Source organism: Methylobacterium sp. 190mf (assembly GCF_900107945.1).
Classification (GTDB): domain Bacteria; phylum Pseudomonadota; class Alphaproteobacteria; order Rhizobiales; family Beijerinckiaceae; genus Methylobacterium.
On the sequence record NZ_FNVI01000010.1, the window covers coordinates 56,648 to 112,065 of the forward strand.

Sequence of the window (55,418 nt, forward strand, 5' to 3'; positions counted from 1 at the left end):
TTGAGGACCTCGATGCGCTCGATGGAGACGATGTCGGGGCTGTTGGGGTAGCCGCGGTTGATCGGGAACCCGTTGCGGTAATACTCGCCGGTCGCCACGCCGCGGATCGTGAACTCGGTCAGGCCGAGACCGCCGAAATTGTTGCCGCGGCCGACGCCCGCGAGGTCGAGGGCGCTGTCGATCCGCGTCGCCGCCGCGTCCTCCAGCACCTCCTGCGGCACCGCCACGATGGTCTGCGGCACCTCGCGGACGGGCGTGTCGGTCCGCGTGGCGCTCACTGCCCGCGTGGCCCGGTAACCGTCGACGCGGGACGTCCCGTCGCCGGTCCCCGCCACCGACAGCTCCTCCAGCTGGACTTCCTGGGAACTGTCAATGGCAAGTTGAGCCCAGCCTGGAGACGGGAGCAATACCGGAGCGAGGAAGAGGGAGATTCTGGCTGCGCGCCCGGAAACGCCGCGCGAAGCCCGCGTGCAAGACCTTGCACAGTTACGCCGTACCACGATGTCGACCATTCTGTTTCGAGTGGCGCCAGATACGGTGCGGAAACATTCACGGTCAAGCTTGATCGCCGGCGGAGCCTCCAGACTAGATTTTGAATAACTACAATCTGATCGGGATCGACGGTGCGCCCGCACGAAGCGCGCGAAGACGCCGTCGTCGCCGGTTCGAGCGGTGAGGGAAGGGGAGGGTCGCTCCGGCGCACGGGCTCTCAACACGCCGGGTCGCGGGGCATCTGCACAGACGACGCCTCTCGCGTCGTCCGAGCGATCGTGACCGGTTCGCGCGCCGCCCAGAAAGGGCGGAGCGGGACCTGTTCCCGCTCAGGCGCCGCCGAGCAGCCGCGCCCGGCGCTCGAGGACCGTGGGCCAGACCTCGGGATTGACGAGCCGCGGCGGCGTCTCGCCCCGGAGCAGGCCGACGATCTGCTCGGCCCCCCAGGCGGCCACGTTGCGCCGCGCCTCGTGGGTGACGCCGGCGGTGTGGTAGGTCGCCACCACGGTGTCGAGCTGCAGCAGGGCCGCGTCGAGGCACGGCGGTTCCGGCGACCAGACATCGAGGCCCGCGCCGGCGAGATGGCCGGCGGTGAGCGCGGCGGCGAGCGCCGCCTCGTCGTGGACCCGGCCCCGGGCGGTGGTGATGAACAGCGCCCCCGGCTTCATCGCCGCGAAGGACGCGGCGTCGAAGCTGCCCCGGGTGGTGTCGTCGAGGGGGCAGTGAAGGGACACGATGTCGGACTCGGCGAGCAGCCGCGCCCGGTCCACCGGCTCCGCGCCGCGGGCCCGGATCTCCGCGTCCGGGAGGAGGGGATCGTGGGCGAGGACCCGCATGTCGAAGCCGCGGGCCAGCTTGGCGACCTCCCGGCCGGTATGACCGATCCCGATGAGGCCCAGGGTCGCGCCGCCGATCTCGTGGCCCATCAGCGATTCGCGGGTGAAGCCGCGCGCGGTCCGGAGCAGGCGGTCGGAGACGCAGATCTTGCGCGAGACGGCGAGCATCAGGCCGATCGCCAGTTCCGCCACCGAGCGGGCATTGCCGCCCACTTGGTTCACCACCGCGACGCCGGCCCGGGTGCAGGCGGCGGCGTCCACCGTGTCGAAGCCCGCCCCGGCCGACGAGACCGCGAGCAGATTCGGGCATTCGGCGAGCAGCGCGTCGGTCACGTGCCAGCGGCGCGGCAGCTCGTCCCGCGCCGGCGATACGTGGAGGACGTGGGCCCGCGCCAGCAGCGCCGCGAGCGCGTCCTCCGGTCCCTGCAGGTCGCCGACCTGCAGGTCGATGTCGGGCTCGGCCCCCAGGCGCGCGTCGAAGACCGGATTGATCCAGACGTTGAATCGGCAGACGCGCTTGGTGGCCGACACCCGGTTCAGCCCTTCACCACCGCGTCGATCGCGTCGATGACGTGGTCGATGTTGTGGGTGTTGACGGCGGCGACGCAGATCCGGCCCGTCTCCAGGGCGTAGACCTCGTGGTCCTCGCGCAGGCGGGTGGCCTCGGCGGGGCTCAGGCCCGTGTAGGAGAACATGCCCTTCTGCGCCTTGATGGCGTCGAAGCCGCGCTCCGGGTGACGCTGCTGCAGGCTGTCGGCCATCCGCTCGCGCATGGCGCGGATCCGGTCGCGCATCTCGCCGAGTTCCCGCTCCCAGTCGGCGCGCAGCTCCGGGTCGGTGAGCACGATCTCGACGATCGCCGCGCCGTGGGTGTGCGGGTTCGAGTAGCTCGCCCGCACCAGCCGCTTGGCGAAGGCCTCGACCTTGGCCTTCGCGGCCGGGTTCTCGGCCACGATGGTGAGCGCGCCGACGCGCTCGCCGTAGAGCGAGAACGACTTCGAGAACGAGGAGGCGACCAGGAATTCCTGGCCCGACTCGGCGAACAGGCGCACCGGCTCGGCGTCGGCGTCGAGGCCGTTGCCGAAGCCCTGGTAGGCGATGTCGAGGAACGGGATCAGGCCGCGCTCGGCCATCAGGGGCACGAGGTCCCGCCACTCGTCGAGGCCGAGATCGGCGCCGGTCGGGTTGTGGCAGCAGGCGTGCAGCACCACGATCGAGCCCTTCGGCAGATCCTGGAGATAGGCCTTCATGGCCGGGTAGTCGGCGCCGCCGGTCTCGGCCGAGAAGTAGGGATAGTCGACCACGGTGAAGCCGGCCTGGCTGAACAGCGCCTTGTGGTTCTCCCAGCTCGGGTTGCTCACCGCCACGGTGGCGTTCGGGTAGAGCTTGGCGAGCAGGTCGGCGCCGGTCTTCAGCGCGCCGGTGCCGCCGATGCTCTGGAGCGTCGCGGCCCGGTTCTGGGACAGGATCGGCGCGCCCTTGCCGAACAGGAGTTCCTGGACCGCGTCGCGGAACGGCTTGGTGCCCTCGATCGGCCGGTAGGTCTTCGGCAGGCCCTTCTCGATCCAGCGCTTCTCGGCGGTCTGCACGGCGCGCAGGCGCGGCACCTTGCCGTCCGCGTCCGTGTACACGCCGACCACGAGGTTGAGCTTCTTGGGGCTCGGGTCGGCGTTGAAGGCCTCGAACAGGCGCATGATCGGGTCGAGCGGCGCGTCCTGGATGCCGGCGAACAGCGAGGTCATGATCGTCAATCGTCCCAGAGGGTCTCGGCCGGCGACGCGCGGAGGGGCGCCGGCACGCCCGGCGACGGGCCGGGCCGACGCCCTTATTCCGCACATCGCGCTCGCCCGCCAGCGCTTCCGCGCGCATCAGCGTCCCGATCCGCTCAACGATCTGCGCGACGCTGCGCCCGACGATAGTCCGGGCGATCCGGGAGCGGCGCCCTTCCGGTCGGGGCGGAGACGGTCCTAGAGTGCCGCCATGATCCGTCGCCTCCTCCCGTTCCTCGCCCTTCTCCTCGCGGCCGCCCCGGCCGTCGCGCAGGCACCGGTGCGGATCGGCCTGTCGGCGCCGCTGACCGGTCCGGATTCCGCCTTCGGCCAGGGGCTCCGGCAGGGCGCCGAGCAGGCGGTGGCCGATCTCAACCGCGCCGCGGGCGGCCGCTCGCGCTGGGTCCTCGTCCCGGCCGACGACGGCGGCGAGGCCCGGCAGGCCGTCGCCGTCGCGAAGAAGTTCGCCGCCGACGGGGTGCGCCTCGTCGTCGGACCGCTTGAATCCGGGGCGGTCGCGGCCGCGGCGCCCGTCTACGAGGACGCGGGCGCAGTCATGGTCGCGCCGGGGGCGTCCTACGGGCCGCTGACCGGCCGGGGTCTGTGGAACCTGTTCCGCCTCGGACCGAGCGACGCCCAGCAGGGTCGGGCGGCCGGGGCCTACCTGGCGAAGGCCTTCGCGGGACGCCGGGTCGGGATCCTCAGCGACCGCTCGACCTTCGGCCGCGGCCTCGCCGACGCGGTGGCGGCGCGGCTGAAGGAGGCCGGCACGCCGGAGGTGCTGTTCGACGGCTTCCCCCGGGGCACCCGCGACCTCGCGGACCTCGTCGCGCGGCTGAAGGCGGCGCGCCCCGACGCGGTGTATTTCGGCGGCCTCGCGCCCGAGGCCGCGACCCTGCTCCGCGCCATGCGCGAGGCCGGCCTCGGCGCGACGCTGGTGGCGAGCGACGGCATCCTCGACCCCGCCTTCGCCGCGGTCGACGGGGACGGGGAGGGGACGGTCATGACCCTGGTTCCCGATCCGCCGCGCCTGCCCGAGATCCGCGGCGCTCGCCCGGTGCCGCGCTCGCCCGAGGCGGAGAGCGTCGCGGCCAACGCCTACGCGGCCGTGGAGCTCCTGGCGCAGGCGACCGAGCGCACCCGCGCCGCCGACCCGAGGACCGGCCGCATCGCGGACGGCCACAAGGTGGCCGAGGCCGTGCGGACGGGGCCGTCCCGGACGCTGCTCGGATCGGTGGCCTTCGACGCGCGGGGCGACCGCGCCGGAGCACCGATCGCCCTGCGGATCTGGCGCCGGACGCCGGACGGTCGCCTCGACTATGCCGGCAACGACGCCGAGCCCTGAGAGCCGGCAAATCGTGTCGATGACGGAACGTGTTCGGTGTCCGTGACTTGCGGCCGGTTCCCGCGGGGACTACATGCGGGCGGTGCTGCTGAGCTGGCGCGGGCGGTCCACCGGATCGGATCCGCGCCCTGCGGCGTTTCCCGAGCTCGATGACAGCCGAACACGCATTGCCGGAACGCCTGCTGCCGGACGGTCCGACTGGAGAAGGTGCATGGCGAAAGAAGAATTGATGCAGTTCGATGGTCTCGTGATCGAGATCCTGCCGGATGCGCGCTACCGCGTGCAGCTCGACCAGGGCCACGAGATCGTGGCCTACACGGCCGGCAAGATGAAGAAGAACCGCATCAAGACGCTGGCGGGCGACCGGGTGACGGTCGAGATGTCGCCCTACGACCTTGAGAAGGGCCGCCTCGTGTTCCGCCACAAGGACGAGCGCTCGTCCGGACCCCGCCCGCCGGTGCGCGGCGGTCAGTTCCGCCGCCGTTGACGACCGGGCGCGCGCGCCGGGCTTCCCCGGCCGCGCCCGCCTACCTGCTCTTGACCGTCACGGCGCTGCTCTGGGCCGGCAACGCCGTCACCAGCCGCTGGGCGCCCGGTCACGTGTCGCCCCAGGTCATCACGACGCTCCGATGGGCGGTCGCCTGCCTGGTGCTCATGCCCTTCGCCGCGCGCCGGCTCGCCGCCGCGTGGCCGCTCCTGCGGCCGCACTGGCTGCGCATCCTGCTGATGGGCGGCCTCGGCTACACGGCCTTCAACTGCCTGTTCTACGCGGCCGGTGTGCATACCGGCGCGATCAACCTCGCCCTGTTCCAGGGGGCGATCCCCGTGCTGGTGATCGTCCTGAACCGGCTCGCCTACCGGGTGCCGGTCACGCCGGGGCAGGTCCTGGGCGTGGCGCTGACCCTGGTCGGCGCCGGCCTCGCCGCCACGCACGGCGACCTGTCGGTGCTCACGACCCTCGCGTTCAACCGCGGCGACGTGCTCGTCTTCGGCGCCTGCCTGCTTTACGCGGGCTACACGATCTTCCTGCCGACGCGCCCGAAGGTGCCGGCCCTGGTGTTCTTCGCCGCGATGGCGGTCGCGGCCTTCGTCACCTCGCTGCCGCCGCTCGCCGTCGAGTGGGCGACGGGCCACGCCGTCTGGCCCAACCGCGAGGGCTGGCTGATGGTCGCCTTCGTGGGCCTCGGGCCGTCGCTGCTGGCGCAGCTCTTCTTCATGCGCGGCGTCGAGATCATCGGCCCGAACCGCGCCGGCCTGTTCGTCAACCTCGTGCCGATCTTCGGCGCGATCCTCGCCGTCCTGCTGGTCGGCGAGCCGTTCGGCGCGACGGAAGGGGTCGCCCTGGCCCTGGTGCTGGCCGGGATCGCCTGCGCCGAGCGCCTGAAACCGGCGCCCGCCGCAGAGGCGACTCCGGAAGCCGCCTACTCGCAGACGCGGACGCGGCGGATGTAGACGTCGCCGTAGGCATCGTAGGTCCGGCGGCGCTCGAAGTGGCAGACCGGGCCGTAATCCTCCTCGACGTAGACCGGCGGCGGGGCGCGGTAGACCGGGCGGCCCGGGTAGTAGCCGTTGTTGGCCGACGCGATGGCGCCGCCGACGGCCAGGCCGCCGAGCACGCCGAGGGCGGCCGCGCCGCCGGCGCCGATGCCGTCGCGGGCCTGGGCGGCCGGCGCGAGCGTGGCGAGGCTCCCGACGACAAGGCTCGTCGCGAGAAGGTACTTCATGACATCCCCCTGAAAGCAGGCGATTCGTGCCGATCAATCGGCACAGAGCTGCTAGCACACCCGAGCTTTGGGGCGTTTGTTCGGCCGCACGTGCCGGCTTGACGTGAGGTGCTCCGCCGCACCAAACCCGGGGGCGAGCCGGAGGGCGAGCGAGAGGAGCGGCGACCGTCATGGTGACACGGGGCTTCGTCGGACGCAGGCAGCCGCCCGAGACCGGCGCGCGCCTGCCGCCGGGTCAATATCTCACCGACGATTTCCCGATCCTCCAGATCGGCCCCAACCCGACCGTCGACATGGCGACGTGGCGGTTCACGCTGCGCGAGGGATCCCGGCCGATCAAGGCGTGGAGCTGGGCGGAGTTCGAGGCGCTGCCCCGCACCACCTGGCGCGGCGACATCCACTGCGTCACCAAGTGGTCGAAGTTCGACACGACCTGGGAGGGCGTCAGCTTCGACGACATCCTGGCCGATGCCGGGATCACGGCACCGACCGGCTACCTCCTGGCGGAATCCCACGACGACTACACCACGAATGTCCCGGTGGCCGACCTCGTGGGCGGTCGCGCCCTGGTGGCGACGCGCTACGAGGGTCAGCCGATCCATCCGGATCACGGCGGCCCGGCGCGGCTGTTCGTGCCGCACCTCTATTTCTGGAAGAGCGCCAAGTGGGTGAAGGGCCTGCGGTTCACTCAGACCGACACGGCCGGTTTCTGGGAATTGCGCGGCTACCACATGTACGGGGATCCCTGGCGTGAGCAGCGCTACATCGGTGACTGAGGCGGTTCCTGAGGTGGTGACTGACGCGGTGACGGACACAGTGACTGACCCGGCGTTCGAGCCCATCGTCTTCCGCTGGCACGAGGCGGAGATCACCGCGATCGCGCCGGTGACGCCGCACGTGAAGAGCGTCCGGCTGCGCTGCGGCCTCGCCGAGTCCTACCGGGCCGGGCAGCACGTCGATGTCCGGCTCACCGCCGAGGACGGCTACCAAGCGCAGCGGAGCTATTCCATCGCCTCGGCGCAGGACGGCAGCGGCACCCTGGAGCTGATGATCGAGGCCCTGCCGGACGGCGAGGTCTCGGGCTGGTTCTCGCACTGCGCCGAGGTCGGCGACCGGGTCGAGCTGCGCGGGCCGATCGGCGGATCGTTCTCCTGGGACGGGTCCGACGGCGGGCCGCTGCTCCTGGGCGGCGGCGGGTCCGGCGTGGTGCCGCTCCTGGCGATGCTGCGGCGGCGGGCGCAGCACTGGCGGGCGATCCCGGCGGCGCTGATCTACTCGGCCCGCACCCGCGCGGAGGCGATCGCGGTCGCCGAGCTGGAGCGGCTCGCCGAGACGGATCCCAACTTCTCCCTGCATCTCGCCACCACGCGCGAGCCCGGCGGCAAGCGGATCGACGCGCACCTCGTCGCCGACGCGCTGGCGCGGATCGGGGCGCCCGGGAAGGTGTTCCTCTGCGGCTCGAACCGGTTCGTGGCCGCGGCCTCGGACCTGATCCTGGCGCAGGGCGTCGCGCCGGGCCTGATCCGCACCGAGCGCTTCGGCGCCTGAACGAGGCCTGGCGCTTTCCGGTCGAGGATCTCGGCTCTGTCGTCGTTGCGAGCGAAGCGAAGCAATCCAGAGTGCGCCACATTCTCCAACGTCGCGCCGCCCCGGGTCGCTTCGCTGCGCTCGCGATGACGGAGCGGGTTGCGCCGACCGAAGCGTTCCGCCGGAAGCCGAATCAGGGGCTGAAGATCAGCACGAGGTAGACGAAGAACAGCACGAGGTGCACCGCGCCCTCCAGCACGGTGGTGCGCGAGCCCGAGAAGGTCTGGGCGCTGAGGATAAGCGTCACGGCCAGCAGGGTCATCTCGGTCGGATTGAGGCCGAGCACCACGGTCTGGCCGGTGAGCAGCCCGATGGTCAGGATCGCCGGCACGGTGAGGCCGACCGTGGAGGTGGCCGCCCCCAGGCACAGGTTGATCGCCCGCTGGAGCTCGTTGCGGGCCACCGCCTTGAGCGCCGAGATCCCCTCCGGCGTGAACACGATGGCGGCGATCAGCACGCCGCCCAGCGCCGTCGGCGCGCCGAGCGCCGCGATGCCGTGGTCGAGGATCACCGCGAGGCTCTTGGCCAGGATCACGATCGGCAGGACGTTGGCGAGCAGCAGGCCGACATGCTTGGCGACGCTGCCGCCCGAGACCGGATCCGCGCCGTGCGGCGGCTCCGTCGCCTCGGGGATCTCCGCGTCGATGAAGAACTCGCTGTGGCGCCCGGTCTGGATGAGCAGGAACACGCCGTAGAGGGCGAGGGTGAACACCGAGAACGTGACCGCCTGAAGCGTCGTCAGGGTCCCGTCGCTGGTGGAACTGGTGAAGTTCGGGATGATCAGCGCGATCGTGGTGAGCGGGATGATCACCGCCATGAAGGCCGAGGCACCCTGGAGGTTGTACCGCTGCTGGTGGTGGCGCAGGCCGCCGACCAGGAGGCCCAGCCCGACGACGCCGTTCAGCACGATCATCAGCACCGCGAACATCGTGTCGCGACCGAGGGTCGGCGCGTCCTTGGCCGACAGCATCACGGCGGAGATCAGCGCCACCTCGATGATGACGATCGCCAGCGTCAGGACCAGCGTCCCGAGGGGCTCGCCGAGGCGGTGTGCCAGTTCTTCGGCCTCGTGCACCACGCCGAAGGCGGCCCAGACGATCACGGCGAGCAGCCACGCGAACAGGCCCCCCGCGAACAGCGGCTGAGACAGGTCCCCGAGCCAGTCCTTGCCGAACCACGTGAAGGCGAGAACCGTCGCCCAGGCTACCGCCACCCGCAGGGCTGCCATCATGATGAACGTGTACTCCGCTCGGTTCGCGTCGGGCCTCGACGTGCGCGATTCACGGGAGCCTTAGCAGGTCGTCGGACCAGTGTCGGCGTCGACGGCCGATCGGCCGCGGGTCCATTCGCGCGCCGATGAGGCGGGCCGGATCCCGGATCGAGCGCGCGCAACCGCCCCATGCTGCGACGGGAGTGGTCAGTCGGCCCGGTTGGCGTTACCTTCCCGGCACCCGAATAAAGTCCGGCGCCTGATTCCCCCGCCGCGCGATGGCGCGCTGCCGGGCGCGGCACGGCCGTTGAGAGTTCCCGAAGCTTGCCTTTCCCGACCCTGCCCGCCCCCCTCGCGCGGGCCCTGAGCGACCGCGGCTACGCCGACCCGACGCCGGTCCAGGCCGCCGTGCTGGAAGCCGCCGCCGGCTCCCGCGACCTCCTCGTCTCGGCCCAGACCGGGTCCGGCAAGACCGTGGCCTACGGCCTCGCCATGGCCAGCATGCTGATCGGGGAGGCCGAGCATCTGCCGCCCCCGGCGGCGCCCCTCGCCCTCGTGATCGCCCCGACCCGGGAACTTGCCCTGCAGGTCCAGCGGGAGCTGTCCTGGCTTTACGGCCCGGCCGGTGGCCGGGTTGCGGCCTGCGTCGGCGGCATGGATCCGCGCCGGGAGAGCCGGATGCTCGCGGACGGCACCCACATCGTGGTCGGGACGCCGGGCCGCCTGCGCGACCACCTCGAGCGCCGCAACCTCGACCCGACGGCGCTGCGCGCCGTGGTCCTCGACGAGGCGGACGAGATGCTCGATCTCGGCTTCCGCGAGGACATCGAGTTCATCCTCTCGGCGACGCCCGCGGAGCGGGCCACCTACCTGTTCTCCGCGACCCTGCCGAAGGCGATCGAGACGCTGGCCGAGCGCTACCAGCGCGGGGCCCTCCGGCTCGCGATCAAGGGCGAGACCAAGGGCCACGCCGACATCGCCTACCGCGCGGTGCGGATCATGCCGCGGGAGACCGAGCACGTGGTGCTCAACCTTCTGCGCGAGGCGGACGCCAAGACCGCGATCGTCTTCTGCAACACCCGCAACGCCGTCCGGCACCTCCAGGCCAGCCTGACCGAGCGGGGCTTCTCGGTGGTGGCGCTCTCGGGCGAGCTGGGGCAGGGCGAGCGCAACGCCGCGCTCCAGGCCCTGCGCGATGGCCGCGCCCGCGTCTGCGTCGCCACCGACGTGGCCGCCCGCGGCATCGACCTGCCGTCGCTCAGCCTCGTCATCCACGCGGATCTCCCGCACGACGCCGAGGTGCTCCAGCACCGCAGCGGCCGCACCGGCCGCGCCGGCCGCAAGGGCACCTCGGTGCTGCTGATCCCCAATTCCCGGCGGCGCCGGGCCGAGCAGATGTTCGCCATCGCCAAGGTGAGCCCCGAATGGTCGGGACCGCCCTCGGCCGACGAGATCCGCCGGCTCGACGGCGAGCGCATGCTCTCCGACCCGCTCTTCGCCGAGCCGCCGGCCGAGGAGGACGTCGCGCTGGCCGAGACGCTGCTCGCCGGCAAGAGCCCCGAGGAGCTCGCCGCGCTCCTGGCCCGCGTGTACCGCACCCGCCTGCCGGCCCCCGAGGAGGTCAGCGATCCGGGCGAGGGCCGCGCGCCCCGCGGCGAGCGTCCGCCCTACGACCCGATGGACCCGGAGCGGATCGCCGCCATGGGCCCGGCGGTCTGGTTCCGGCTGAACCTCGGCCGCCGCGACAACGCCGACCCGCGCCGGCTGCTGCCGATGCTGACCCGTCGGGGCGGGATCGGGCGCCAGGAGATCGGCGCCATCCGGATCTTCGACCGCGAGACCAAGTTCGAGGTGCGTGGCAACGCGGCGGCGCGCTTCGCCGAATCCTTCGCCCGCAACGGCTCGCCGGAGATCCAGGTCGAAGCGCTCGCGGGCGATGGGGCGCCGGCCGAGCGCCGGGGCCCGCCCGCCGGGCCGAAGGGATTCGCGAGCCCGCGGGCCGGCAAGCACCAGCGCAAGGCCGAGCGCACCGGGCCGAAGGGCGACAAGGCCGGGCGCCAGACGGGCCGGGCCTGAGCGCCGGCCCCGGCAGACGTCCGGCCCCGTGAGCGGGGCCGCCGCGGCGGATCAGAAGACGTTCTTGACGGCGTCACCGAGGGCGTCGACGCTCTCCTTCAGCTTCCGCCCGGCCGGCGCCAGGGACGGGAGCTTGATGCCGAGCACCTCGGTATCCTCAGCCTCGGCGGGCTCCGCCTGGGCAACGGTCGCGGTGGCGGCGCCCTTCGCCTTATCGGCGGTCCGCGTCGGCGCGGGCGTTTGGCGGGTCGCCGCCTTGGGCACGGGCTTCTCGGGGCGCTCGATCTTCTCGGCGCGCTCCGTCCTCTCCGATTTCCCGGAGCGCTCCGTCTTCTCGGCCCGCTCCTTCTTCTCGGGACGCTCGGCCTTCTCCGCGCGCTCGGTGCTCTCCGCCACCGGCTTCGGCGCGGCCGGCTCGACGAGCTCGCGGGCCCGGACCGTCTCGGAGGCGCGGGGCGTCTGAAGCGCGGCCGTGCGGCCCGGCGCCAGCGGCGCGACTTCCCGCGCGGCCGCGACCGGCGTGACGGGCGTCGGAACCGGGATGCGCTGCGTCGGCGCGACGGGGGCGGCGGCGACCTTCGCGGGCCGCGGGGCCGCCGGCCGCGGGGCGTCGGGCGCGGGCGGCGTCGGCGCGGGCGTGATCGCCGCGAACGCCTCCGGCAGCGACACCATCCTGAGCGCCGGTGTCTCCGGCTTGGCGGGCTGCGCCGGGGCGGCCGCCGCCTGGACGGAGCCCTTGATGGCGGGCAGCCCGTCCTTCAGCTCCGGCCAGTCCGCGGCCTGCCGGGACGCGATGATCTTCACGGGGGTCGGCGCCGCCAGGCCGGCCATCACCGTCGAGGCGGCGACGCCGAAGCCGACCAGCGCGCTCGCGCCGGCCACGCTGAACAGCACGACCTTGAGGTTCAGCGACGGCCCGGGCTTGGCCGACGGCGTCCGGTCAGGCCGGGTCTCGGACGGGTCGAGGTTGAGATCGATCATAGGCCGGGGTCTCTGACACGATACACGCCGCGCGCGACCGGGCTCCCCTTCACCGGCCGCCACACTCCGAGGATTCGAAGCTGGTTCGACTCTGGTGGCGATAGAGGAGCTGCAATACGGCGCAATGATGTCGGTCCGAATTGCCTGCCCAGCCAGTCCTGGCGCGGCTATCCACAAGATTACGCCACGCCGCTTAAGAATCGGTGTTCGCCCCGTCCGCGGCACTGGGGGCGGGGCGGCCTGAGCACGTCCGGGTCGCCACTCCGCCGGCCGCCCGCGGCGGGCGCCATGGACTTCGCCGGCGCGGTCGCTATGCGTCAGCGCGTGGATACCCGCCCGAACCTGTCCCCGCGTACCGAGACGGCCGAAGCGCCGGACGCTCCCCGGCTCCGCCGCTGGCCCTGGTCGGCGTGGTCCACCCGCGCGCGGCTCGTCGCGGTGGTCCTGCTGATCGACGCCTTCGCGGCCGTGATCTCCTGCGCGGTCATCGTCCTGAACGCCCGGTCGGCCGTGCGCGTCGAGACCCGCGCGTCGCTCGCGACCGTCGAGTCGCTAGTGGCCGACACGATCCGCCTGTCCGACACGGCCGCGCCCGACACGCTGCTCCAGACCCTCGACCTGCGCTTCAAGGTCCTCCGGCACGTCCGGGTCGCTGTGCTCGACGCGGACGGCGACGAGGTCGGCCGGCCGCTGCCGCCGCCGCGCGCCGACCGGGAGGCGCCGCGCTGGTTCGCCGACCTGATCATGCCGCCGATCGAGCGCCACGCCCTTCCGATCGTCGTCAACGGGCGGCGGCTCGGCACGGCGCAGATCACCACGCAGCCGATGGACGAGATCGACGAGATCTGGGGCTACGCCCGGGCGCTCTCGCTGACCACCCTGGCGATCAACGCCGCGATGCTGATCGCGCTCTACATCGCGCTGGGCCGGATCCTCGCGCCGCTGCGGCGGCTCGGCGCCGGCCTGACCCAGCTGGAGCACCACGACTACACCGCCCGCCTGGAGCCGCCCGGCGCCCGGGAGCTGGCCGTGATCGCCGAGCGGTTCAACAAGGTCGCCGAGGCCCTGGGCGAGGTCCGGGCCGCCAACGGCCGCCTCAACCGCCAGCTCCTGACCGCGCAGGACGACGAGCGCCGCCGGACGGCCCTGGAGCTGCACGACGAGTTTGGTCCGTGCCTGTTCGCCCTTGAGGCCAACGCCGCCTCGATCGGCCGCATCGCCTCCGGCACGGCCGAGCCGAGCCGCGAGAAGCTCGCCGCCCGGGCGGCCGAGATCAGCGCGATCGTCGGGCAGGTCCAGACCGTCAACCGGGAACTCCTGAACCGCCTGCGGCCGCACGGCCTCGGGCAGGCGCCCCTGGCGACCTGCCTCGACCTACTCCTGCGCGGCTTCGAGCAGCGCCATCCCGGCATCACCTTCGCGGGCCGCTTCGAGGGGCTGGCCCGGGGCTACGGCGACCTCGTCGACCTCACGGTGTTCCGCTGCGTTCAGGAGAGCGCCACCAACGCCGTGCGGCACGGCGCCGCGACCCGGGTGGAGGCCGAGGCAGCCGAGACCGGCGGCCGGATCGACCTCACCATCCGCGACAACGGCACCGGAATCCCGCCGGAACACGGTACCGGGCTCGGTCTGTCGGGGATGCGCGAGCGCGTGGAGGCCCTCGACGGCACCTTCGCCCTTGACAATGCCGGCCCCGGGGCGATCGTCCGGATCACGATCCCCGTTCCGCCCGACCGGGGCGACGAGAACAACACCGCGCCGAGCGCATGAACGCCATCGCATCCCAGATCGACGCCGCCGCCACGCGCCTGCCGGTTCTCGTCATCGATGATCACCCCATCGTCCTGCAGGGCTGTCGACGCGTGCTGGAGGATTCCGGCGTCGAGACCATCGCGGAGGCGACGACAGTCGTCGGCGGCTACCGGATCTTCCACCGGCTCCGCCCGCCGGTCGTGATCTGCGACCTGACCTTCCAGGGCAGCGGCATGGCCGGGCTCGGCCTGATCCGGCGGATCCGGGCGGTCGCGCCCGAGACGCGCATCCTGGTCTTCAGCATGCACAACGACCCGGTGATCGTCGCCCGCGCCCTCGAGGCGGGGGCCCTGGGCTACGTCCTCAAGGACCACGCCTCGGCCGAGCTGTTCGAGGCCTTCGCCAAGGTCCGCGTCGGCGAGGTCTACCTCGACCGGCGCCTCGCCACCGAGGTGGCGATGCTGCGCGCCGACGCCCGCCGCGCGCCGGAATCGCAGCTGACCCCCCGCGAGCAGCAGATCCTGGCGCGCCTCGCGCAGGGCCGCTCCTACGGAGCCATCGCGGCCGACCTGTCGGTGAGCTACAAGACCGTGACGAACGCCTGCTCGCAGATGCGCCAGAAGCTCGGCGTGCGCACCCTCGCCGAGCTGATCCACGTCGCCGTCACCCACGCGCAGCGGCAGGGCTAAGCCGTGGCATCCCCCGGACCTGACGACGCCTTCTCCTGGGAGGCCTGGGCGCGCAACGCCGCCGCCTACGAGACCATCCGGTCGATGCCGTTCAACGCCGAGCTCGCCGCCGGCACGCTGCCGCAGGACCGGTTCCGGCACTACATCGTGCAGGACGCGCACTACCTGATCGGCTTCGGCCGGGCGCTGAGCCTCGCCGCCGCGAAGGCGCCGGATCCGGACACGATCGTGCAGTTCTCCCGCGCCGCGCAGGAGGCGATCGTGGTCGAGCGCGCCCTCCACGGCGGCTTCTTCCGCGACTACGGCATCGGGCCGGACACCTTCGCGGCCACGCCCCTGACTCCGGCCTGCGACCACTACGTCAGCTACCTCACGGCCACCGCCTACGCCGAGCCCTACGCGGTCCTCTGCGCGGCCCTGCTGCCCTGCTTCTGGATCTACAAGGCGGTCGGCGACGACATCTTCGCCCGCGCGCAGCCCGACAACCCGTATCGCGCCTGGATCGACACCTACGCGGGCGACGATTTCGCCGCAGCGGTCGCGGCCATGATCGCCGCCACCGACTGCGCGGCGCGGGACGCGTCGGAGGCCGAGCGCGCGCGGATGCACCGGGCGTTCACGCAGGCCACCCGGCTCGAGTGGCAGTTCTGGGACAGCGCCTACCGCGACGCGGCCTGGGCCCTGTGACCCGCCCGGCGCGCCCGTGACCGCGCCGGACGCCAGCCGCCGCGATCTCGTCGCCGCCGCGCTCGCTGCAGCCCTCGCCGCGCCGCTCCGTCCGGCCCTGGCCGCCGGCGCCGGCGATCCGGCGCCGATCCCGCCGGATCGGCCCGTCCGGATCGCCATGCTGGTCTATCCGGGCCTCACCGCGCTCGATCTCGTGGGGCCGCAGACCTTCCTCGCCGGCCTCGCCCCCGGCAGCCTCCACCTCGTCGGCGCGGAGCCCGGGCCGGTGACGAGCGACACCGGCCTCGTCCTGGTGGCGACCCACGGCTTCGCGACCTGCCCGGCGGACCTCGACGTCCTGTTCGTCCCCGGAGGCGACGGCACCCCCGCACAGATGGGCGACGCTGCGCTCCTCGCCTTCCTGCGCGACCGCGCCGCGCGGGCCGGCTGGATCGCCAGCGTCTGCACCGGGTCGCTGATCCTCGGGGCGGCGGGCCTGCTGCGCGGCTACCGCGCGACGTCCCACTGGAGCGTGCGCGACGCGGTGCTGCCGCTCCTGGGCGCCCGTCCGGTGGCCGAGCGCGTCGTCTTCGACCGCGACCGCGTCACCGCGGCCGGGGTCTCGGCGGGGCTCGATCTCGGGCTGGCGCTCGCCGCGCGCCTGCGCGGGGATACCTACGCCCGCACCGCGCAGCTCGTCGCCGAGTACGCCCCGGCGCCGCCCTTCCGCGCCGGCACGCCCGCCGAGGCCGGGCCGGCGACCGTCCGGGCGGCCGAGGCGATCCTCGCGCCGCTGGTGACGGGGGCGGAGGCCGCAGCGCGCCGGTGAGCGCCGCGCCGGCGATGCAACCGGGACACGGTCCGGCGCGACGTGCGGCGGCGTGCTTGACGGCGCGCCGCCGGGGCCCGAACTGTTGCGGTGCACGATCCCCCGGAGCCGCCATGTCCCTGATCGCACGCCTGCGCGCCTACGCGGCCGAGGCTCTCGGCGTCGGCACGCAAGAGACCGTGGACGAGACGCATCTCGCGGCCACCGCGCTCCTCGTCCACGTCGCCCGCGTCGACGGCATCCTGGCGCCGGCCGAGAGCGAGCGCCTCTCGCGCCTCGTGCAGGGCCACTACGCCGACGGTCCGGATGCGGCGCGGGCGCTGATCGAGCGCGCCGCCGCCATGGATTCGGAGGTGCGCGACGTGGCGAGCCTCGTGGAGATGATCCCGCACGAGGCCGACCGGTCCGAGCGCGAAGAGCTGCTGACCATGGCGTGGTCGGTGGCGGCGGCGGACGGCAACGTCGACGAGTTCGAGGAGGCGCTGGTCGAGCGCCTCGGCCGCCTGCTCGGCTTCGACGAGGCCGCCATCGCGGCGGCCCGCCGCAGCGGACAGCAGGGCGTCGCGGCCGCGTAGTCCCGGCCGCCCGCGATGATCGCCAGCCTGGCCCTGATCCTGCTCGCGCAGCTGCTGGGCGAAGCCCTCGCGCGCGGCGCGGGCGTCCCGATCCCGGGGCCGGTGATCGGCATGGGCCTGATGTTCGCGTTCCTGCTGCTGCGCGACAATGCCCGCCTCGGCCTACCGCGCGTGCTGCCGAAGCCGCTGACCGACGGGACGCTCGAGACGACCGCGCGCGGGCTGCTGATGAACCTGTCGCTCCTGTTCGTCCCCGCGGGCGTCGGCGTCGTCGGCCGCCTCGACCTGCTGCGGGCGCAAGGCGCCAAACTGGCCCTCGTGCTGGTCGTCTCGACCGCCCTGTCGCTGCTGGTCACCGTCCTGGTGTTCCGCGCCGTCGCCGCGCTGGTCGAGCGGCGCGGGACCGACGGGGAGCCCTGACGGGTGGCCGGCGACTTCTCGCTCTGGGTCTACCTCGCCAAGACGCCGCTCCTGTGGCTGACGGTGACGCTGACCGCCTACGTCCTGGCGGACCGGATCGCCGCCGTGACCGGCCGGCACCCGATCGCCAACCCCGTCCTCATCACCGTCGTCCTGGTGGGGGCGGTCCTGGCCGTCACTGGCACGCCCTACGGGGCCTATTTCGAGGGCGCGCAGTTCGTCCACTTCCTGCTCGGGCCCGCCACCGTGGTGCTGGCGATGCCGCTCTACGAGCGGCGGGCGACCGTCCTGCGCGCCCTCGCGCCGATGCTGGCGGCCCTCGCCGCCGGCTCGGCCACCACCCTCGCCGTGGTGATCGGCCTCGCGCGCCTCCTCGACATCCCGCAGCCGATCCTCGTCTCGCTGGCCCCGAAATCCGTGACCTCGGGCGTCGCGATGGGCATCGCGGAGGCGCTCGGCGGCGACCCGACGCTCACGGCGATCCTGGTGATCCTCACCGGCATCATCGGGGCGATCCTCGTGACGCCGATGATGAACCTCCTGCGGATCCGCGACATGCGCGCCCGCGGCTTCGCGGCCGAGCTCGCGGCCCACGGCATCGGGACGGCCCGCGCCTTCCAGGTCAGCGAGGTCGCCGGCACCTTCGCGGGCATCGCCATGGGGCTCAACGCCTTCCTGACGGCGATCCTCGCGCCCCTGGCGCTGCACCTGCTGTTCTGAGCACCTGCTGTTCTGAGGCCTCAGGCGTCCAGCCGGTCGGCCACGGCCTCGGCGAGCGACAGGCTGGAGGTCAGGCCGGGGCTCTCGATCCCGAACAGGTGGACGATCCCCGGCAGGCCGTGCTCGGCCGGCCCGTCGATCCGGAAGTCGGCCGCCGCCTCGCCGGGCCCGGTCAGCTTCGGCCGCAGGCCCGCGTAGTCCGGGTACAGCGCCCCGTCGGGCAGGCCGGGCCAGTAGCGCCGGATCGCGCCGTAGAAGGCCTCGGCGCGCGCGGGATCGACCCGGTAGTCGAACCCGTCGACCCACTCCACGTCGGGCCCGAAGCGGGTGCGGCCGGCGAGGTCGAGGGTGAGATGGATTCCGAGGCCGCCGTCGATCCGCGGCGCCGGGTAGATCAGCCGCGAGAAGGCCGGCTTGCCGGTGCAGCCGAAGTAGTTGCCGCGGGCGAGGCGCAGCGTCGGGACGCGCTCGGCCGGGTAGCCCTCCGTGCCGGCGGCCAGGGCCGGGGCACCGAAGCTCGCGGCGTTGACCACCGCGTCGAAGGCCATCGTGCCGGGCTCGGCGCCGCCGAACGCGGCCCGCCACAGCCCGTCCCGCCGTGCCAAGCCCTCGACCGGGGTGCGCAGGGCGAGCGCGCCGCCGTGATCCTCGATCGCCCCGAGCAGGGCGAGCATCAGCGCGTGGCTGTCGACGACGCCGGTGCGTGGCGAGTGCAGCGCCACCGTGCAGGCGAGATTCGGCTCCAGCTGCCGGGCGGCGCGTCCGTCGAGGAGTTCGAGGCCCGGGACGCCGTTGGCCTCGCCCTGGCGTCGGATCGCCGCGATCTTCTCGGCCTCCGCGTCGTCGGACGCGACGATCAGCTTGCCGCACGCGCGATGCGGGACGCCATGACTCGCGCAAAAGTTGTATAATTGGCGGGCGCCCTCGACGCAGTGGTGCGCGCGCTCGGATCCGCCCGGGTAGTACATGCCGGCGTGGATCACTTCCGAGCTGCGGGACGAGACCCCCGTTCCGAAGGCGTCCTCGGCTTCCGCCACGATGACGGCATGCCCGCGCAGCGCGAGTGCCCGCCCGATGGCGAGTCCGACGACGCCGGCTCCGACGACCAGGGCCTCCATGTCTTCGCGTTCTCCAACGCGCCCGGTTGGGCAGGTGAGTCCTCAATACCGCACTTGAGCCGGAACAACGACGCGCCCGTTGATTCGTCGTTGACCCTAAATCTCAATCCTAAGTAGAAATATCGGCGCGATAAATGCGCGGCTCGGTTGTAGCGGCGGCGGACTGGCCCATAATGAGGCCATCCGCCGCCTCCGGCCGAGGCCGAGAACGTCTCAGGGACATGCACCGGCCGTCGGCGGCGAAGAGCCCGACGGAAACCGACGAGAGCCACATCCGAAACACGTAGAATCGAGGTGACGACCATGCAGATGACATCGCCGAGCGTCGAACTCGCCGCAAAGATCCTGAGCGCCTACGTCACGCGCAACAGTGTCCCGGCGGGAACGCTGCCGGACCTGCTCTCCGAGGTACACCGCTCGATCACCGCCCTGGACCAGCCCGCGGAGCCGCAGGTCCGGCGGCCGACCGAGGCGCAGATCCGGGCCTCGATCCGGCCGGACACGCTCATCAGCTTCGAGGACGGCAAGCCCTACAAGGCCCTGCGGCGTCACCTGACGATGCGCGGCCTCACGCCCGAGGCCTACAAGGCCAAGTGGGGCCTGCCCGTCGATTACCCGCTGGTCTCGGCGGTCTACAGCGCCCGCCGCTCGACGATCTCCCGCCAGATCGGCGAAGGCCAGCGCCTGCGGATGCAGCAGGCCGCGGAGTAAATGGGCGTCGGTCGCCGGCGCGCGAGCCCGGCGACCGGTTCTCACGGCCAGCCCGGGTTCTGCGCCTCGGCGGCGGCGGTCGCCACTTCCTGGATCAGCAGGGCCACGAGCCCGGACCATCCGGTCTGGTGCGACGCGCCGACCCCGCGGCCGCTGTCCCCGTGGTAGTACTCGTAGAACAGGACGTGGTCGCGGAAATGCGGATCCTCCTGCTCGATCCGGCTGTCGCCGTAGACCGGCCTGCGCCCGTCCGGGCGGCGGGTCGAGAGGCTGATCAGCCGCCGTGACAGGTGGGCGGCGATCTCCCGGAGCGCGTAGGTCCGGCCCGACCCGGTCGGCGCTTCGACTCTGAAATCCGGGCCGTAATAGTCGTGGAAGCGGTTCAGCCCGGCGATGAGCAAGTAGTTGACCGGCATCCACACCGGTCCCCGCCAGTTCGAGTTGCCGCCGAACAGCCGCGAGCGCGACTCGGCCGGCTCGTAGGCGAGCCCCAGGTCCCGCCCGTCCCAGGCGAAGCAGAACGGCTCGTCCGCGTAGACGCGGGACACGGCGCGCAGCCCGTAATCCGAGAGGAACTCGTTCGGGTCGAGGGCGCGGTGGAGCAGCGCCTTCAGCCGGTGCCCGCGCAGCAGCGACAGCAGCGCCGTCTGGCCCTCGCCGGGCTCGTTCCAGCGCGAGACCAGGGTCGCGAGGTCCGGGCGGTTCTTGAGGAAGAACACCATTCGGCTGCGCAGGGACGGCAGCCGCGCGAGGTCGCACTCGTTGATCACCGCCACCGCGAAGATCGGGATCAGGCCGACCATGGTCCGGGCGCGGATCGGGAGGCGCTGCCCGTCGCGCGTCTCGATGACGTCGTAGAAGAAGCCGTCCGGCTCGTCCCACACGCCCGCTCCCGTGGCTCCGGCGATGAGGAGGAAGTGCTCGAAGAACTTCTCCGCCATGTCCTCGAAGGTCGGGTCGTCGAGCGCCAGCTCGATGGCGATCCGCATCAGGTTCAGCGCGTAGGTCGCCATCCAGGCCGTCGCGTCGGACTGGGTCAGCGTGGCGCCGTCGCCTACCGGCTTCGACCGGTCGAAGATCCCGATATTGTCGAGGCCGAGGAAGCCGCCCTGGAACAGGTTGCGGTCGTCGGAATCCTTCCGGTTCACCCACCACGTGAAGTTAAGGGTGAGCTTGTTGAAGATCCGCTTGAGGAAGGCGTGGTCCGGCTGGCCGGTGAGCGCCCGGTCCAGCTCGAACACCCGCCAGGCGGCCAGCGCGTGGACCGGCGGGTTGGCGTCCCCGAAGCCCCACTCGTAGGCCGGCAGCGCGGCGTTCGGGTGGGTGTAGGCCTCGTCGACCAGCAGCAGGAGCTGGTTCTTGGCGAAGTCCGGGTCGATGAGCCCGAACACGATCGCCTGCAGGGCGAGGTCCCAGGACGCGAACCAGGGATACTCCCAGGCATCCGGCATCGAGATGATGTCGTTGGCGCGCAGGTGCGACCAGTCGCTGTTGCGGCCGTGCCGCCGCTCCGGCGCAGGCGCGGGCTGCGCCGGGTCGCCGGCGAGCCACTCGCGCACGTCGTAATGGTAGAGCTGCTTCGACCAGAGCATGCCGGCGAGCGCCTGCCGCTGCACGAGCCGCATCTCGGGATCGGCGATCGGCGCCTGGAGCGCCCCGTAGAAGTCGTCGGCCTCTCCCTCGCGGGCGGCGAAGACGGCGTCGAAATCCGTGAAGGGCGCGCCCGGCGCGGTCTCGGCGCGCAGGCGCAAACGCACGGTCCGCGTCTCGCCGGGGCCGAGATGCAGGTCGTAGCGGGCGGCGCACTTGGTGCCGGACAGGGCGTTGACGGCGGCCCGGTCGCCGCCCACGACGCACCGGTCGATCCCGTCCTTGTAGAAGCCCTCGGCGGGGCCGCTGCCGAACAGCCGGTGCGTGTTGGTCTCGTTCTCGGTGAACAGCAGGTCGCCCGTGCCCTCTGCGAAGAAGCGGAAGGGCGGCATCTCGGGGTGACGCGCCCAGACCGAGCCCTCCGACCCGGCCATGAGTTCCGGCTTCGGCGTGCCCTGCTTCCACGACCACGTGTTGCGGGCCCAGAGCTGCGGCAGCAGCGTCAGGTCCGCGGCGTCCGGGCCGCGATTGGTGGCGGTGACCCGCATCAGGATATCGTCGGGCGCGGCCTTGGCGTAGGCGATCTCGACGTCGAAGTAGCGGCCCGCGTCGAACAGGCCCGTGTCGAGGAGCTCGAATTCCGGGTCGTCGAGGCCGCGCCGCGCGTTCTCCTCGACCAGACGCCCGTACGGGAAGGCGGCCTGCGGGTACTTGTACAGCATCCGCATGAAGGCGTGGGTCGGGACCCCGTCGAGGTAGTAGTAGAGTTCCTTGACGTCCTCGCCGTGGTTGCCTTCCTGGTTGGTCAGGCCGAACAGCCGCTCCTTCAGGATCGGGTCGCGCCCGTTCCACAGCGCCAGGGACAGGCACCAGTTCAGGTGGCGGTCGCCGAAGCCGCCGATCCCGTCCTCGCCCCATCGGTAGGCGCGGGACCGGGCGTGGTCGTGGGGCAGGTAGTCCCAGGCGTCGCCCTTCGGGCTGTAATCCTCCCGCACCGTGCCCCATTGCCGGTCGCTGAGGTAGGGTCCCCAGCGACGCCACGCCGGATCGGAGCGGGCCTCGACGAGACGGCGGCCCTCGGCGGTCTCGAAGAGGTGCGGCGGCACGCCGTCGGGCTTGGTCATACGCGCGCTGCTCCTGCCCCGCGGATCCGTACCGGATAAAGCCGCGACGCCGGCAGGGAAAGTCAACGCCCCACCGCGACCGGATCTCCGCGGGGGATCACACGACGCGCGATCACACGATGCGGATCGACAGGTCCGGCAGGCCCTCGATCGAGCCGGCGAGCACGTCCCCGCGGACGACCGGCCCGACATTCTCGGGCGTTCCCGAGAAGACGATGTCGCCCGCCTTCAGCTCGAAGGCCCGCGACAGCTCGGCGATCTGCTCGGCGACCGACCAGATCATGTCCGACAGGTCGGCGTCCTGCCGCACGGTGCCGTTCACGGCGAGCCGGATGCGGCCGCGCGTCGGATGCCCGACGCGGGCGACGGGCAGGATCGGCGTGATCGGCGCGGACTGGTCGAAGCTCTTGCCGATCTCCCAGGGCTTCTTCTGGTTGCCCATGCCGCGCTGGAGGTCCCGGCGGGTCATGTCGAGGCCGGTGGCGTAGCCGTAGACGTGGTCGAGCGCCTGCGCGGCCGGGATGTCGCGCCCGCCCGACTTCAGCACGGCGACGAGCTCGATCTCGTGGTGGTAGTTCTGGGTCAGCGACGGGTAGGGATGGTCGGCGACGCCGCCCGCGACGACCTGCACGGCATCCGCCGGCTTCTGGAAGAAGAAGGGCGGCTCGCGCGACGGGTCGGAGCCCATCTCGCGGGCGTGGGCCGCGTAGTTCCGGCCGATGCAGTAGATCCGGCGGACCGGGAAGACCTGCGCCTCGCCCAGGATCGGGATGGTGGCCTGCGGCAGCGGGAACAGCGGGGCCGGCTGCGCCTCGGCGGCCGCGGCGGGGCCGAGGCCCGCGGCGGCGCCGGCGGCGACCGCCCCGAGCGCGCGGCGTCGACTGATCGTCACCATGGCCGTGTCCCTTCACCGCGATCCGCGCGGCGCAGGCGGGCGATACGACCGGGCGGGGCCGGCCGCCAGCGGATCCGCGGCCGGGATGGAGAGGCTCAGGCGGTCCGTGTCACCCGGATACCCTCCGGCGCCGCCGCGACGCGCAGCCCGGTGTAGTCGGCGATCGTCGGATGATTGGTCCTCACCGGCTCGTGATGGGTCGCGGTGACGACCACGACGGCCGCATCCGCGGCCTCGGCCGCCCGGATGCCGGCCGGGGCGTCCTCGAACACGAGGCAGTCCGGCGCCGCGACGCCGAGGCGCTCGGCCGCCAGCAGGAAGCAGTCCGGCGCCGGCTTGCCCCGCTCCACGTCCTCGGCGGCCACCAGCAGGTCGGGGACCGGCATGCCGGCCGCCGCGAGGCGGCGCTCCGCCAGCCGCCGGGGCGCCGAGGTGACGATCGCCCAGCGGTGGCGCGGCAGCGCCTCCAGGAAGGCCCGCACCCCCGGGATCGCCACGATGTCGTCGACGTCCGCCATCTCGGCCTCGGTGATCGCGGCGGCCTCGGCCACGGGATCGACGCCCGGCAGGTTCAGCCGCCGGATGGTCTCGACCGATTGCACGCCGTGGATCGTCGGCAGGAAGGAGGCCGCGTCGAGGCCGTGCGCCTCGGCCCAGCGCGACCAGATCCGCTCCGCGGAGGCGATCGAGCTGATGATCGTCCCGTCCATGTCGAACAGGAGCGCCGCCAGGGGGCGCGACGGGAGGGCTGACTCGGGCATGGGCGAGGGCTAGGCCGGCGCCGCCGTCCCGGCAACCGGCCTGCGCGCATGGCCGCGTCTCGCGGGCGGCCGGGCCTCCGGGACGCTTTCGCCCGCGGTCGCGGCAGCCCCGCCCGCTTCACGGGCCGGTGCCTTTGGTGTAGCGCGGGGGCAATCCCGGGCCGTCGGCGGCCCTGCAGAAGCGAATATCGACCGACCATGCCGAGCCGCATCGACGCCACCTTCGCCCGCGCCCGCGCGGAGAACCGGTCCGTCCTCGTCACCTACGTGATGTCCGGCGATCCCGATCCCGCGACCTCGCTCGAGGTCCTGAAGGCGCTGCCGGGCGCCGGCGCCGACATCCTGGAATTCGGCCTGCCGTTCACCGACCCGATGGCGGACGGCCCGGCGATCCAGGCGGCCGGCCTGCGGGCGCTCAAGGCGGGCCAGACGGTGTCGGGCACCCTCGACCTCGTGCGCCGCTTCCGCGCCGGCAACGACACCACGCCCGTCGTGCTGATGGGGTACTACAACCCGATCCACACCTACGGCGTCGACCGCTTCCTCGACGACGCGCTGGCGGCCGGCGTCGACGGGTTGATCGTCGTCGACCTCCCCCCCGAGGAGGATTCCGAGCTGTGCCTGCCGGCCCTCGGCAAGGGCCTCGCCTTCATCCGCCTCGCCACGCCCACCACCGACGAGCGGCGCCTGCCGGCCGTCCTCGCGAACACGGCGGGCTTCGTCTACTACGTGTCGATCACCGGCATCACCGGGACGGCGACCCCGGATTTCGGCAAGGTCTCCGAGGCGGTCGCCCGCATCCGCCGCCACACCGAGCTGCCCGTTGTGGTGGGGTTCGGCGTCAAGACCGGCGCCCATGCGGCGGCGATCGCCGAGGGTGCCGACGGCGTCGTGGTCGGCTCCGCGCTCGTGGACGCCCTGGTGCGCTCCCTCGACGGCGAGGGCCGGGCGCAGGGCGGAAGCGTCGAGGCCGTGACGGAGCTGGTGCGCGAACTCGCCGCGGGCGTGCGGTCGGCGGGCGTCGGGCGGGCCGCCTGACGGGCGGACCCGGCACCCCTGGCGGCGGAGCGCGCCGCACCTGATATCTGCGCGGGCTTGAAGCGGACGGACGCAAGTCGATGGTCGAACCGATGAACTGGATCTCGGAGGTGGTGCGCCCCCGGATCAAGACCTTGTTCAAGCGCGAGACGCCCGAGAACCTCTGGGTCAAGTGCCCGGACACGGGGCAGATGGTGTTCCACAAGGAGGTGGAGGCCAATCACTGGGTCATTCCCGGCTCCGAGCATCACCTGAAGATGGGGGCCCAGGCCCGCCTGAAGATGATGTTCGACGAGGGCACGTGGATCGACGTGGCCCTGCCCGAGGTCACGCCCGACCCGCTGAAGTTCCGCGACGAGAAGCGCTACGTCGACCGGCTCAAGGAGGCCCGGGCCAAGACCGGCCTGCAGGACGCGTTCAAGATCGGCTTCGGCCGGGTCGGCGGCCTGCCGATGACGCTGGCCGCGCAGGAGTTCGGCTTCATGGCCGGGTCGCTCGGCATGGCGGCGGGCGAGGCCTTCGTGCGCGGCGCCGAGACGGCGCTGGAGAAGCGCACGCCGTACGTGCTGTTCGCGGCCTCCGGCGGCGCGCGCATGCAGGAGGGGATCCTGTCGCTGATGCAGATGCCGCGGACCACCGTGGCGGTGCGCCGGCTCAACGCGGCCCGGCTCCCCTACATCGTGGTGCTGACGAACCCGACCACGGGCGGCGTCACCGCCTCCTACGCGATGCTGGGCGACGTCCACCTCGCCGAGCCCGGCGCGCTGATCTGCTTCGCGGGACCGCGGGTGATCGAGCAGACGATCCGCGAGAAGCTGCCCGACGGCTTCCAGCGGGCGGAGTACCTGCGCGAGCACGGCATGGTCGATCAGGTGGTCCACCGGCACCAGCTCAAGGAGACGATCACGCGTCTCTGCAGCCTCCTGACCAACGCGGCCCAGGCCGGCGCGCCGGCCGCGGCCTCCGAGGCGGCCTGAGCCCGGCGATGGCCTCGTCCGACGCCCTGATGGCGCGCTTCCTGGCGCTCCACCCCCGCACCATCGACCTGTCGCTCGGGCGCATCGAGCGGCTGCTCGCGCGGCTCAACCATCCCGAGCGCCGCCTGCCGCCCGTGATCCACGTGGCCGGCACCAACGGCAAGGGCTCGACTATCGCGTTCATGCGGTCGATCCTGGAGGCCGGGGGCCTGGCCGCCCACGTCTACACCTCCCCGCACCTCGTCCGCTTCCACGAGCGGATGCGCATCGGCGGGATCGGCGGCGGGCACTTCGTGGACGAGGACCGCTTGGCCGACGCGTTCGCGCGCTGCGAGAGCGCCAATGCCGGCGAGCCGATCACGATGTTCGAGATCACCACGGCCGCGGCATTCGTGCTCTTCGCGGAGAGCCCGGCCGACGTGCTGCTCCTGGAGGTCGGCCTCGGGGGCCGGCTCGACGCCACCAACGTCATCGACCGGCCGGCCTGCGCGGTGGTGACGCCGATCGGCCGCGACCATGCCGAGTATCTCGGCGACACGGTCGAGTCGGTCGCGACCGAGAAGGCCGGGATCTTCAAGCGCGGCTGCCCGGCGGTGATCGCCGCCCAGGACTACGCCGAGGCCGACGCCGTCCTCTGCCGGCGCGCGGAAGCCGTCGGGGCCGGGCCCGTGCTGGTGGGCAACCAGGACTTCTCCGTGCACGAGGAGCGCGGCCGGCTCGTCTACCAGGACGAGACCGACCTGTTCGACCTCCCGCGGCCGCGCCTCGCCGGGCGCCACCAGCTGGTCAACGCCGGAACCGCGATCACCGCGCTGCGCGCCGCGGGGTTCGGCGACATCGGGATCGCGGCCCTGGAGCGGGGCCTGACCGAGGTCGAGTGGCCGGGCCGGCTGCAGCGCCTCGGCCGCGGCCGGCTGGCTGCCCAGCTCGATCCCGGCACCGAGCTGTGGCTCGACGGCGGCCACAACATCGACGGCGGCCGGATCCTCGCGGCCGCCATGGCGGATCTCGGCGAGAAGAGCGACGTGCCGCTCGTCCTCGTGGTCGGCCTGCTCGGCACGAAGGACGCCGACGGGTTCCTGCGCAACTTCGTGGGCCTGGCCCGGGCCCTGGTGGCCGTCCCGATCACCGGGACCATGGCCGCGCGCCCGGCCGAGGAGGTCGCCCGGATCGGCGAGGATGTCGGCCTCAAGACCTACGCGGCGCCGAGCATCGAGGCGGCCCTCGCCCTCGTGCGGGACATCGCCTTCGAGCGCCCGCCGCGAATCCTGATCTGCGGGTCGCTCTACTTGGCCGGCATGGTTCTCGCCGCCAACGACACGCCGCCGGTCTGAGTCGTCTCCAGTCTGGGAGCGCCGCGCGCGGCCGCTGTATCAAGTGGCCGGGAACCGGAGACCTGCGAAATCCGGATTCTGCATTCGAAAATCCGTCGAATCGCCGCAATCGCCCGGACGGACACCCGTCCACGGCCACGCTTTCCTCCCGCTGTGGCAGCTAAGCTACATCCTCGCGGGGCCCGATCGCATAGTTTCAGCCTCGATCGGGCTTATGCTGGGGATCACAGTAATGAAGAAGCTTCTCACCTCTCTCGCGGCGTTCACCGCGCTCACGGCTGCCGCTTCGGCCGCCGACCTGCCGCGCCGCGCCGCGCCGCCGCCGGTGTTCACCCCCGTTCCGGTGTTCACCTGGACCGGCGCCTACTTCGGTATCAACGCCGGCTACGCGTTCGACGCCAGCAGCAACTCCACCCGCGGCTTCGTCCAGACGCCCGGCAACCCGGTCGCTCTGGTTCCGGGCGGTCTCGTCCCCTACCAGGCCCTGCTGCCGAACGGCTCGTCGCTGGTCTACAGCAACGACAGCCGCGAAGGTTTCTCGGGCGGTGGCCAGGTCGGCTACAACTGGCAGCTGACCCCGGGCTCCGGCGCCGTGATCGGTTTCGAGGCTGACGCCCAGTACCTCGACTTCGGCCGTCGCGCCCGCTTCGCCACCAACGCCGTGGCGATCAACCCGGGCTTCATCCCGGTCAATGGCACGCTCAACACCATCGACTTCTTCGGCACCGTCCGCGGTCGTCTGGGCTGGGCCTTCGACCGGACCCTCGTGTACGCCACCGGCGGTTTCGCCTACGCCACCGGCACGGATGACGGCGCTCGCGTCGGCCTGCAGAACTTCGCCGGCCGCCGGAACGACTTCAAGACCGGCTGGACGGTCGGCGGCGGTGTCGAGTACGCCCTGCCCACCGACTCGTTCCTGAACTTCTTCCGCTCCTCGGCCGTCACGCTGAAGGTCGAAGGTCTGTACGTGAACCTCGACAACAACAACGGCCGCGCCCAGGCGCCGCTGGTCGGCGCCGCGATCTCCCCGGTCGGCCTCGTGCCGGTGTACTCGCTCGCCGGCGCCAGCCGGAACGAGAACGCCTTCGCCGTCGTCCGCGCCGGCCTGAACTACAAGTTCGGCTCGTACTGAGACGGAATACGGGATCCCGGGCAACGCATCGGGATCCCGAAACAAAAAAACTTGGGCTCGAAACCGAGAAAGCCCGGCCTCGCGGCCGGGCTTTCTTTTTGTCGTTCGGAGCCGTGACGGCGGGTCAGGCGGTCTGGGCGCCGATCCAGCGCGACAGGTCGCCCTTCGGTGCGGCGCCGACCTTCTGGTCCACGCGCTCGCCGTTCTTGAAGAGCAGCAGCGTCGGGATCGAGCGGATGCCGTACTGGGCGGCGATCTGCGGGTTCTCGTCGACGTTGACCTTGGCGATCTTCACCTTGCCCTGCAGGTCGGTCGCGATCTCCTCGAGGGCCGGGCCGATCTGACGGCAGGGGCCGCACCACTCCGCCCAGAAATCCACCACGACGGGCTCGGCGGACTTGAGAACGTCCTGCTCGAAGCTCGCGTCGGTTACTTTCACCGTCGCCATAACGTCACCTTTCGGAATCCGCCGCCCGTCGGGCGGCGTCGAACGGGCAGAGGCCCGCGCGGTCCGGTCAGAATTGGCGACGGCCCGGCGCCCGGTCAAGAAGTCCGGTCTCCGGGGGAGGGCGGGGGTGCCCGGGACGCACGGCTCTCTGGGTGAATCGGCGCGCCGCGACGTGCGCTGGCGCATGCGGACAGCCCCCGGGCACGCGCCCGGGGGCACGGGTCACGCCTCGATGCCGATCCGGTCCAGGGCCGTCGTGACGTCGTCGGAATCGAGGGCGCGGATCACCGGCCCCGAGGTCCAGACGAGAATCGGCCGGATCGTCCGGCCCGGGTAGATCTGCGCGAGGAGTCGCGCGTAGAGGGCGATCTGGCCGGCCTCCGCGGCGGGCAGCGGCGCGCCGGGCTCGGGCGGGCGCCCGGTCTTGAAGTCGGCGAGGTGCACCATGTCCGCCGTCACGGCGAGGCGGTCGACGCGCCCCTGGACCACCCTCTCTGTCCCGCCGGCACGGACACGCCCCGACAGCGCCACCTCCGCGCGGGCGTCCCGGGCGAAGAGCGGCGCGAGGTCGGGGGCGTCGATGATCCGGAGGACCGACCGGACGATCGCGGGGGCGGCCGCGCGCGGCAGACCGGGCGCCCGGGCCTGCACGAAGGCGCGCCCCGCCGTCTCCCGGCGGTCCGGCTCGACCCGGGGCAGGTGCTGCAGCAGGGCGTGGGTCAGGATCCCGCGGCGCCGGGCCTGCGCGTCGGCGAGGCGCGGCGGCGGCACGCGCGTTCCGTCCGCCGCCTGCAGGGCGCCGGAGGGGTTCAGGGCCTCGGAGGTCGGTTCCGGCGGCACCGGGCCGCGCAGCCAGTCGGGCTCCGGCCCGGCCTCCGCTCCGGCCGACGCGGCACCCGCGGCGGGGGCGGAATCCGGCGGGGCGCCGTCCTGCCAGAGAGTCGCGGGCCCGTAGGGGAGTTCCAGCGCCCGGCCGGCGCCGAGTGCCGCCTCCAGGCCGGCCTGGATCATCCGGCACCACGCCGCCTCGGTCTCGCGCTCGTGGCCGCGGAAGGGCGCGACGATCAGCCGGTCGGCCGCGCGGGTCATGGCGACGTAGAGCAGGCGGTTGTGCTCCTGCCGGGCCTTGGCGAGCAGGGCCGCCCGCGCCGCGTCGGTGGCGGCGCAGTCCTGCGTCCGCCCGCCCGACCAGACCGGCGGCAGGGCGATCTCCGTCGCCGGGAGCGGCAGGAGGGGCGGGTCGTTGCGGCCGAGGGGCTCGCACCCGTCGAGGATCACCACGACCGGCGCCTCCAGGCCCTTGGCGCCGTGGACCGTCATGACCCGGACCTCGTCGCGGCCCGATTCGAGGTCGCGCTTGACCGTGTGGCCGGCCTCGGCCCCGACGTAGCGGGCGAGGAAGCCGCCCAGCGACGGGGCGTCCTCGCCGGTCTCGGCCTGGGCGGCGGCGGCGAGGAACACGTCGATCGCGTCCCCGGCCTCGCCGCCGAGGCGGGCGACCAGCTTGGCCCGGCCGCCCTGCGGCCCGAGGAGCCGGGCGTAGAAGCCGAACGGGCCGTGGAGCCCCGCCAGGGCGATCCAGCCCGACAGGGCCTCGAGCCCGCGCCGCGCGGCCGCGTCGCCCGCCGCGGCGTGGCGGTGCAGGGCATCCTCCAGGGTCTCGGCGAGGTCGCGGCGGGCGGCGATCCGCACGAGGTCGTCGTCGGTGAGGCCGACGAGCGGCGTCTTGAGGGCGGTGGCGAGGGTCAGGTCGTCGGCCGGCAGGAGGCCCGCCCGGCCGGCGGCGACCAGGTCGGCCACCGCGATGTGGGCGGAGACCTCGAGCCGGTCCTGCCCGGCGACCGGGACGCCGAGCCCCTTCAGGGCGCGGATCACCTCCTCGAAGGCCGGCCCGCGCTTCCGGACCAGGATCAGGACGTCCCCGGGGCGCCAGATCCGGCCGGTCGCGTCCCCCGCGGTGGTCCAGGCGCGCACCGCCTGCGCCACCCGCCGGGCGGTGACGATCGCGGGAGCGCTGGTCTCGGGCGCGTCCACGGGGGCGGTCCAGGCATCGGGCTCCGCGGCCGGCTCAGGCTCGGCGATCGGCCACAGCTCGACGGCGCCGGGCGCGCCCGGCCGGGCGCTGGCGTGCACGGTCGTGCGGACCGTGTCCTCGAACGACAGGCCCTCGTTGTGGGCGTCGAGGGCGAAGACCGCGTCGACGGCGCGCAGGACGAGGCCGGTCGAGCGGAACGACAGGGTGAGCGGCACGTCCTCGAAGGTCAGTCCGGCCGAGCGCGATTCCGCGATCCAGGACGCGCGGGTCAGGGCGAATTCCCGCGGCTCCGCGCCCTGGAAGCCGTAGATCGACTGCTTGGGGTCGCCCACCGCGAAGCGCGTGCGGCTGCCGGACCGCGCGCCCTCGCCGGCGGCGAATTCCTGCGTGATCGCCCGCAGGATCGCCCACTGCTCCGGGTTCGTGTCCTGCGCCTCGTCGACGAGGACGTGGTCGATGCCGCGGTCGAGCTTGTACAGGACCCAGCCGGCGCCGACGCGGCCGAGCAGGTCCAGCGCCTTGTGGATCAGGTCGTCGAAGTCGAGGGCGCCGAGGCGCGCCTTCTGCGCCTCGACGCGGCGGTGGATCTCGGCCGCGATCTGGAACAGCGCCTGCGTGCGGGCATGGGCCCGGGCGGCGCGCAGGCGGTCGAACAGGGGCTCCAACCGGTCCCGCTCGGCGAGCAGCGACGCCTTGACGCCGGCCGGCACGCCCTTGGTCCCGAGGCTGCTGTCGGCCTTGGGCTCGTCCTTCTGGGTGAAGAAGACCGCGCGGTAGAGCGCGAGCGCCTCGGCCCGGTCGGGAAGGTCCGCGGAGCGGAGCCGCTCGGCCTCGGCGGCTTCGAGCGCGTCGGCGAGCTTCTCGTCGTTGGCCTTGCCGGTGCGCAGCGCCGCGACCAGCGCGGCGCGCTCCTCCGGGCGGCAATCGGGACCGCCCTCGAGGATCGCGGCCTCGATCCGCTCGGCGGATTCCTCGGCCGCCAGCCCCAGCGCCCCGTGCAGCCGCCCGAAGGCCCGCTCCAGGCCGGCGGCGTCGCCGATGAAGCTCCGCGCTCGCATGGCCGCCCGGATCGCCGCCCGCAGGGTGTCGCCCGTGGCTTCCGGCGTGACCCGCGCGAGGGCCGCGCTGAGCGGCGTGTCGCCGTTCGCGACGGCGTCGGCCAGGACGTTGGCCATCTCGATGTCGAACAGTTCCCGGGCCTTGGCCTCGTCGAGCACCACGAAGCGGGCCGGCACGTTCGCCTCGAAGGGGAACATGTGGAGCAGCCGCTCGCACAGGGCGTGCAGCGTCTCGATCTTGAGGCCGCCCGGCGTCTCGACCGCCCGGGCGAAGAGGCGGCGCGCCAGCCGCAGGCGCTCGGGCCCGGCGCGCTCGCCGGTGAGCTCGGCGAGTTCGGCGGCGAGGGTCTCGTCGTCCAGCGTGACCCAGCGGCCGAGCAGCCGGAAGACGCGGATCGCCATGTTGGCCGCGGCGGCCTTGGTGAAGGTCAGGCACAGGATCCGGCCGGGCGGCGCCTCGTCGAGGAGCAGCCGGACCACCCGGTCGGTGAGGACCTTGGTCTTGCCCGCGCCGGCATTGGCCGAGACCCAGGCGGAGGCGCGCGGGTCGGCCGCCCGACGCTGGTTGGCGCGGGTCAGGTCGTCGACGACGAAGGGGGCGGGGGCGTGCGGGGTGGCGCTGCTCAACGGTCCGGTCCGGCTCGGCTGCCGGCACTCTCTACAACAGAAACGCGCCCGCGGGCCCGCCAAGGCGTCACACCGGCCCTCGCGGGATTGCCCCGGGCGCGGCGCCGTCCCATGGATGCAGACGATCCCTTCCGCGCACACCGAACACGCCCGTGACCCAGCCGACATCCGAGCCGGCGCGCCCGCCGATCCGCTTCCGCGGCCGCTCCTTCATGGCCACCGTCCTGGCGCCGATCCCCCCGGTCGCCGACTGGTTCGGCGACCTCGACGCCCTCAACCGCCGTGCCCCGAACTTCTTCGCCGGCCGGCCGGTGATCCTCGACCTGTCCGGATTGCAGCTCAACCGCGAGGATCTCGACGGTCTGCTCGCCGAGCTGGCCGCCCGCAACATCCCGATCCTGGGGATCGAGGGCGCGGCGCCGTCGCTCCTGGATTCCGCGACCCCGCCGGCCCTGTCGGGCGGACGGCCCGCGGGGGAGGTCGCCGCCCCGGACGAGTCGGCTGCGGACGCGCCCGCGCCGGCCGAGCCGCAGGCCCGGGAGACGGTGCGGTCGCTGATCCTCGACGCGCCCGTGCGCTCCGGCCAGACCGTGCTGCACCTCGAGGGCGACGTCACGGTGCTGGGCGCCGTGGCGTCGGGCGCCGAGGTCATCGCGGGCGGCTCGATCCACGTCTACGGCGCCCTGCGCGGCCGCGCGATCGCGGGCGCGGCCGGCAACCCGACGGCGCGGATCTGGTGCCGGCGGTTCGAGCCGGAGCTGGTCGCGATCGACGGTCTCTACCGCGCCGCCGACGACCTCGACCCGGCCTTCCGGGGGCAGGCCGTGGAGGTGCGGCTGCTGGAGGACGCGATCAAGCTGAACCTGTTCGAGCGAGGTTGAGAGGCTTCGCAGCTCCGGCGTTCAGGCCGTCGGTTAACGGCCTTTCAGCCCGCGCAGAACCCACGGAGACCGGGGCCGAGCCCCCCGCGACGCGCGCCCGAGGGCGTGAGACCATCCTCCGCTGCCCCGATACAAGGATCCCGGCAGAATTTGCCGACCGGATCAGAAACTTAACCCTTCGGTAACCATACCCGCCGTCAATGGTCCGGTAAGGACTCTTAACGGGCGGACATGAGCGACACCCTCCCCGAGCCGATCGACCCGGAGACCGCCACAGCGGCGGCTCCTTCCGCGCCCCGGCCGCTCAGCCTGCGCGGGCGGGCCTTCAAGGCCCTGGCCCTCTCCCCCGAGCCGCCGCTCCCCGAGTGGCTCGCGGGCCTCGACGCGGCGCTCAAGCGCTCGCCGACCCTGCTGAAAGGCCGGGCCGTCATCCTGGACTGCGCCCAGCTCAAGCCCGAGCCGGACGCGCTCGAGACGCTCATGAACGAGCTCAAGGCCCGCGGCATCGCGGTCCTGGGCATCGAGGGGGCCGACGCGGTGGTGGACGGCCTGCCGCCGCTGCTGGTCAAGGGGCACCCGTCCGAGACGATCGAGATCCCGAGCGTCCCGGCCGAGCCGGAGCCGCAGGTGGTCACCTCGATCACCGTCGAGGGCTCGGTCCGCTCCGGACAGAGCGTCATCAACCCGACCGGCGACGTGACCGTGATGGGGTCCGTCTCCTCCGGGGCCGAGATCCTGGCCGGCGGCTCGATCCACGTCTACGGCGCCCTGCGCGGTCGCGCGATCGCCGGAGCCGCGCGCAACCCGCGCGCACGAATCTACTGCCGCAAATTCGAACCCGAGTTGCTGGGGATCGACCGCCTCGTGCGGACGGCGGAGGACATGGGCACGGCCCTGCGCGGCAAGGCCGCCCAGGTCTGGCTCGATGGCGGCAACATCCGAATGGCAAGCCTGGATTAAGGGAGATCGACGCGTGGCAAAGGTTCTCGTCGTCACATCGGGCAAGGGCGGCGTCGGCAAGACGACGACGACCGCGGCCCTCGGAGCGGCCCTGGCCCAGGGCGGGCAGAGCGTGTGCGTCGTCGACTTCGACGTCGGCCTGCGCAACCTCGACCTCGTCATGGGCGCCGAGCGCCGGGTCGTCTACGACCTCATCAACGTGGTCAACGGCGACGCCAAGCTCCCGCAGGCGCTGATCAAGGACAAGCGGCTCGAGACCCTGCACCTGCTGCCGGCCTCGCAGACCCGCGACAAGGACGCGCTCACCGATGAGGGCGTGGCCCGGGTGATGGACGAGCTGCGCGCGAAGTTCGACTGGGTGATCTGCGATTCCCCCGCCGGCATCGAGCGCGGCGCCCAGCTCGCCATGCACCACGCCGACGTGGCGGTGGTCGTGACCAACCCCGAGGTCTCCTCGGTGCGCGACTCCGACCGGATCATCGGCCTCCTCGATTCCAAGACCGCCAAGGCAGAGAAGGGCGAGGACATCGAGAAGCACCTGATCCTCACCCGCTACGACCCGATGCGGGCCGACCGCGGCGACATGCTCAAGACCGAGGACGTGCTCGACATCCTGTCGATCCCGCTGCTCGCGATCATCCCGGAGAGCCAGGAGGTGCTGCGCGCCTCGAACCTCGGCTGCCCGGTGACGCTGAACAACCCGCTCTGCGCCCCGGCGCGGGCCTATGCCGACGCGGCCCGCCGGCTCAAGGGCGAGTCCGTGCCGATGAGCCTGCCGGTCGAGCGCAAGTCCTTCCTCGACAAGCTGTTCATGCGGAGGGCGGCGTGAGCATCCTGGGACTGTTCCAGAAGCGCAGCTCCGGCGCGGTCGCCCGCGACCGCCTGCAGCTGATCCTCGCCCACGAGCGCGCGGAGTCGGGTCGCCCCGACCTCGTGATCCAGCTCCGGGAGGAGATCCTGGCGGTGATCGCCAACCACGTCGCGGTGGAGCCCGACAAGGTGAAGGTCACCCTGGAGCGCGGCGAGGGTGTCTCGACCCTCGGCCTCGACATCGAGCTGCCGCTCGGTGCCTCGGGCAAGCTCGACGCCAAGCTGGCCGCGAAGCTCGCCGAGGTCGCCGCCAAGAAGGGGGCCGTCAAGCCGGCCTCCTCCAAGAAGGCCGCTTGAGCCGGGCGGGGAGCGTCCCCGCCGGCACGGAGATCCACGCGCCGCGCCCGGTCCGCCGGGTGCGGCTTCGTCGTTCCTTCCACGAACTCCGGTCCCGACTCTCGACCGGGCGCCCCGTCGCGCCATCTCGGAAACCCGGGGGAGGCCGATGAGAGGATCGCCATGCCGAGCGCCACGACGGACGACGGGATACGGCTCCACTACGAGGAGAGCGGCCAGGGGACGCCGCTGATCTTCGTCCACGAGTTCGCCGGCGATCACCGCAGCTACGAGGCGCAGCTGCGCCATTTCGGCCGGCGCTACCGCGCGGTCGCGTTCAACGCCCGGGGCTACCCGCCCTCCGACGTTCCGGAGGCCGTCTCGGCCTACGCGCAGGCGCGCGCGGCCGACGACATCCTGGCCGTCCTCGACCATCTCGGCGCGCCGAAGGCCCACGTCGCCGGCATCTCCATGGGTGCCTTCGCGACCCTGCATTTCGGCCTGCGGCACCCCGACCGCGCGCTGTCGCTGTGCCTCGGCGGCTGCGGCTACGGCGCGGAGCCGGAGCGGCAGGCGCTGTTCCGCGCCGAGGCGGACGCCACCGCCGCGATGCTCCTCCGCGACGGCATGGCGGCCTTCGCGGAGCGCTACGCCGTCGGGCCGACGCGGGTGCAGTTCGAGACCAAGGACCCGCGCGGGCACGCCGAGTTCAGGCGGATGCTCGCCGAGCATTCGGCCCTCGGCTCGGCCAACACCCAGGCCGGCGTGCAGAAGGGGCGGCCGTCGCTCTACGATCTCACGGACGAGCTGGGGCGCATGACCGTCCCGACCCTGATCGTCGCCGGCGACGAGGACTGGCCCTGCCTCACCCCGAGCCTGATGCTCAAGCGGGTCATCCCCTCCGCCGCCCTCGCCGTGCTGCCCAATACCGGCCACGCCCTCTCGGTCGAGGAGCCCGACGCCTACAACCGCCTGCTGGACGACTTCCTGGCGCAGGTGGAGAGTGGCCGCTGGCCGATGCGCGACCCCCGGGCGATCTCGGCGACGATCACCGGGATCAGGGGCTGACCGGCGCGCGGGGGATCAGCCGGAAGCGCGCGGGGCGATCGGGCTGGGTCGTCACGACCGCCTGGGGCAGCACCGGCTCGCGCTCGTCGAGCACCAGCCGGAACCGCTGGAGCACCCGCGCCAGGGAGAGGACGGCCTCGCTCAGGGCGAATTGCGCGCCGATGCAGACCCGCGGGCCGGCCCCGAAGGGCAGGTAGGCGAAGCGCCGCGGGGCCTGGGCGCCGGGCAGGAAGCGGCCCGGATCGAACGCGTCCGGGTCCGGCCAGAGCGACCGGTGGCGGTGGAGCACCCAGGGGCTCACCATGACGATGTCGCTCGCCTTGACCGCGTGGCCCGCCACTGTGTCCGGGCCCAGCGCCCGCCGGACGACCACGAAGGCCGCCGGGTACAGGCGCAGGGTCTCGTCGATCACCGCGCGGGTGAGCGGCAGCCGCCCGTCGCTCTGGCAGCCGGTGGGGTCGGCGAGGTCGGCGGCCCGCGCCTCGGCGGCGACCCGCTCCTGCACCTCCGGGGCGAGGGCCAGCAGGTAGGCCGCCCAGAACAGCGTGCCGGCCGTGGTCTCGTGGCCCGCCAGGATCATGGTGGCGACCTGGTCGCGCAGCTCGTCGGGCGTGAAGGCGGCGCCGGTATCGGGATTGCGCGCGGCCGCGAGCAGGTCGAGCAAATCGCCCGAGCGGGACCTGTCCCCCTCGACCGCCCGGCGCGCCGCGATGATCCGGTCGAGGAACGGGATCCACCGGCGCCGGAACCGGCGGCGCGACCAGTCGAGGGGCACCGGCCAGCCCGGGGGGGTGACGATGTCGAGGAGGTGCGGCCGCCCCATCCGCTCGGCGTACTCGGCGATGAACTGGCGCAGCTCGGCGCCGTGCTGGTCCATCCCCACCGAGAACATGGCGCGCCCGGCGATCTCGAGGGCGAGCCGATAGAAGGACGTGAACAGGTCGACCGGCCCCGCCGCGGCCTCGGCGGCGATGCGCTCCATCCCGTCGGTCACGGCGGCGGCGATGTGGGGCACGAGGCCGTCAATCGCCCGCGGAGTGAAGGCCGGCGCCAGGGTGCGTCGCTGGTGCCGCCACGCCGAGCCCTCGCTGATCAGGAGCCCGTCGCCGAGGATCGGGCGCAGGATGCGGGTCGTCCCGGTGGTGCGCGCGTAGTTCGCCTGATTCTCGACGAGCACCCGGCGGATCGCCTCGGGGTCGTTCAGCACGAAGCTCGACCGCCCGAGCAGGCCCCGGCGGGTGACCGGCTCCTCGAAGGCGCGCCGGGGGAAGCCCGCGAGCGCGTTGTCGCGGATCGACCGCAGGTAGGCGGGCAGCGGCAGCTCGCGCTCGGGCGGGGCGCGGTGCGGCGGCACCACGCGCGGCGTCCCGGCGAGGCTCGGGATCGTCCGGTCCGGGGTCGCGGTGGCGTCCGAGAATGTTGGCATGGGGTGCCATCCTGTGCCGGAGACGGGCAGCCCTGTAAACCGCCGGCCGCGCCCCGCGCGGACCGGTCACGCTTACGTCATTCCGCCGCCGCGCGCAGGCGCGCTTCGGCACTCCGGTCGGCACTCTGGATCGGCAGGCGCGCGGGGAACCGGGCCGGGTCGGATTCCGGCGACAGGCTCGCCACGAGGCTCGCCCGGGGCAGGGCGGTCTCGGTCACGTCGAGCAGCGTGTCGACGCCCCGCTCCAGGTGCTCGTCCACCCGGTCGACCACGAGAATCTCCGGCTCGCGCAGGATCGCCCGCGCGAGGCCGACCCGCACCCGCACGCGCTCGGCGAGCGCCTGCCCGCGGTTGCCGACCTCCTTCTCGAGGCCGCGCCGCTGGATCGGCCGCTCCAGGTCGAACTCCCGGAACACCGCGCGGGCCTCCTTCTGGATCAGCGCCTCGCCGTGCATCCGCGCCGTGTCGATGCGGCCGAACAGCAGGTTGTCGAGGACGGTGCTGCGCGGGTTGATCCGGTTCGGGTCGTAGGATTCGACGTCGCAGCCGTCGTCGCCGTGCATGAAGCCCTGCACGACCGCCCGCGCGCCGACCATGCGCTTGGCCAGGGTCTCGTCGAGCAGCCCGAAGCGCATCCGCGGCTCGACATAGGCGAGGGCCAGCGCCAGGAAGGCCACGCTGTCGGTCTCGCTCAGCCGCCCGTCCTCGGGCAGGCGCGCGAGCCGGCGCAGGTAGTCGGGCAGCGCGTCCGGGGTGATCAGCGAGAACCGCCGGAACAGCGGGTGGCCCGGCGGCACGTCGGCGAAGATGTCCTTGAGGTTGCTGGCGATGGCGACGCCCATCCGGTCGAGCTCGTCGAGGAGCTTCACCTTCTCCAGCGCGTCGCGGAACAGGGGAACGCCGGCGAGGCGGCGCGGATCCGTCAGCGTCGGGTCGCGGGGGACGCCGAACAGCAGGTTCTCCCCGACGGTGGCCTGCTCGTTGTAGTGGCCCCGGGCGAAGGGGATCACGAGGTCGGCGAGACCCTTCTGGGCGAAATGCTCGCGCAGGTGCTCCCGCGCCGCGATCATGCGCTGGCCCACCGGCGTGTCGTGGGCGACCGAACTCAGGGCGCCGAGCCCGAACCGGTAGAGCTCGTCGCCGAGGTCGAGCCGGCCGAGCAGGTCGAGCAGGCGCTCGTCGAGCTCGTCGGCATCCCGGACGCCGAGGCGCTTGAAGTCGATCCAGGGGTCCTCGACGCTGTCGCAGGGGTTGCCGGTCTTCACCGCCTCGTTGATCCGCGCCTTGCTGAGGTCGAGGCTCTTGGTGCGCAGCGGGTGCACGCGCAGCCCGTAGAGGACGTTGTCGCGCAGCGTCCCGGGGAACAGCACGGGCTGGACGCCCGCGTAGGCGATGCGCCGCGCGTGGTCGCGGCGCGGCAGCGTCGAGAGGTCGTGCTCGCCGATCCGGACCGTGCCCCCGGGCGGCGACTGGAGCCCGGCGAGCACGCGGACGAATTCCTGCGCGATCGCCCCGGGCGGGACCAGGGCGACCTGCCCGGGGAGGCGCACCTCCGCGTCGCCGACCTCGATCAGGGAGCCGCCCTGCGGATCGCGCAGCTGCAGGCCCTCCAGCCGCAGCGGCCCGCCGAGGCGGGGCGCCGCGCGCTCGGATTCGTGCTCGGCCGGCAGGAGGCGCTGCGGGCCGAAATGCGCCGCCACAGTCTCGTACTTGACCTCGACGTCGAGGCGCTGCTGGTCCCAGTCGATCAGCTCCTTGAGGGGCGGCGGCAGGTCGCGGTAGGCGGCCAGGACCGCCACGAGCTGGCCGATGTCGAGCTGGCCCTTCAGGGCGAAGTAGCCGCCGATCGCGTAGAACAGGAACGGTGTCACCTGCGCGAGCAGGTTGTTGAGATATTTGACCGCGAACTTGCGGCGGTAGATCCGCAGGCGCAGGTCGTAGAGCCGGTAGAGGCGGCCGCCGATCTCCGCGCGTTCCCAGCGGCCGGTGTCGTTCAGCGTCACCGCCTGCAGGCCGTCGAGCACCTCGGCGACGCGCCCGGCCAGGGCGCGGGACGCGATCTGGCGCTGGCGGCTGAGACGGATGATCTCCCGCCGCAGCCGCGGGATCACGGTCATCTGCACGGCGACCATGCCGCCGGCCGCGATACCGAGCCAGATGTTCTGCATCATGATGAAGGCCAGCGCCGTCGCGGCCTGCGTGCCCAGGAACACCGGCACCACGATCGCGTCGCCGATGAAGGAGCCGATCGGCTCGACCTCGTCCCGGATGATCGTCGCGGTCTCGGAGGATTTCACCTCCCGCTGCGTCTCCGGGGAGAAGCGCAGCATCAGCGAGAACAGCTGGAACCGCAGGCGGCGCAGCATCCGCTCGCCGAGAATGCCCTTCTGGAGGTTGATCCAGAACTTGAACGCGCCGTTGATCAGGACGAGGCTGAGGAACAGCGTCGACAGGCTGAGCAGCAGCTCGAACCGGTCGAGCTGGAACCCCTCGAACAGGTGCGTCTTGCCGCCGCCCAGGAAGGCGGGCCACTCGACGGTGAGCTCGAGGAACGGCGCGGTCGCCTTGCCGTGCGCGTAGGCCTTCCCCGTGATCGCGTCGTTGACGATGCGCTTCGGCAGGTCGAGCGAGGCGAAATAGAACGGGAGCGACGCCAGCACGACGGCGCAGATCCGGAGCTGCGCGACCTTGGAGTAGCGCCAGATATACGGGAACAGCCGCGGCTCAAGCGCGCGCATCGTGTCCTTCCGACGAAAGCCCGCCCTGGCGGCCCGACGGCCGAATCGCCGCAGCCGGACGCCTGATCCTGGTCGATACGCTACCCGAGGGATCCGGTTTCATCCAATACAGCCCGATAGGCGCGGATTCCCGCCGGCCGCGGTGTCATCGCGCCGTCATATAGGGCACTCGGCGCCGGATCCCGACGCCGATCTTCCCCCAGCAATCCCGGTCACGCGAGGCCCCCATGACTTCAGCGGCCTTGCCCAAGCGCGCGCGTCCTTATATTGCGACGCAACCACCACGACTCCGTACCTGAACCGGCGCGGACGGCCGCGCCGCGCGGCCGCCAGGGAGCCGGCACAACCCGTTTCGGGCCGCCATGAAACTGCGCAACATCGCCATCATCGCTCACGTCGACCACGGCAAGACGACCCTCGTCGACAAGCTGCTGGCCCAGTCCGGCACCTTCCGCGAGAATCAGCGGGTCGAGGAGCGGGCGATGGACTCGAACGACCTCGAGAAGGAGCGTGGCATCACGATCCTCGCCAAGGCGACCTCGGTCGTCTGGAAGGACACCCGCGTCAACATCGTCGACACCCCCGGCCACGCCGATTTCGGCGGTGAAGTCGAGCGTATCCTGTCGATGGTCGACGGCGTGATCGTGCTGGTGGACGCCGCCGAGGGGCCGATGCCCCAGACCAAGTTCGTGGTCGGCAAGGCGCTCAAGATCGGCCTGCGCCCGATCGTGGCGATCAACAAGGTCGACCGTCCGGACGCGCGGATCAACGAGGTCGTGAACGAGGTGTTCGACCTGTTCGCCGCCCTCGACGCCACCGACGAGCAGCTCGACTTCCCGATCCTCTACGGGTCGGGCCGCAACGGCTGGATGGCCGACAGCCCGGACGCGGACCCGTCGGTCGGCCTCGAGCCGCTGTTCGACCTCGTGCTCAAGCACGTGCCGCCGGCCCGGACCGAGGAGGGGCCGTTCCGGATGCTCGGCACCCTGCTCGAGGCCAACCCGTTCCTCGGCCGCATCATCACCGGCCGGATCGCCGCGGGCTCGGTGAAGCCGAACCAGCAGATCAAGGTGCTCGACCGTCACGGCAAGGTCGTCGAGACCGGCCGCGTGTCGAAGATCCTCGCCTTCCGCGGCCTGGAGCGCGCGCCGATCGACATCGGCGAGGCGGGCGACATCGTGTCGATCGCCGGTCTGATCAAGGGCACCGTCGCCGACACCTTCTGCGACCCGCAGGTCGAGACCCCGATCCAGGCGCAGCCGATCGACCCGCCGACCGTGACGATGTCGTTCATCGTCAACGACAGCCCGCTCGCCGGCACCGAGGGCGACAAGGTCACGAGCCGCATGATCCGCGACCGCCTGTTCAAGGAGGCCGAGGGCAACGTCACGCTCAAGATCGAGGAGGCGGCCGACAAGGACAGCTTCTACGTCTCGGGCCGCGGCGAGCTGCAGCTCTCGATCCTGATCGAGACCATGCGCCGCGAGGGCTTCGAGATCGCCGTGTCGCGGCCGCGGGTCGTGTACGAGCGCGACGAGGCCGGCGGCCTGCTGGAGCCGATCGAGGAGGTCGTGATCGACGTCGACGAGGAGCATTCCGGCGTCGTCGTCCAGAAGATGTCCGAGCGGAAGGCCGAGATGCTGGAGATGCGGCCGTCGGGCGGCAACCGCCTGCGCCTCGTGTTCCATGCCCCGACCCGCGGCCTGATCGGCTACCAGGGCGAGCTGCTCACCGACACCCGCGGCACCGCGATCATGAACCGGCTGTTCAAGGCGTACGAGCCCTACAAGGGCGAGATGCCGGGCCGGCGCAACGGCGTGCTGATCTCCAACGACCAGGGTGAGGCCGTGGCCTACGCCATGTGGAACCTGGAGGACCGCGGCCCGATGATGATCGAGCCGGGCTGGAAGGTGTACCAGGGCATGATCGTCGGCGAGCACAACCGCGAGAACGATCTCGAGGTGAACGTGCTCAAGGGCAAGAAGCTCACCAACATCCGCACCACGTCGAAGGACGAGGCCGTGCGCCTCACCCCGCCGATCCGGATGACCCTGGAGCGCTCGCTGGCCTGGATCCAGGACGACGAGCTCGTCGAGGTGACGCCGAAGTCGATCCGCCTGCGCAAGGCGATCCTCGACCCGAACGACCGCAAGCGGGCCGAGCGGTCGAAGGAGAATGCCGCCTGAGGCGCGCGACCGTCACCGAACGTGAACGACCGGCAACCGGGCGCTCAGGCCCGGTTGCTGATGTGGCCCTTATTCCTGGCCGCTCTCGGACCCATCGAACCCTTATGCCGGGGGCAATACTTCGATGGGGCGGACCCGAGAGGCCCGCGTGAACCCCGTGACACCGATGCCCGTCGCGCTGAACCCGCTTCCGTCGCTCGCGCAGGCCGCCGCCGCGCCGCCCTCATACCTCGTCGGCCAGGACGGCGAGGGTCACTGGGTCGCCGTCGAGACCGGTGGGCGTGCCGGAGGCATCTTCCGCAGCCGCCAGGACGCGATCCGCTACGCCAGCGTCGAGACCGGCTGCCGTCCCGGTGACGTCCCGCTGGCTTCCGGGCCGATCCCCTTCCGTCTCTCCTGAGCCGCGCGTCGCCGCGCGGGGGATGCCGCCGCGGCGGCATCCCGGTCGCGTCAGCTGCCCCCGGGATCGGTCTCGTCGTTCTGCGTTCCGCCGGCGGGCGTCCCCTGGCCGGGCTTGCCCTCCGTCTTCTCGTTCGGGTCCTTGACCGCGTCGGGGGCGACGTTCTTCGGCTTGTCCGGCTGCGCGCCGGTCTCGCGACGCTCGGTCATTCCCGATTCTCCCGCTCCGCCCGGTAGTGCCCGTCCGCGACCTTCGTGTCGGCGGCCGGACCCCGCGAGGCCTTCTGGTCCGAGTGGCCGCCCGAGGAGCCGCCGACCGCCGGCGGCGCGCGCCCGGGCTCTCCGGCCGCGCCCCATCCCTCCTTCGGTTCGGTCCGCGGCGCCTCGCCGGAGCCCATGTCGGTGATCGCCGCCTGATCGGCCGTCTGATGGCCGCCCCCGGCGGGCGGGCTCCCGCGCGAACCGACCTTGTCGTCGGGCTTGCGGGTGACCGTGCCGGATTCGCTCGTCGGCCTGACCATCAGCGCTTCCCGTCGTCCTGGCCGACGGCGGCGGTGGCGCGGTCGATCGCCTCGCCGAGATCCGTGTCGGACCGCGCCTTGTCCTCCATCTGGCCGAGCTTCTCGCGCGGCGTCTCAGTCTTCGCGGCCACCGGGGCCTCGGCCCCCTCCCGCGCGGGTCGTCCGGTCTGGTCTGTCATGGCTCGCCTCTCTTCCTCTTCGGGGGACAACGGAGGCGGCCGATGAGGGTTGCGCGGACCGGGCGACCGGAGGCGGTCGGTTCAGGTCTCCGGCCCGACGATCCGGGGCAGGACGGCCTGCATGAGGCGCCGCGCCGCATCCTCCGCGGCCCCGCGATCCGATGCCCGGGCCTCGATCGTCAGCAGATCGCCGTCCCGGAGGATGACCGCGGTGGCACCCGCGCCGCCGTCCAGCGCGTACACGCTCAACCAGCCGATCGCCGGGCCGGCGGGCAGGGCCGAGAGCCGGCAATCCGGATTGCGCCGCACGCAGAGCGCCTCGAGCGCCGCGAGGGTCGTCCTGCCGGAGCGGACCCGGGCCTCGGTCCCGTCCGTCAGGCGCCCGATCCGCAGCTCGATCGCCGGGGTGCCCGCGCAGGCGGCGCAGTGCAGGCCGAGACGTTGGGCCTCCGCCTGCGCGGTGGCTGCCGGTCCCAGCGCCAGTCTGGCGGCCTCGGCCAGCCCGGTCAGGTCGTGGACCGCGAAGCCCAGGGCCATCGCCGACTGAGCCCAGAGGCCGAACACGAGAAGCAGGAGGCCGCGCATGAGAGAATCGCTGTCCGTTCGCCGATCGGCGTTAGCGGAGAGTTTTTCTGGCGTCCAGGCACGGGAGATCGCAGTGTTGATCCGAAATTTTCGCCCAAAACTCAGTATTGTGCTGCGAATAAATTTTAAAAGAGACAGATACTGATCAAGGAAAAATAATTGTATGACTGTGATAAAATGAAAAATTCCGTGGGTCGCGACGATCGTGTCCGTCCCCGGCGGACCGGAAGCGCGCGCGGATCCACATCGCCGCGATCCGCCCCGGTGCGATTCGATCGGTGCTCCGTAGGGGAGCGGCCCGAAGGCCGCTCCGATGGCCGGTTCAGCCGATCCCGTCGAACAGCGCCGAGGAGATGTAGCGCTCGGCGAACGAGCAGGCGACCGTCACGATCCGCTTGCCCTGGAACTCGGGGCGCTTGGCCAGCTCCAGCGCCGCCGCGACGTTGCCGCCGGTGGAGATGCCGCCGGGGATGCCCTCCAGCCGGGCGAGCGCCCGGGAGGTCTCGAACGCGGCCTGGTTGGTGACCTTCAGGACGCCGTCGAGGATGCTCGTGTGCAGGTTGTCGGGGATGAACCCAGCGCCGATGCCCTGGATCTTGTGCGGGCCGGGCTGGCCGCCGGAGATCACCGGGCTGTCCTCCGGCTCCACCGCGAAGACCTTCAGGTTCGGCAGGCGCGGCTTCAGCACCTCGCCGACGCCCGTCACGGTGCCGCCGGTGCCGACGCCGGCCACGAACGCGTCGAGCTGGCCGCCCGTGTCGCTCCAGATCTCCTCGGCGGTGGTCTTCCGGTGGATCTCGGGGTTGGCCGGGTTGGAGAATTGCTGCGGCATTACCGAGCCCGGGATCTCCTTCAGGAGCTCCTCGGCCTTGGCGATCGCGCCCTTCATGCCCTGCGCGCCCGGCGTGAGCGCCAGCTCCGCGCCCAGGAAGGCGAGCATCTTGCGCCGCTCCAGCGACATCGTCTCGGGCATCACCAAGATGAGCCGGTAGCCGCGGGCCGCCGCCGTGAAGGCGAGGGCGATGCCGGTGTTGCCCGAGGTCGGCTCGACCAGCGTGCCGCCGGGCTGGAGCTTCCCGGAGGCCTCCAGGGCGTCGATCATGTTGACGCCGATGCGGTCCTTCACGCTCGCGATCGGGTTGAAGAACTCGAGCTTCAGCAGGATCTCGGCGTCGACGCCGTGCTCCTTGGGCAGCCGGTTCAGGCGCACCAGAGGGGTGTTGCCGATCGTCTCGGTGATCGAGCCGTAGACACGGCCGTGGCCGACCTTCGCCGGTGCGTTGAGGGTATCGGCCATCGCGGAACTCCTGCTCGTGGTGACGGATCGGACAGATGTCGTATCCGGGAGAGGCCCCGCCAAGGGATCGCCCTCGCGTGGGGAGGCTTGACCGGCCCGGACGGGAGGCTGCGATATCGCGTTGCCGCGGCCGGAGCAATCGGGCTAAGTGCCGTTGCCGAAAGTTCTTTCCGGAATTGGGCGAACTTTCGCGGCGGGGTGGAAGACCTTTATTGAGCGGCCCGTTCCTGATGGAATTCTATTCTCCTGCCCGTCCGGCCGCGGCCGGCGCTGCCCGACCATCCTGCCCGACGGGCGGACGGGGCCTCCCTCTTCGGCCGACTCGTCGGGCCGCTCTTCTGGCGGGCCTCGGGCTGGTCCTGGCGCGGCCGGCGCGCGCCGCCGAGGCGCTCCGCGTCGTGCTCGCCACCGCGACGCCGGGGGGCGGCTTCCCGGCCTTCGGGGAGGCCTTCGCCGGCGCGGTCGCAGCCGCGGACCCGGCCCTGACCGTCGAGCGGCGCGCCACCGGCGGGTCGTCCGAGAATGTCGGCCTCCTCCGCGCCGGCCGCGTCGATCTCGGCCTCGTGCAGGGCGAGTACGCCTACCCGGCCCTCGCCGAGGGCGGCGGCCTGACCGTCCTGGCGCCGATGTACCCGACGCCGGGCCTGTTCGTGGTGCCGGCGGCCAGCGCGATCCGCTCGGTGGCGGACCTGCGCGGGCGCAGGGTCGTGCTCGGCACGCACAAGTCCGGGCTGACCGTCATGGGCCGCAGCGTCCTCGGCGCCTCGGGCCTCGATCCCGAGCGCGACATCAGCCCGATCCTCCTCGACCGGGCCGGCGACGGCCCGGCCCTGGTGCGGGAGGGCCGCGCCGACGCGCTCTGGGGCGGCGGCCTCGATTGGCCGGGCTTCCACGCGCTGGCCGCGGATCCGGGCGGGGCCCGCTTCTTCGGACCGTCCGAGGCGGCCATCGCGCGCCTCGCGCAGCCCGGCGCGGCGACGCGGCGCCTCACGGTTCCGGCCGGCAGCTTCGCCGGGCAGGCGGAGCCGATCGCGACGGTGGGGTCCTGGAGCTTCGTGATCGCGCGGCCCGGTCTCGACGAGGAGACGGCCTACCGGATCGTCCGGGCGCTGGCGCGGACGGAACTCACCGAAGCGCAGCCGAGGAACCTCGTCGGCCTCGTCCCGGCGGACCGGGTCAATCCCGGGACCGCCCGCGTCCTCCGCGAAGCCGGCGTGACGCTGCGCTGACGGCGCGGCGGCTCAGCGGAACGAGGCGACGCGGCGATCGCGCTTCCGCTCGGCGGCGGGCTGGTAGGCGATCTCGGCGTGGTGGGTGCAGTACGGCAGGCCGGTGATGGAGCGGGCGCCGCAGAAGCGGAATTCCGGCGTCGTCGGGTCGCCGAGGGGCCAGCGGCACATGGATTCCCGGAGGTCCATGATGGTGACGCGCTCCGACACCGCGAGGGCCACGGGCGCGGGCGCCGCGGCCGGCGCGGGCGCCGGGAAGTCCGGGGCCGGACGGTGGGCCAGGATCGCGACCGGCTCGGGCGCCTGCGTCTCGACCACCGCGATGGCGGTCTCGATCTCGACCGTCTTCGACGGCGGGACGGCGGTGGCGGCTTCCTCGCCGCCGCGGGCGCGACCGGCCAGACCCAGGCGGTGGACCTTGCCGATCACCGCGTTGCGGGTGACGCCGCCGAGTTGCGCCGCGATCTTGCTGGCGCTCTGCCCGTCTTCCCACAGGCGGCGCAGCAGTGCCACGCGATCGTCCGTCCAGCCGAGACCCGCTTCCATCATCCCCTCCGCCCCCTGCGGCTCGGCCGCGTTCCCGAAGGCCAGTCCGCGTCTTCCAAGCCGACAGGAGCCGTTATCCCGGCCGACCGTGTCGCCGCGCAGACCGCGCCCCCGCGCACCGGCTGCCGCATCGCGTGCGACACCCTGTCTCGCCAGGCCACGGGGGAACCCTAGCGCGGCGCTCGCGAACGTTGCAAGGGCGGGCGGTCGCCGGTCACGGGCCGCCGCGACGCCTGTCCACCGGCAATGACCCGGGCCGGCCCGGGTCGGCCGGGTCCGGCGCGATCCTGCGCGGCCCCGGCGCGGTCCCGCCGGTGTCCGGTACGGCGCCGCACCGTCCGGGCCGCCGGCCGCAGCGGCCACGCTTGCGCCCCGATCGCGTGGGATCGTGACCCCACCGCAACAGCGCGGCCTTATCGTTCCTCCGAAGCCGGCTAAGACGGAACAGGCGATACGGCCAAGCTCGTTCCGTGTGGCAGAGTGGGCGCGTTTCGCGGTTCGAGGAAGTGACGATGGGTGTTCGTCAGGTCAGCCTGCGCATGGCGGTGGCGTTCGGGCTGGCGGGTCAGGTCGCGGCCTGCGGCAGCGTTCCGCGGACCCCCTACAGTGCCGAGCAGGCGGCCTTCGCCACCGTGCCGGGCATCCCCGGCGCGCGCGTCTTCGCGGACGCGTCGGTGGACACGATCGCGGCGCTCGCCGCCAATCCGGAGCGGCGCCTCAAGGGCTTCACCTACCTGGCCCTGTCGGGCGGCGGCGGCGACGGCGCCTACGGGGCGGGCGTGCTCAACGGCTGGACGGCGTCCGGCAAGCGGCCCGAATTCACCCTGGTCTCCGGCGTCTCGACGGGCGCGCTGATCGCGCCCTTCGCCTTCCTGGGCCCGGCCTACGACCCCTACCTGACCGAGTTCTACACGAGCGGCGTCGCCAGCGAGCTGGTGGCCTCGCCGAACCTGGCCAACGTGCTGTTCGGCTCGGGCCTGTTCGGCGACGGGCGCCTGCGCAACCTCATCGACCGCTACGTCACGGACGATCTCCTCAAGGCCGTGGCCGAGGAGCACGCGAAGGGCCGGCGCCTGCTGGTCGTCACGACGAACCTCGATTCCCAGCGCGCGGTGATCTGGAACATGGGCGCCATCGCGGCGAGCGGGGTGCCCAACGCCCGCCAGCTGTTCCGCGACGTGCTGGCGGCCTCGGCCAGCATCCCGGCGGTGTTCCCGCCCCAGTTCATCGACGTCTCGGCCGGCGACGCGCGCTTCCAGGAGATGCATGTCGACGGCTCGGTGGTGACCCCCGTCTTCACCCTGCCGCAGACCCTGCTGCTGCGCGACGGGCGGATCCGCACCGGCGGCAAGGCCGAGATCTACGTGGTGATCAACGGCCGCCTGGAGCCGGAATTCGAGGTGACGAAGGACAACACGCTCTCGATCGTCGAGCGCTCCTTCACCACAGCGAGCCGCGCCCGCTCCCGCGCGACGCTGACGGCGACCTACGCGCTGGCCCGCACCAACGGCATCGGCTTCAATCTCACCTACATTGACGAGAACGGCCCCAAGGCGTCCGCCGCGAAGGGCTTCGACACCGCCTACATGCGGGCCCTGTACGAGGCCGGTTACGAGAAGGGCCGGACCGGCACCTTCTGGCAGCACTCGATCCCGGCGGCGCCGGTGCTCAAGGCGACCGCCAGCGCCGTCGCGAACTGACCGCCTAACGGTCCGCCGCGCGCCCGGCTCGGGCGCGCGGCGAATGGCGCGGGCGGACGGCGCGCCTACTTGCCCAGGATCTTCGTCACGAGGCGGCCGAGCGGCGTCGCCGTGCTGGCGTTCCGGTCGTCCCGGTCGACGGGGCGGTTCTCGTTGCCGAGGATCTTGGTGACGATGCGTCCGATCAGGTTCATGGGTCGGCCCTCCGGTATCGCGCCCAAATGGCGCAGCTTCCCCAACAACGGGTCAGGCGCGGGCCGCGTTCCAGCCCGGCGCCCGATCGGGCGCCTCAGACCTGCATCAGGCGGATGTTGTTGGTGTTGCCCGCCGTGTGGAACGGGATGCCGGCGGTGACCACGATGACGTCGTTCGGCCGCGCGAAGCCCTCGTCCTGGGCGTGGTGGCAGGCCTTCGAGGTCATCTCCTCGTAGCTGTCGACGTCCTCCGTCAGGACGCTGTGCGCCCCCCAGAGCAGGCTCAGCCGCCGCGAGGTCGCGACGTTGGGGGTCAGGGCCAGGATCGAGGCCGCGGGCCGCTTGCGCGCGACCCGGGCGGCCGTCGTCCCGCTCGCCGTGTAGGCGACGATGGCCGCGGCGCGCACCGCCTCGGCGAGGTCGGCCGTGGCGGTGGCCACGGCGTGAGGCGGCGTCTCCTCCTCACCCGGCTCCGAGGCCGCGACGATCGAGTGGTAGAGCTTGTGGCCCTCCACGCTCCGGATGATCCGGTCCATCATCGCCACCGCCTCGACCGGGTAGCGGCCGGTCGCGGATTCCGCCGAGAGCATCACGGCGTCGGCGCCGTCGTAGATGGCGGTGGCGACGTCCGACGCCTCCGCCCGGGTGGGCGCGGGCGCATTGACCATCGAGTCGAGCATCTGGGTCGCCACCACGACGGGCTTCACGGCGAGCCGGCAGGCCCGGATCAGCTCCTTCTGCCGCCCCGGCACGTCCTCGTGCGGGATCTCGACGCCGAGATCGCCGCGGGCGACCATCACGGCGTCGGAGAGCCGGATGATGTCGTCGATCCGCTCCAGCGCCTGCGGCTTCTCGATCTTCGACATGATGCCGGCGCGATCGCCGATGATCCCCCGCGCCTCGATGACGTCGGACGGCTTCTGGACGAACGACAGGGCGACCCAGTCGACGCCGAGATCGAGCCCGAAGGCGAGATCCGCCCGGTCCTTCTCGGTCAGCGGCGACAGGTCCAGCAGCGTGCCCGGCAGATTCACGCCCTTGCGGTTCGAGATCGGACCGCCGGTGACGACCTCGGCGGTGATGGAGGTCCGCTCGGGTCCGGTGACCCGCACCCGCACCCGGCCGTCGTCGATGAGGAGTTCCTGGCCCGGCACGACGGCGTCGAAGATTTCCGGGTGGTGCAGCGGGATCGCCTGCTTGTCGCCGTCGGCGCCCTCGAGGACGAAGCGCACCGTCTCGCCGGCCTGGAGATCGAGCCGTCCGCCCTGGAGCGTGCCGATGCGGATCTTCGGCCCCTGGAGATCTTGCAGGATGCCGATCGGCCGGCCGACTTCCTTCTCGAGGGCGCGGATGGCCGCGTGGACCTTGGCGTGATCCGCCTGGAGGCCGTGGCTGAAATTGAGCCGGAACGTGTCGACGCCGGCGAGGAACAGGGCGCGGAGCTGGTCCGGGGCGGAGCTGGCGGGACCGACGGTGGCGACGATCTTGGCGTGGCGGTGACGGCGCATGCGGGTCTCGGCCTCCTGAGGCTGCCTCTGGGAATCGAGCCGGGCGCTCGGTCGCGCCGACGGCGCTCACATCGGTCCGCGACGGCCCCGCGGCGAGGCCTCGCGGCGCCCGGCAGGCGATTTTTCGCGCGGCTGGCCGATTCGGCAGGGGGCTATCTGGCCGCCTCCCGGGCGATCCCGGCAAGCCCGGCGTCGAACACGCCCGTGATGTCGGCGACGGCGTCGGCATCGCTCATGCCCTCGGCGTCGAAGGTCGCGCTCCAGATCACCGTGGAGCCCGCGCCGTCGCGACGGACCGCCAGCGTCGCGTTGTAGGCGCGCACCGGCAGGGGCCCCTGGATGAAGCTGTAGCTGTAGCTCATGCCGGTCTCGTCGCGCGCGGTCTCGACCTCGGCGATCGTGCCCTTGCCGCCCTTCACCACGAGGCCGCGGATCTGCGCGCGGATGCCGTCATCCTCGTCCTCGCCCGACAGGATGCAGCGCTGGACCTGCGGGTGCCAGTTCTGGATCGCGCAGAAATCGCCGACCAGCGCCCAGACCGCGGCGGGCGGAGCCGGGATGTCGCGGCTGCGGGTGACCTCCAGGGCGCTGGCCGGTCCGGCGGCCAAGAGGGCCGCGCCGATCGCCGTCAGGTAAGCGGGATGCATCACGGGTCGGTCTCCGGGCCGCCGAACTGATGTGACGCGACTTGGGGCGCCGCCCGGCCGCGGCGAGCCCCGGGGCCGCGACGGACCGCGTCTCGAAGGTGTCGCTGACGGCGCGGTATGCTACGCCGCGCCCGTCAGGATCACCGGAGATGCCCATGGACGATCGCGCCGCGCCGAAGCGGCCCGCGCCCCGGAGCGGCGCCGCGCGCGCGGTCCTGGCGACCGGCGCCGCACTCGTCATCGGCGCGGCCGTGCCGTCGCTCGCCGCGGGGCCGGACCCGTCGCCGCCGGCCGCGCCGCAGGCCTTCGAGGCCTGCCGGGCCGACCTGATCGCCTGGGTCACGGCCCGCGCCGTGCCGCAGGGCCTCGCCGAGGCGCAGCTCGCCCACCTCATGCCCGACCCGGACGTGGTCGCCGCGACCCAGAGCCAGGGCGAGTTCGTCCGGCCGATCTGGGACTACATCGAGGCCAGCGTCACGCCGGCCCGCGTCGAGGCCGGTCTGCGCAAGCTCGCCGAGCACGCCGACACGCTCGCGGCCATCGAGGCCAAGTACGGGGTCGACCGCCACATCCTGGTGGCATTCTGGGGCGTCGAATCGAGCTACGGCGCCGTGCTCGACAACCCGGCGGTGGTGAAGCCGGTCGTCCGCTCGCTCGCGACGCTCGGCTGCAGCGATCCCGCCCGGGCGACCTACTGGCGCGACGAGCTGGCGGCGGCGCTCCAAATCCTGGCCTGGAACCAGGCGCCCCTCGACCGGATGCCGGCGGGGCTGACCGGATCCTGGGCCGGCGCCATGGGGCACACGCAGTTCATGCCCAGCGTCTACCAGCGCGAGGCGGTCGATTTCGACGGCGACGGCCGGCGCGACATCTGGACCTCGGTGCCGGACGCCCTCGCGTCAACGGCGAACTACCTGCGCAGCCACGGCTGGAAGCCCGGCGCGGGATGGGGCAGCGAGGCGGTTCTGCCCGAGACCTTCGACGCGGCGCTCGCCGACGAGACGACGGTCCGCACCGTCGCGGCGTGGCGGGCGCTCGGCGTGAGGCCCGCCCGCGACCGCGCCCTGCCGGACACGGCCGAGGCGACCCTGATCCTGCCCGCCGGGATCCGCGGCCCCGCCTTCCTGCTGCAGCCGAACTTCGCGGTGATCCTCCGCTACAACACGGCGCTCGCCTACGCGCTGACCGTCGCGCTCCTGTCGGACCGCCTGCGCGGCGACCCGGGCCTGGTGCACGACTGGCCACGGGGCGACCGGCCCCTCACCGGCGACGAGCGGCGCGACCTGCAGACCCGCCTGACGGAGCGCGGCTTCGCCACCGGCGGGGTCGACGGCAAGATCGGCCCGAAGACGCGGGCGGCGCTGCGCGCCTTCCAGGGGTCGGTCGGCCTGCCGCCGGACGGTTACGCCGACGCCGCGCTGCTGGACCGGGTCCGGGCCGCGCCCTGACGGACGCTCACGCCAGGAAGGCGGGCTCGTCCCGGGCGAGCACCCGCTTGACGCTCTCCAGGTGGAGGCGGGCGCTCTCGGCGCGCCCGGCCGCCTCCTGGGCCGCCACGCGCTTCACGATCGCCTCGGGCACGGCCTTGAGCGCGCGCCCCGTGCTCATGGCCAGGACCTGCGCCTGTGCGGCGCGCTCCAGGTAGTAGAGGTCGTCCCAGGCCTCCGCGATCGTCTCGCCCAGTACCATCACGCCGTGGTTCTTCAGGAACACGACGTCCGCCTCGCCGGCGCTCTCGGCGATCCGCCGGCCCTCGGACGAATCGAGCGCGAGACCGTTGTAATCCTCGTCCACCGCGATCCGGCCGTAGAAGCGCAGCGCCGTCTGGCCCGCCCACACCAGGGGCTCGCCCTCCAGCATGGCCAGGGCCGTGGAATAGGGCATGTGGGTGTGGAACGCGGCCCGGGCGCGGGGCTTCAGCCGGTGCAGCTCGGCGTGGATGTGGAAGGCGGTGGCCTCGGGCTGGCCGTCGCCCTCGAGGACGTTGCCGTGGAAGTCGCAGAGAAGCAGGCTCGACGCGGTGACCTCCGCGAAGGCGAGGCCGTAGGGATTGACCAGGAACAGGTCGGGCCGCTCCGGCAGCACCGCCGAGAAATGGTTGCAGATGCCCTCTTCCAGGCCGTTGCGCGCGGCCCAGCGCAGGCAGGCGGCGAGGTCGATCCGGGCGCGGCGCACGCTATCGGCGTTCAGGGGCTCGTTGCTGCGGGCGGGCGGGGTTCCCGGGGCGGTAACGGCGTGCGCCATGCGTGCGGGCTTTCCTGTGTCGGGGTTCGGGCCGGGGACTCGACCGGTCCCGCACTCTAGACGCTCGCTCGCCCCTGCGCAGCCGCTCCGCGCTCAGGCGCGGCCGTCGGTGACGCCGCCGACGAGATTGAGGCCGAGCAGGAAGTCCGACGCGAAATCCGTGCGGATGACCGGCTCGCGCGGGATCGCCTCGCGCAGGAGATCGCGCTCGGCGCGGCGCGCCGCGACCGCCTCCGCCACCGTGACGCGCCGGAACGACAGGCTCGCCCCGCCCCGGACCTGCGCCAGCCGCCCGAGATCCGGGCCGATCACCGTGGCGATCTTCGGGTAGCCGCCGGTGGATTGCCGGTCGGCCATCAGGATGATCGGCAGGCCGTTACCGGGCACCTGGATCGCCCCCATGGCGACGCCGTCCGAGACGATGTCGTGCCCCTTGGCGTGCCTCAGCGGCGTGCCGTCGACGAAGCAGGCCATCCGGTCGCCCCGCGGCGAGACCGTCCAGGGACCGGCCAGGAAGGCCTCGACCTGGTCGGGCGCGAAGTAGTCGTCCTGCGGGCCCAGCACGACCCGGATCTCCCGGCCGTCGCGCTCGAGCCAGGGCGCGACGAGCCGCTGCGGCGGCCCGTCCGGGGTTCGGCCCTCGGCGACGGGGAGGCGGTCGCCCGCGGCGAGGCCGCGCCCGTCGAGGCCGCCGAGCCCCGAGCGGGTATGGGTCGCCGCCGAGCCGAGGACCGGCGCCACGTCGACCCGCCCGGCGACCGCGAGGTAGCCCCAGGCGCCGGCATCGCCGGCCCGCACGACGAGGGTCTGGCCGGGCTCCAGGGCGAGCGCGACCGTGTCGGGCAGGGGCACGCCGTCCAGCGCGACGCGGAAGCCCGGCGCCAGCAGGGCGAGCCCGACGGCGCCGTCCTGCGCCGAGACGGTGATGCCGCCCGTGGAGATCTCGATGGCGGTGGCGTCGAGGGCGTTCGACGCCGCCCGGTTGGCGGCGGCGTGCATCAGCGGGTCCATCGGGCCCGCGGCCGTGATGCCGTAGCGCAGGTAGCCGTGCCGGCCCCCGTCCTGCAGGGTGATGCCGGGCCCGGCGGAGTCGATGACGAGGGCGGGCATCAGCGCGCCTCCCCGCGGCGGGCCACCGGCTCGCCCGCCGCCTCGCGCGCCGTGAGGGCGTCGAAGGTCGCGGCATCCACGGGCTCGAAGCGGATCAGGTCGCCGGCGCCGACGAAGAAGCTCGGGTCGCGCTCCGGCGCGTAGAGGCGGGACGGCGTCGCGCCGATCACGTACCAGCCGGTCGGCATCGGCACGGTCGCCACCGCGGCGAGGCCGCCGCCGATCATGATGGCGTTGCGCGGGTGCGGCGGCCGCGGGCTCGCCCGCCGGGGCACTGCCAGGGGCTGCGGCAGGCCGCCGAGATACGCGAAGCCCGGCGCGAAGCCGTACATGTA

Annotated in this window: 54 protein-coding genes (2 of these 54 running past the window's edge); 28 read left to right on the forward strand and 26 right to left on the reverse strand. The window is 72.7% G+C overall.

The annotated features are described in order from the left end of the window. The 3 genes from C4T42_RS13645 to C4T42_RS13655 form a co-directional block, all read right to left on the reverse strand. Positions 1–335, reverse strand: partial view of a TonB-dependent siderophore receptor gene (locus C4T42_RS13645; protein WP_103985223.1) — the 5' portion only. 1,669 nt of this gene lie to the left of the window's left edge; only the first 335 of its 2,004 coding nucleotides appear in the window; it begins with the start codon at positions 333–335; its stop codon lies beyond the left edge, outside the window. Between the two features lie 486 nt (positions 336–821). Beyond that, complete coding sequence (locus C4T42_RS13650; protein ID WP_020093018.1) at positions 822–1,859, reverse strand: NAD(P)-dependent oxidoreductase; 1,038 nt, start codon at positions 1,857–1,859, stop codon at positions 822–824. Between the two features lie 5 nt (positions 1,860–1,864). Continuing rightward, positions 1,865–3,070, reverse strand: a complete 1,206-nt coding sequence (locus C4T42_RS13655; RefSeq protein ID WP_020093019.1) for an amino acid aminotransferase — start codon at positions 3,068–3,070, stop codon at positions 1,865–1,867. 238 nt (positions 3,071–3,308) lie between these two features. On the opposite strand from C4T42_RS13655, the gene C4T42_RS13660 reads away from it, so the two are divergent. The 3 genes from C4T42_RS13660 to C4T42_RS13670 all read left to right on the forward strand — a co-directional run bounded on the left by C4T42_RS13660 (position 3,309) and on the right by C4T42_RS13670 (position 5,894). Continuing rightward, positions 3,309–4,442 carry a branched-chain amino acid ABC transporter substrate-binding protein gene (locus C4T42_RS13660; protein WP_103985224.1) on the forward strand — a complete coding sequence of 378 codons (1,134 nt, stop codon included), beginning with the start codon at positions 3,309–3,311 and terminating at the stop codon, positions 4,440–4,442. 211 nt (positions 4,443–4,653) lie between these two features. Continuing rightward, positions 4,654–4,929: a translation initiation factor IF-1 gene (gene infA, locus C4T42_RS13665; RefSeq protein ID WP_012320343.1), complete on the forward strand. Its 276-nt coding sequence runs from the start codon at positions 4,654–4,656 to the stop codon at positions 4,927–4,929. Beyond that, the gene (locus C4T42_RS13670; RefSeq protein WP_020093022.1) at positions 4,926–5,894 is read left to right on the forward strand and encodes a DMT family transporter; all 969 of its coding nucleotides are present in this window, start codon (positions 4,926–4,928) and stop codon (positions 5,892–5,894) included. Before infA ends, C4T42_RS13670 begins: the two co-directional genes overlap by 4 nt. Here C4T42_RS13670 and C4T42_RS13675 read toward each other — a convergent pair. After that, positions 5,864–6,166, reverse strand: coding sequence for a hypothetical protein (locus tag C4T42_RS13675; RefSeq protein WP_012320341.1), 303 nt, complete (start codon positions 6,164–6,166; stop codon positions 5,864–5,866). The genes C4T42_RS13670 and C4T42_RS13675 overlap by 31 nt on opposite strands. Positions 6,167–6,336: 170 nt before the next feature. Here C4T42_RS13675 and C4T42_RS13680 point away from each other — a divergent pair, with 170 nt between their 5' ends. After that, positions 6,337–6,942, forward strand: coding sequence for a sulfite oxidase-like oxidoreductase (locus C4T42_RS13680; RefSeq protein WP_020093023.1), 606 nt, complete (start codon positions 6,337–6,339; stop codon positions 6,940–6,942). Positions 6,943–6,970: 28 nt separating this feature from the next. Further along, the gene (locus C4T42_RS13685; protein ID WP_234081186.1) at positions 6,971–7,714 is read left to right on the forward strand and encodes an FAD-binding oxidoreductase; all 744 of its coding nucleotides are present in this window, start codon (positions 6,971–6,973) and stop codon (positions 7,712–7,714) included. A 172-nt stretch (positions 7,715–7,886) separates the two neighbouring features. On the opposite strand, the gene C4T42_RS13690 is transcribed toward C4T42_RS13685, so the two are convergent. Continuing rightward, positions 7,887–8,984, reverse strand: a complete 1,098-nt coding sequence (locus tag C4T42_RS13690; protein ID WP_103985225.1) for a calcium:proton antiporter — start codon at positions 8,982–8,984, stop codon at positions 7,887–7,889. A 303-nt stretch (positions 8,985–9,287) separates the two neighbouring features. Here C4T42_RS13690 and C4T42_RS13695 point away from each other — a divergent pair, with 303 nt between their 5' ends. Further along, entirely contained in the window at positions 9,288–11,039 is a 1,752-nt protein-coding gene (locus C4T42_RS13695) for a DEAD/DEAH box helicase (RefSeq protein WP_020093026.1), read from the forward strand. Between the two features lie 51 nt (positions 11,040–11,090). On the opposite strand, the gene C4T42_RS13700 is transcribed toward C4T42_RS13695, so the two are convergent. Continuing rightward, a complete protein-coding gene (locus tag C4T42_RS13700) occupies positions 11,091–12,020 on the reverse strand; it encodes a hypothetical protein (protein WP_020093027.1) in 930 nt (309 codons plus the stop codon). 288 nt (positions 12,021–12,308) lie between these two features. Between C4T42_RS13700 and C4T42_RS13705 the strand changes: the two genes are divergently transcribed. From C4T42_RS13705 to C4T42_RS13735, 7 genes are all read left to right on the forward strand, one after another. Next, positions 12,309–13,790 (forward strand): ATP-binding protein, encoded by a 1,482-nt coding sequence (locus tag C4T42_RS13705; RefSeq protein WP_103985226.1) that lies wholly within the window; start codon positions 12,309–12,311, stop codon positions 13,788–13,790. Then, positions 13,787–14,461 (forward strand): response regulator transcription factor, encoded by a 675-nt coding sequence (locus C4T42_RS13710; RefSeq protein ID WP_012320334.1) that lies wholly within the window; start codon positions 13,787–13,789, stop codon positions 14,459–14,461. Before C4T42_RS13705 ends, C4T42_RS13710 begins: the two co-directional genes overlap by 4 nt. Positions 14,462–14,464: 3 nt before the next feature. After that, positions 14,465–15,148, forward strand: coding sequence for a thiaminase II (gene tenA / locus C4T42_RS13715; RefSeq protein WP_020093029.1), 684 nt, complete (start codon positions 14,465–14,467; stop codon positions 15,146–15,148). A gap of 16 nt (positions 15,149–15,164) precedes the next feature. Next, positions 15,165–15,956 (forward strand): DJ-1/PfpI family protein, encoded by a 792-nt coding sequence (locus C4T42_RS13720; RefSeq protein ID WP_020093030.1) that lies wholly within the window; start codon positions 15,165–15,167, stop codon positions 15,954–15,956. A 113-nt stretch (positions 15,957–16,069) separates the two neighbouring features. Beyond that, positions 16,070–16,531, forward strand: a complete 462-nt coding sequence (locus C4T42_RS13725; protein WP_020093031.1) for a TerB family tellurite resistance protein — start codon at positions 16,070–16,072, stop codon at positions 16,529–16,531. A 15-nt stretch (positions 16,532–16,546) separates the two neighbouring features. Next, positions 16,547–16,951, forward strand: a complete 405-nt coding sequence (locus tag C4T42_RS13730) for a CidA/LrgA family protein (RefSeq protein ID WP_020093032.1) — start codon at positions 16,547–16,549, stop codon at positions 16,949–16,951. 3 nt (positions 16,952–16,954) lie between these two features. After that, positions 16,955–17,671, forward strand: a complete 717-nt coding sequence (locus C4T42_RS13735; RefSeq protein ID WP_103985227.1) for an LrgB family protein — start codon at positions 16,955–16,957, stop codon at positions 17,669–17,671. Positions 17,672–17,691: 20 nt separating this feature from the next. On the opposite strand, the gene C4T42_RS13740 is transcribed toward C4T42_RS13735, so the two are convergent. After that, positions 17,692–18,789, reverse strand: coding sequence for an NAD(P)/FAD-dependent oxidoreductase (locus C4T42_RS13740; RefSeq protein ID WP_103985228.1), 1,098 nt, complete (start codon positions 18,787–18,789; stop codon positions 17,692–17,694). Between the two features lie 303 nt (positions 18,790–19,092). On the opposite strand from C4T42_RS13740, the gene C4T42_RS13745 reads away from it, so the two are divergent. Then, a complete protein-coding gene (locus tag C4T42_RS13745) occupies positions 19,093–19,500 on the forward strand; it encodes a MucR family transcriptional regulator (protein ID WP_026604910.1) in 408 nt (135 codons plus the stop codon). 41 nt (positions 19,501–19,541) lie between these two features. On the opposite strand, the gene C4T42_RS13750 is transcribed toward C4T42_RS13745, so the two are convergent. From C4T42_RS13750 to C4T42_RS13760, 3 genes are all read right to left on the reverse strand, one after another. Further along, on the reverse strand, positions 19,542–22,214 hold the full coding sequence (locus tag C4T42_RS13750; protein WP_103985229.1) for a glucosidase: 2,673 nt from the start codon (positions 22,212–22,214) through the stop codon (positions 19,542–19,544). A 112-nt stretch (positions 22,215–22,326) separates the two neighbouring features. Further along, positions 22,327–23,109 (reverse strand): fumarylacetoacetate hydrolase family protein, encoded by a 783-nt coding sequence (locus tag C4T42_RS13755; RefSeq protein WP_103985230.1) that lies wholly within the window; start codon positions 23,107–23,109, stop codon positions 22,327–22,329. Positions 23,110–23,204: 95 nt separating this feature from the next. Further along, the gene (locus C4T42_RS13760; RefSeq protein WP_103985231.1) at positions 23,205–23,870 is read right to left on the reverse strand and encodes an HAD-IA family hydrolase; all 666 of its coding nucleotides are present in this window, start codon (positions 23,868–23,870) and stop codon (positions 23,205–23,207) included. Between the two features lie 198 nt (positions 23,871–24,068). Between C4T42_RS13760 and trpA the strand changes: the two genes are divergently transcribed. The 4 genes from trpA to C4T42_RS13780 all read left to right on the forward strand — a co-directional run bounded on the left by trpA (position 24,069) and on the right by C4T42_RS13780 (position 28,351). Next, positions 24,069–24,908: a tryptophan synthase subunit alpha gene (gene trpA / locus C4T42_RS13765; protein ID WP_103985232.1), complete on the forward strand. Its 840-nt coding sequence runs from the start codon at positions 24,069–24,071 to the stop codon at positions 24,906–24,908. Positions 24,909–24,988: 80 nt separating this feature from the next. Beyond that, positions 24,989–25,885: an acetyl-CoA carboxylase, carboxyltransferase subunit beta gene (gene accD, locus C4T42_RS13770; protein ID WP_091680513.1), complete on the forward strand. Its 897-nt coding sequence runs from the start codon at positions 24,989–24,991 to the stop codon at positions 25,883–25,885. A gap of 8 nt (positions 25,886–25,893) precedes the next feature. Then, on the forward strand, positions 25,894–27,219 hold the full coding sequence (locus C4T42_RS13775) for a folylpolyglutamate synthase/dihydrofolate synthase family protein (RefSeq protein ID WP_103985233.1): 1,326 nt from the start codon (positions 25,894–25,896) through the stop codon (positions 27,217–27,219). Positions 27,220–27,451: 232 nt separating this feature from the next. After that, positions 27,452–28,351 (forward strand): outer membrane beta-barrel protein, encoded by a 900-nt coding sequence (locus C4T42_RS13780; protein ID WP_091680517.1) that lies wholly within the window; start codon positions 27,452–27,454, stop codon positions 28,349–28,351. A 124-nt stretch (positions 28,352–28,475) separates the two neighbouring features. On the opposite strand, the gene trxA is transcribed toward C4T42_RS13780, so the two are convergent. After that, a complete protein-coding gene (trxA, locus tag C4T42_RS13785; RefSeq protein ID WP_010682902.1) occupies positions 28,476–28,799 on the reverse strand; it encodes a thioredoxin in 324 nt (107 codons plus the stop codon). A gap of 222 nt (positions 28,800–29,021) precedes the next feature. After that, the gene (gene addA / locus C4T42_RS13790) at positions 29,022–32,519 is read right to left on the reverse strand and encodes a double-strand break repair helicase AddA (RefSeq protein ID WP_103985234.1); all 3,498 of its coding nucleotides are present in this window, start codon (positions 32,517–32,519) and stop codon (positions 29,022–29,024) included. Positions 32,520–32,731: 212 nt separating this feature from the next. On the opposite strand from addA, the gene minC (C4T42_RS13795) reads away from it, so the two are divergent. The 5 genes from minC (C4T42_RS13795) (at position 32,732) to C4T42_RS13815 (ending at position 36,574) form a co-directional block, all read left to right on the forward strand. After that, complete coding sequence (gene minC, locus C4T42_RS13795; RefSeq protein WP_042672281.1) at positions 32,732–33,400, forward strand: septum site-determining protein MinC; 669 nt, start codon at positions 32,732–32,734, stop codon at positions 33,398–33,400. Positions 33,401–33,631: 231 nt separating this feature from the next. After that, positions 33,632–34,360: a septum site-determining protein MinC gene (gene minC, locus C4T42_RS13800; protein WP_020093045.1), complete on the forward strand. Its 729-nt coding sequence runs from the start codon at positions 33,632–33,634 to the stop codon at positions 34,358–34,360. A 13-nt stretch (positions 34,361–34,373) separates the two neighbouring features. Then, positions 34,374–35,189 carry a septum site-determining protein MinD gene (gene minD, locus C4T42_RS13805; RefSeq protein WP_020093046.1) on the forward strand — a complete coding sequence of 272 codons (816 nt, stop codon included), beginning with the start codon at positions 34,374–34,376 and terminating at the stop codon, positions 35,187–35,189. Continuing rightward, the gene (minE, locus tag C4T42_RS13810) at positions 35,186–35,527 is read left to right on the forward strand and encodes a cell division topological specificity factor MinE (protein WP_020093047.1); all 342 of its coding nucleotides are present in this window, start codon (positions 35,186–35,188) and stop codon (positions 35,525–35,527) included. Before minD ends, minE begins: the two co-directional genes overlap by 4 nt. Before the next feature lie 162 nt (positions 35,528–35,689). Continuing rightward, a complete protein-coding gene (locus C4T42_RS13815) occupies positions 35,690–36,574 on the forward strand; it encodes an alpha/beta hydrolase (protein WP_103985235.1) in 885 nt (294 codons plus the stop codon). Here C4T42_RS13815 and C4T42_RS13820 read toward each other — a convergent pair. Both C4T42_RS13820 and C4T42_RS13825 read right to left on the reverse strand, forming a co-directional pair. Beyond that, positions 36,564–38,000 carry a cytochrome P450 gene (locus C4T42_RS13820; RefSeq protein ID WP_103985236.1) on the reverse strand — a complete coding sequence of 479 codons (1,437 nt, stop codon included), beginning with the start codon at positions 37,998–38,000 and terminating at the stop codon, positions 36,564–36,566. The two genes, C4T42_RS13815 and C4T42_RS13820, sit on opposite strands and share 11 nt — an antisense overlap. A gap of 77 nt (positions 38,001–38,077) precedes the next feature. Next, complete coding sequence (locus C4T42_RS13825) at positions 38,078–40,738, reverse strand: ABC transporter ATP-binding protein (RefSeq protein WP_020093050.1); 2,661 nt, start codon at positions 40,736–40,738, stop codon at positions 38,078–38,080. 362 nt (positions 40,739–41,100) lie between these two features. Between C4T42_RS13825 and typA the strand changes: the two genes are divergently transcribed. Beyond that, on the forward strand, positions 41,101–42,924 hold the full coding sequence (gene typA / locus C4T42_RS13830) for a translational GTPase TypA (RefSeq protein ID WP_020093051.1): 1,824 nt from the start codon (positions 41,101–41,103) through the stop codon (positions 42,922–42,924). Positions 42,925–43,090: 166 nt separating this feature from the next. Then, positions 43,091–43,324, forward strand: coding sequence for a hypothetical protein (locus tag C4T42_RS13835; protein WP_020093052.1), 234 nt, complete (start codon positions 43,091–43,093; stop codon positions 43,322–43,324). A 50-nt stretch (positions 43,325–43,374) separates the two neighbouring features. Here C4T42_RS13835 and C4T42_RS31960 read toward each other — a convergent pair whose 3' ends face one another. The 5 genes from C4T42_RS31960 to cysK all read right to left on the reverse strand — a co-directional run bounded on the left by C4T42_RS31960 (position 43,375) and on the right by cysK (position 45,905). After that, positions 43,375–43,533, reverse strand: a complete 159-nt coding sequence (locus C4T42_RS31960; RefSeq protein ID WP_020093053.1) for a hypothetical protein — start codon at positions 43,531–43,533, stop codon at positions 43,375–43,377. Continuing rightward, positions 43,530–43,844 (reverse strand): hypothetical protein, encoded by a 315-nt coding sequence (locus C4T42_RS13840; protein WP_103985237.1) that lies wholly within the window; start codon positions 43,842–43,844, stop codon positions 43,530–43,532. The genes C4T42_RS31960 and C4T42_RS13840 overlap by 4 nt, the downstream gene beginning before the upstream one ends. Next, on the reverse strand, positions 43,844–44,023 hold the full coding sequence (locus C4T42_RS13845; protein WP_020093055.1) for a hypothetical protein: 180 nt from the start codon (positions 44,021–44,023) through the stop codon (positions 43,844–43,846). The genes C4T42_RS13840 and C4T42_RS13845 overlap by 1 nt, the downstream gene beginning before the upstream one ends. 81 nt (positions 44,024–44,104) lie before the next feature. After that, positions 44,105–44,608: a hypothetical protein gene (locus tag C4T42_RS13850; RefSeq protein WP_020093056.1), complete on the reverse strand. Its 504-nt coding sequence runs from the start codon at positions 44,606–44,608 to the stop codon at positions 44,105–44,107. A gap of 322 nt (positions 44,609–44,930) precedes the next feature. After that, on the reverse strand, positions 44,931–45,905 hold the full coding sequence (cysK, locus tag C4T42_RS13855) for a cysteine synthase A (protein WP_020093057.1): 975 nt from the start codon (positions 45,903–45,905) through the stop codon (positions 44,931–44,933). Positions 45,906–46,135: 230 nt separating this feature from the next. Between cysK and C4T42_RS13860 the strand changes: the two genes are divergently transcribed. Then, positions 46,136–47,134 (forward strand): TAXI family TRAP transporter solute-binding subunit, encoded by a 999-nt coding sequence (locus tag C4T42_RS13860; protein WP_026604913.1) that lies wholly within the window; start codon positions 46,136–46,138, stop codon positions 47,132–47,134. Positions 47,135–47,146: 12 nt separating this feature from the next. On the opposite strand, the gene C4T42_RS13865 is transcribed toward C4T42_RS13860, so the two are convergent. Continuing rightward, positions 47,147–47,680, reverse strand: coding sequence for a GcrA family cell cycle regulator (locus C4T42_RS13865; RefSeq protein ID WP_020093059.1), 534 nt, complete (start codon positions 47,678–47,680; stop codon positions 47,147–47,149). A gap of 512 nt (positions 47,681–48,192) precedes the next feature. Between C4T42_RS13865 and C4T42_RS13870 the strand changes: the two genes are divergently transcribed. Beyond that, entirely contained in the window at positions 48,193–49,380 is a 1,188-nt protein-coding gene (locus tag C4T42_RS13870) for a patatin-like phospholipase family protein (protein ID WP_026604915.1), read from the forward strand. A 65-nt stretch (positions 49,381–49,445) separates the two neighbouring features. Here the strand turns inward: C4T42_RS13870 and C4T42_RS13875 are convergent, their stop codons facing one another. From C4T42_RS13875 to C4T42_RS13885, 3 genes are all read right to left on the reverse strand, one after another. Then, complete coding sequence (locus C4T42_RS13875) at positions 49,446–49,574, reverse strand: hypothetical protein (RefSeq protein WP_012320301.1); 129 nt, start codon at positions 49,572–49,574, stop codon at positions 49,446–49,448. 95 nt (positions 49,575–49,669) lie between these two features. Then, a complete protein-coding gene (gene pyk, locus C4T42_RS13880) occupies positions 49,670–51,082 on the reverse strand; it encodes a pyruvate kinase (RefSeq protein ID WP_020093061.1) in 1,413 nt (470 codons plus the stop codon). A gap of 152 nt (positions 51,083–51,234) precedes the next feature. Then, a complete protein-coding gene (locus tag C4T42_RS13885) occupies positions 51,235–51,729 on the reverse strand; it encodes an SRPBCC family protein (RefSeq protein ID WP_020093062.1) in 495 nt (164 codons plus the stop codon). Between the two features lie 155 nt (positions 51,730–51,884). Between C4T42_RS13885 and C4T42_RS13890 the strand changes: the two genes are divergently transcribed. Next, positions 51,885–53,177 carry a lytic murein transglycosylase gene (locus tag C4T42_RS13890; protein WP_020093063.1) on the forward strand — a complete coding sequence of 431 codons (1,293 nt, stop codon included), beginning with the start codon at positions 51,885–51,887 and terminating at the stop codon, positions 53,175–53,177. 7 nt (positions 53,178–53,184) lie between these two features. Here C4T42_RS13890 and C4T42_RS13895 read toward each other — a convergent pair whose 3' ends face one another. From C4T42_RS13895 to C4T42_RS13905, 3 genes are all read right to left on the reverse strand, one after another. Continuing rightward, positions 53,185–53,973, reverse strand: coding sequence for an aldolase (locus C4T42_RS13895; protein ID WP_020093064.1), 789 nt, complete (start codon positions 53,971–53,973; stop codon positions 53,185–53,187). Positions 53,974–54,066: 93 nt separating this feature from the next. Further along, on the reverse strand, positions 54,067–55,083 hold the full coding sequence (locus C4T42_RS13900; RefSeq protein ID WP_020093065.1) for a biotin-dependent carboxyltransferase family protein: 1,017 nt from the start codon (positions 55,081–55,083) through the stop codon (positions 54,067–54,069). Beyond that, a protein-coding gene (locus C4T42_RS13905; protein WP_103985238.1) for an allophanate hydrolase subunit 1 crosses the window boundary here: on the reverse strand, positions 55,083–55,418 show its end. 399 nt of this gene lie beyond the right edge of the window; 336 of the gene's 735 nt are visible here — the last part of the coding sequence; the start codon falls outside the window, past its right edge — the gene reads right to left on this strand; its stop codon occupies positions 55,083–55,085. The genes C4T42_RS13900 and C4T42_RS13905 overlap by 1 nt, the downstream gene beginning before the upstream one ends.

Bases quoted from the DNA above. Each gene is read 5' to 3' on its own strand.
- C4T42_RS13860 (WP_026604913.1), top strand. From the start codon at position 46,136: ATGGAATTCTATTCTCCTGCCCGTCCGGCCGCGGCCGGCGCTGCCCGA.
- C4T42_RS13840 (WP_103985237.1), bottom strand. From the start codon at position 43,844: ATGGTCAGGCCGACGAGCGAATCCGGCACGGTCACCCGCAAGCCCGAC.
- C4T42_RS13820 (WP_103985236.1), bottom strand. From the start codon at position 38,000: ATGCCAACATTCTCGGACGCCACCGCGACCCCGGACCGGACGATCCCG.
- C4T42_RS13700 (WP_020093027.1), bottom strand. From the start codon at position 12,020: ATGATCGATCTCAACCTCGACCCGTCCGAGACCCGGCCTGACCGGACG.
- C4T42_RS13845 (WP_020093055.1), bottom strand. From the start codon at position 44,023: ATGACAGACCAGACCGGACGACCCGCGCGGGAGGGGGCCGAGGCCCCG.
- C4T42_RS13870 (WP_026604915.1), top strand. From the start codon at position 48,193: ATGGGTGTTCGTCAGGTCAGCCTGCGCATGGCGGTGGCGTTCGGGCTG.
- C4T42_RS13680 (WP_020093023.1), top strand. From the start codon at position 6,337: ATGGTGACACGGGGCTTCGTCGGACGCAGGCAGCCGCCCGAGACCGGC.
- minC (WP_020093045.1), top strand. From the start codon at position 33,632: ATGAGCGACACCCTCCCCGAGCCGATCGACCCGGAGACCGCCACAGCG.
- C4T42_RS13690 (WP_103985225.1), bottom strand. From the start codon at position 8,984: ATGATGGCAGCCCTGCGGGTGGCGGTAGCCTGGGCGACGGTTCTCGCC.
- C4T42_RS13885 (WP_020093062.1), bottom strand. From the start codon at position 51,729: ATGCATCCCGCTTACCTGACGGCGATCGGCGCGGCCCTCTTGGCCGCC.
- C4T42_RS13835 (WP_020093052.1), top strand. From the start codon at position 43,091: ATGCCCGTCGCGCTGAACCCGCTTCCGTCGCTCGCGCAGGCCGCCGCC.
- cysK (WP_020093057.1), bottom strand. From the start codon at position 45,905: ATGGCCGATACCCTCAACGCACCGGCGAAGGTCGGCCACGGCCGTGTC.
- C4T42_RS13760 (WP_103985231.1), bottom strand. From the start codon at position 23,870: ATGCCCGAGTCAGCCCTCCCGTCGCGCCCCCTGGCGGCGCTCCTGTTC.
- C4T42_RS13740 (WP_103985228.1), bottom strand. From the start codon at position 18,789: ATGGAGGCCCTGGTCGTCGGAGCCGGCGTCGTCGGACTCGCCATCGGG.
- pyk (WP_020093061.1), bottom strand. From the start codon at position 51,082: ATGCGCCGTCACCGCCACGCCAAGATCGTCGCCACCGTCGGTCCCGCC.
- C4T42_RS13730 (WP_020093032.1), top strand. From the start codon at position 16,547: ATGATCGCCAGCCTGGCCCTGATCCTGCTCGCGCAGCTGCTGGGCGAA.
- C4T42_RS13725 (WP_020093031.1), top strand. From the start codon at position 16,070: ATGTCCCTGATCGCACGCCTGCGCGCCTACGCGGCCGAGGCTCTCGGC.
- C4T42_RS31960 (WP_020093053.1), bottom strand. From the start codon at position 43,533: ATGACCGAGCGTCGCGAGACCGGCGCGCAGCCGGACAAGCCGAAGAAC.
- typA (WP_020093051.1), top strand. From the start codon at position 41,101: ATGAAACTGCGCAACATCGCCATCATCGCTCACGTCGACCACGGCAAG.
- minC (WP_042672281.1), top strand. From the start codon at position 32,732: ATGGCCACCGTCCTGGCGCCGATCCCCCCGGTCGCCGACTGGTTCGGC.
- C4T42_RS13780 (WP_091680517.1), top strand. From the start codon at position 27,452: ATGAAGAAGCTTCTCACCTCTCTCGCGGCGTTCACCGCGCTCACGGCT.
- C4T42_RS13825 (WP_020093050.1), bottom strand. From the start codon at position 40,738: ATGCGCGCGCTTGAGCCGCGGCTGTTCCCGTATATCTGGCGCTACTCC.
- C4T42_RS13655 (WP_020093019.1), bottom strand. From the start codon at position 3,070: ATGACCTCGCTGTTCGCCGGCATCCAGGACGCGCCGCTCGACCCGATC.
- trxA (WP_010682902.1), bottom strand. From the start codon at position 28,799: ATGGCGACGGTGAAAGTAACCGACGCGAGCTTCGAGCAGGACGTTCTC.
- C4T42_RS13675 (WP_012320341.1), bottom strand. From the start codon at position 6,166: ATGAAGTACCTTCTCGCGACGAGCCTTGTCGTCGGGAGCCTCGCCACG.
- C4T42_RS13745 (WP_026604910.1), top strand. From the start codon at position 19,093: ATGCAGATGACATCGCCGAGCGTCGAACTCGCCGCAAAGATCCTGAGC.
- trpA (WP_103985232.1), top strand. From the start codon at position 24,069: ATGCCGAGCCGCATCGACGCCACCTTCGCCCGCGCCCGCGCGGAGAAC.
- infA (WP_012320343.1), top strand. From the start codon at position 4,654: ATGGCGAAAGAAGAATTGATGCAGTTCGATGGTCTCGTGATCGAGATC.
- C4T42_RS13865 (WP_020093059.1), bottom strand. From the start codon at position 47,680: ATGGAAGCGGGTCTCGGCTGGACGGACGATCGCGTGGCACTGCTGCGC.
- C4T42_RS13850 (WP_020093056.1), bottom strand. From the start codon at position 44,608: ATGCGCGGCCTCCTGCTTCTCGTGTTCGGCCTCTGGGCTCAGTCGGCG.
- C4T42_RS13710 (WP_012320334.1), top strand. From the start codon at position 13,787: ATGAACGCCATCGCATCCCAGATCGACGCCGCCGCCACGCGCCTGCCG.
- accD (WP_091680513.1), top strand. From the start codon at position 24,989: ATGGTCGAACCGATGAACTGGATCTCGGAGGTGGTGCGCCCCCGGATC.
- C4T42_RS13750 (WP_103985229.1), bottom strand. From the start codon at position 22,214: ATGACCAAGCCCGACGGCGTGCCGCCGCACCTCTTCGAGACCGCCGAG.
- C4T42_RS13895 (WP_020093064.1), bottom strand. From the start codon at position 53,973: ATGGCGCACGCCGTTACCGCCCCGGGAACCCCGCCCGCCCGCAGCAAC.
- C4T42_RS13755 (WP_103985230.1), bottom strand. From the start codon at position 23,109: ATGGTGACGATCAGTCGACGCCGCGCGCTCGGGGCGGTCGCCGCCGGC.
- C4T42_RS13815 (WP_103985235.1), top strand. From the start codon at position 35,690: ATGCCGAGCGCCACGACGGACGACGGGATACGGCTCCACTACGAGGAG.
- C4T42_RS13660 (WP_103985224.1), top strand. From the start codon at position 3,309: ATGATCCGTCGCCTCCTCCCGTTCCTCGCCCTTCTCCTCGCGGCCGCC.
- C4T42_RS13875 (WP_012320301.1), bottom strand. From the start codon at position 49,574: ATGAACCTGATCGGACGCATCGTCACCAAGATCCTCGGCAACGAGAAC.
- C4T42_RS13890 (WP_020093063.1), top strand. From the start codon at position 51,885: ATGGACGATCGCGCCGCGCCGAAGCGGCCCGCGCCCCGGAGCGGCGCC.
- C4T42_RS13705 (WP_103985226.1), top strand. From the start codon at position 12,309: ATGGACTTCGCCGGCGCGGTCGCTATGCGTCAGCGCGTGGATACCCGC.
- C4T42_RS13775 (WP_103985233.1), top strand. From the start codon at position 25,894: ATGGCCTCGTCCGACGCCCTGATGGCGCGCTTCCTGGCGCTCCACCCC.
- C4T42_RS13900 (WP_020093065.1), bottom strand. From the start codon at position 55,083: ATGCCCGCCCTCGTCATCGACTCCGCCGGGCCCGGCATCACCCTGCAG.